The organism is Streptomyces monomycini (genome assembly GCF_022271435.1).
Taxonomy (GTDB): domain Bacteria; phylum Actinomycetota; class Actinomycetes; order Streptomycetales; family Streptomycetaceae; genus Streptomyces; species Streptomyces monomycini.
The window spans coordinates 1-54,800 of record NZ_JAFIQY010000048.1 but is presented as its reverse complement, the minus strand read 5'-3'; the positions used below and the strand labels follow the sequence as shown (position 1 = coordinate 54,800).

The following is a 54,800-nucleotide window of genomic DNA, read 5'->3' as shown; positions in this document are numbered from 1 at the left end:
GGCCCGGGACGCCGTCGTTCGTAGCGCCGCTGAGAACCGGGTCGGCGGCTTCGCCGGGAACATACTGGGCGAAGTCGTTGGCGGTGTTGGTGGCCTGCTGGCTGGAGAGCGGTGCGACCAGGCCGCGGCCTGTGGAAAAGCTGGCCGCCTTCCAGTCGCCTGCATCCCAGACGAGGTTGACCGTCACAGACCGAAACGCTGCGTGGGGCGGGGAGTTACCCGCTGTGTTGCCACGGACCGTGGTTGTCCACAGTCGGATCGTCGCGTTGTGGATATTGAAGGCCAGAGTATGAGCCGAGAAGACCCCTGTACGGGCGATCACGTCCTTGCCGACCACCTTCTTGGAGTCGCCCCGCAGGTCCTTCGCCGCTTGGGCGGCGGCCTGGTTCGCTTCTTCCCCGGCCGGCCGTTTCACCTCGGCGGTACTCATCGCAGCGGTGGCCCGCTGCCGCGCGGTCGGGTTCGTCAGGAAGGCCGCGCTACCGCGGACCGTCGCGAAATTGCTGGCGGCTGCCTTCGCGCCGGCCTCGGTGCGGGAGTAGCCGACGGGGACGCCATCGAGGGTCCGCTTGCCCTTGGGCTGGCCGCCCTCTGCGTGATCGGTGGTGGACGGGGAGGCAGACGCTGACCCCGGGGAGTGCGGGGAACCGCCGGAGATGACGCTGACGGCCAGCCCGGCCGTGGTGACGGCGGCAACGAGACCGACTCCAATGCCCCACTTCTTGGCCTTGGTCGGCCCATGAGGAGGGGCGTGGCCGCCGCGCCCGGCGGCTTCGCGCCACTTGGTACGGGAGCGCTGAGTCATCGGTTCACACACCCATGCCGTAAACGATCGTGAAGAGCGTGCCGAACGAGGCGACGAGAAAGACGATCACGCCGCCACCGACCATCTGGCCCTTGCCGCGGGAGGTGTCCACGGTCGAGTGGCCGTCGCCCACCCAGCCCTTCGACTTCGCGAGCCCGACGAAGAAGGTGGCGGCACCGGCCGCCAGGACGAGTGCGGCCAGCACGCCGAGCATCACCTTGGCTGTGCCGCCCAGCTTGCTGAACGGGCCCCAGTCCGGCTTGACCCCGCTGACGACATCGGCTCCGGCGGCGAGGGTGGTGAGGTGCTGGTGCAGGGCGGGGTCGGACGCTGCCGAGATCAGGTGGTGCATGGGTCTTCCTTTTGGTTGTGCAGATGAAAGTGGGTGGAAGTGAGGCGTCAACCGACGTGCCGCATCGCGACGATCTGATGGGTCCACCAGCTCATCGGTTTGATACGGACCTGGGCGCCGGTGTGAGGCGCCCCGATGACCTGGCCATCACCGATGAACATGCCGACGTGTTCGGGGTGGCTGGCTGAGCCGCCAGAGAACAGCAGGTCACCGGGCTGGAGTTGGGAGATGCTGGCGACGGGCTTGCCCATGTGGACCTGGTCGTAGGTGACGCGCGGCAGGTTCACACCGGCCGCGGCCCACGCCATCTTGGTCAGCGAGGAGCAGTCGCACCCGTTCTGGCCGGTGTACGGGGCGACGCAGTCGCCACCCCACCGGTACCAGGTGCCCAGCGCGGTCTTGGCGGCAGCGATGGCCCGGGCAGCACCCTTGCCCGCGGGCAGCGGAGTGGGACTCGGGGCCGCCGCCCACTTCTCGGCGAGGTCCCGGATCTTCTTCACGTAGGCGCGGGTTTCCGCGTACGGCGGCACACCGTGGTACTTGATCACCGCGCCCCCGCCCGCGTTGTACGCCGCCAACATGTTGTCGGTGCTGTCGCCGGGGACGTTCTTGACTTCCTTGGCCAGGACGCAGTCGTAGTGGGCCTGGGCGGCGATGGCGTCCTCGGCGTCGAACACGTCCTTCTTGCCGTCGCCGTTGCCGTCCTTGCCGTACTGCGCCCAGGTGCCGGGCATGAACTGGGCGATGCCCAAGGCGCCCACCGGCGACTTCGCCTTCGGATTGAACCCGGACTCGCTGTAGAGCTGGGCGGCAAGCAGCGACTCGGTGACCTGCGGGCATTCACCCGCAGCCTTCTTGATGATCGGGCGGACCCATGCGGGCACCGGCGAGTCTGCCGTCAGCCCGGCTCCAGGGCCGGTCTCCGTCGCCGAGGCTTTGTTGGCGCCGCCGAACGTCAGCAGGAGGATGAGGCCACCGAGGCTGAAACACAGCAGCAGGGCACCGCAGGCGTATGCGATCTTCTTCACGGCTACCCCCGTCAGGCCCAGGGCAGGGCGGTGACACGCCAGCCGTCGGAGGTGTTCTCCAGCCGGAGGGCCAGCTGGTCGCTGCTCTTCCGCGCGGGACCGGAGACGGGTGTGGTGCCGAGCGTGTAGGCGACGCGGACCAGCGCGGTGCCCGGCGTCGCCGCCGGGGCGCCGTCCGGAACCCGGACCGACGTGATCTCGACGGTCGTACGTGCCTGTTCGTCCCGCAGGGCTGCCCACGGGGCGTCCTGGCTGGGACGTTTCTGCGCCAGGATGTCGACCAACTGGCCGGAGGCGTACTTGGCGGCCCGGACGCCGGCGTCGGAGTAGGAGCGGTCATGGCCGTCGCGGGCGTCGTGCTGGGCGTACGCCGTGGTGAAGGCCCGTGCCACGGTGGCCGCAGCGGCGGGCACCTCGCTGCCGGTGGCCGCGCTGGGGGAGGAAGAACGGGGGCCGGAGGTTTCGGTGCCCCCGGCAGAGACCACTGCGGGGCGGGAGCCGTCCGGGGAGGGGCTGGCGGACTGTGTGCTGCCGCAACCGGTGGCGCAGACGGTCAGCATCGCGGCGGCCCCCACAAGGGTGGAAATGCGTACATAGCGGGCGCGTGAAGGCATGAGGGAACCTGAACCTCGGGCAGGAAGCGAAGGGCGGGTGTTGCGACCCCTGTGAGCGGGGCCGCAACACCCGGGGCAGGAGCTGGGGACTTACTCCTGCGGGCTGTTACCGGCGTTGGCCGGGCTCTGCATGCGTCGGCGGGCAGCCCATACCGCGCCGCCGCCGAGGGCGAGCAGTGCCGCCGCGCTACCGAGGGCCCAGGGCGTCATGTCAGCGCCGGTGTGGGCCAGGGAGCCGTGCTTGTCCGGGGTGTCCGGCGGAGTGCCGTGGTCCTTCGGAGCAGGCGGCGGGGTGGTCTCCGGCGTCGGGGGTGTGGAGGGCGGCGGTGTGGGCGTCTTGCTGTCCTGCGCCCGCACCACGACCTCGCTGTCGGCCCGAGCGGTGAAGGAGATCGGCCGGGAGAGCGTGTCGTAGCCGCCCGGAGCCTTGGTCTCGGTCAGCAGGTACTCGGTGCCGGCCTCCACCGCGGCGTCCAGCTTGAGCGGCTTGGACTTACCGTCGGCCCCCGTCGTCCCGGACGCCACCTTCGTACCGGCGACCTTCTTCCCCGACGCGTCGATCTTCACAGTCGAGACGTCGAAACCCATGCCGCCCAGAGCCTTGCCGGTCTCCTTGTCGGTCTTGAGCACGCGCATCGTCGCGGGGATCGGGTCATCCGCCAGCGTCACGTTCACCTCCTGCCCCGGCTTCGCGGTGAACGGCTTCGGCGTCGCGTCGAGCTGGTAGTGCTTCGGAGCCGTCGTCTCCCTGGCCCAGTACCGGGCACCGTCCTTGACCGACATGCCGAGCTTGGCGCGGGCCGTACCGTCGGCGCCCGTGGTCAGCTCAGTGATCTTTTTGCCCGGCCGGTGCTGGCCTGCTGAGTCCACGCTGTCCGCGTCGATCTCGATCATGCCGTGTGCGAGTGGCTTGCCCGTGGACTTGTCGATCTTCTTGAGGACCAGCTCTGCGTCGCGGAAGGGATCAACGAGATTCACCGGGTGCGCCGTTGCGCTCTGCCCAGCAGTGATCAGCACGTCCTGGTCCGGGATCAGCGCATGGATGCTGTCGCCCGTCGAGGTCTCGTGCAGCCGGTATTTGCCGGGCCGCAGTCCTTCGAAGACGAGGACTCCGTCATGGTTGGTCTTGCCCTTCGCCACCTCCTTGCCGGTGGCCGGGTCGAGGAGCTGGAAGCGGACACCCGCCAGATGCGTGCCCTCCGGGTCCTGTTTGTTGATCTGCACGCCGCCCGTGGCTGGCCTGACCGTCACGGCCGCAGAGTCCTGGGCCGTAGCCGTGTCCCCGGCCAGCAGCATCCGCTGTGCGTGGGAGTCGTGAGGCAGCAGCGTCTTGAGCTGAGAACCAGGCAGCCCGGCGGCCGTCGCGGTCACCGTGGCCTTCCCAGCCTCGGCGGGAGAGAACTGCCACTGCGCACGGCCGTCACTGCCGGTGGTCACCCTGCCGTGGGCCGAGCCCGCGCTGACGTCGACCGCGACGCCCGGCACCTTCTGCCCGGACAGCTTCGCGGTGACGTCCAGGGCGACCGTGACCTTCTGCCCGGCCGTGGTCTGCTGTACCGACGGCCGGACGTGCAGCTCGTACGGGCCCGCGTACCGCCGCGCCTGGCTGAGATAGCGCTGAGCCAGCGGGCGAGTCCCGGCCGACACGTTGGAGTAGGACAGCCGCTGCTTGCCCCGGGCGCCGTTGAGTCCGTACTTCCCTCCGGCGAGCAGCTCGTAGGTAGCCGCGTCGACGGCCGCCGCCTGCTCATCGGAATGAGTCTGCCCGTACCGACCGATCACGTACGACGCGTAGGCGACATTCGCGTCCGGCACCTGCTGGCCGGTCTCAGATGAAATCCAGTGATTGACCGTCTTCGGCGCACCGTACCCACCGGCCGAATCGGGCCCCCGACGTTCCGGATCAGCACAATACGTTTCCCTGTCTCCCGACACACGCATTCCGGGAGGACCGTAAGCCCCGATATGGCTGGCAGCGGCGTGACTGTCAGAGTCTGGAATCTGGTACCCCGGACCATACCGGTCAGCGGCTATCGCCGTCGGGGACCAGGCCAGTGTCCCGACCACGCCGGCAGCGACAGCGACGGCGGCCAGCCGGGACGGGGGAGGTATGCGTGAACGCATGGAAGTTGTGCTCCTGCGGACGGAGGCCACTCCTTCGGAGGGCCTTCGGTAACGGGAGCCGGTCTTCGTATACGGAACCGACCCCCCCTTGCTAAGGATTCCTCGCGGAAACCCTGCACAGCGCACTGGAAGCTCCGCTTCCCTGCTGCTGCGAGCACGTGCGGCAAACTGACCGGACTAGGGCCCGCCCACTACTGCCGCTCTGCTTCATATCAAGGCGCATCAACTCCCTTTCTGGTCCGAGCGGCTCTGGGGTTGCCTGGTCCGAACGGCCGCGGGCCGCCTTTTGGCGTTGGCCGCACAAAAAGCCTGGCAGGGGGCGGCGGGGATTTCTAACGCCCAAGAATTGATGGAACTTTCTTCCTTGAATCATTTTCCGCATTAGCTGTCGGCGCGGTGGCTCAGTGGCCCGCAGCCAGAGGTCACGATGCCTTCTCGCGTACGTCGATCGCGGGCCAGGTTGGAGACCAACCCAGCCCCTGATGCGTCGGGCAGTACGACAATCCCTGATTGTGCAAAGGCACGTGCGGAAGACGGTGCGTGCGGCGATACTAGGCGGTGCGGAGTCTAGAGGGCTGCGGAGCAGTGCAGGAGTTGGAGCATGTCCGAGCTCAGGAGTCCGATCATGCCTGACGACGCCTTCCGGGACGTGCGCAAGCAGTTACAGACCGGCGGCCCGGGGCCCTCGGCCCGGTGGTGTGCGCGGTGCGCGGCGCTGCTGGGCCTGGATGGGGCTGCGATCTCCCTGTGCGCCAGCCTTGCGGAACTGATGTGGTTCAGCGACGAGGTGAGCGCCCGTCTGGAGGACCTGCAGTTCACTCTGGGCCAGGGGCCTACGGTGGAGGCCGCCGAGTGCGGTGCCCTGTGCCTGGTCGCCGATGTGGCCGGGGAGTACGGCGGCCGGTGGCCGCAGTTCGCCGCCGGGGCCGAGGCGCTGGGAGTGCGGGCCGTCTTCGCGTTCCCCCTGAGCCTAGGGCCCTTGACCGTGGGCGCGTTGACCTTTTACCGGCGCAGTGCCCACGCGATGGGGCGGCACGTGGTTGATGATGCGCTGGTGCTGTGCGATGCCCTGACCGTGTTCTTGCTCAGCCGCTCCGACGGCCACAAGCCCCCGGCACTCCGGCTCGCGCGGTCGGTCGAGCTGCATCGTGCCGAGGTCCACCAGGCCACCGGCATGCTCAGTGTGCAGCTCCAGGTGAGCGCGTCCGAGGCCCTGTTACGGCTGCGAGCTCACGCCTATAGCGCCGGCCGCCCGATCACCGAGGTCGCCCACGACATCCTGGCCCGGCGGCTGACCCTGGCCGAACACCCGCACAGCCCCTGACCGCCCGCGATGACATGTTCCTGTTCCGCATGAGACAGCAGATGGGAGGAATACGAAACCATGGACCGCGAACGCCTGGTGGTCGAGACCTTCGTGGAACTCGCCGATACTTTCGTCGACGACTTCGACGTCATCGACTTCCTTCAGCACCTGTGTAACCGCTGTGAACAGCTGCTGGACGTCTCCGCGGCCGCCGTGCTGCTTGCCCCGCCCGGCCAGCCGCTGTACCCGATCGCCCCCTGCACCCCCACACCCGGTCTTTCCCACCTGCTGGATGCCGTCGTGGAAGACGCCCCGCCGCCTGCTGCAACGACACCACCGCCCAGCTCGCCCTCGACCTGCACCACACCTCGCACCCCTGGCCGGCTCTCGCCGCCCAAGCCCGGGCGGCCGGCTACCGCTTCGCCGACCTCCTGCCGCTGCGCCTGCGCCGTCAGAGCATGGGCTGCCTGCTGCTCCTGCGCACCCAGCCGGCCCCCGCATCCGGCCCGGACGTGCGCCTGGCTCAGGCCCTGGCGGACGCCGCCACCATCGGTCTCATCCACGCCCAGACCCTCACCGACGAACGCACCACCAGCGCCCAGCTGCGCACCGCCCTGCACAGCCGCATCACCATCGAACAGGCCAAAGGTGCCCTCGCCCAGCGCCTGGACCTCACCACCGACGACGCTTTCGATCTGATGCGCCGCTACGCCCGCCACCGCAGCGAGCGCCTGACCACCGTCGCCCGTCAGGTCGTCGACGAACGCCTCGTGCCTGTCCTGCCACCCCCTAGTGCCAACGGTCCTGACCTCCGACGAGCACGACGCGGAGAAAGCGACCCGACCTGAACATGCCGGTCATGAGAACAACGGCTATCACGGTGAGGTGGATCGGTCACTGATGACCGATCCACCTCACCGTGATAGCCACCGTTTAACCGTCATATCGAAGATCTAGCGATCCAGGCCCGAGCACCCGAGCAGATTGTCCAAGGCGACAACGAGCCATGGCACGGCTGTCCCAGTCAGAAGCAGGGGAGCGCAGGTACTGTAGGACAGCTCCACCTGCTCTCGGTCGGGAACCGGCGCTGCCCCTGTCAGTAGAACGTGGTCGAATGGTAGCCACTCAGCTCCGAACGGTATCGGGCGCAGGCGGAAGCCTTGCGAGGTCAGCACGACGCGAGCGGCGGTGTGTTCGCGCCACCGTTCTTGAGCGTCGATCTCCGCGTCCCGGCGCCGGCGGGCCTCCAACCGTCGGTTGCCCACCCACCGGCGACCGAACGTGGGGTGATCTTCGAAGTAGCCAGCCCGGCCCTGCGGGTAGACCACTTCCGTTCCGTAGAAGCGAGCCGTTCCGCACGTAACGTCCGCATGGGCGACCTCGCCTGGGTCCAGCGACAGGCTGGGGGCCTGCACCGACGGCAGGCAGGCACCGGAGCGAAGAGCAGCCGCCAATTCGTCAGCCGCCCGCTTCCCTGAGATGAGAGCCTGCTCGTCGGTCTCGCGGCGCTTGCGCCACCTCATAAACCAGTGGTCCCTTTCCGTCCTGAGTGTCTGTTCGCGTGTCTTCCGTACGGAGGTACACGGTCCTTCACTCTCGCTCATCACCTCCGCAGGGCCGCCGTGCCGGGGCACCCCAGCAACGGCAGCCCTGCCCGCGTCACTGATCCGTCCTGATCACCACAGGGCGGAGACCGGAGTCTTCGGAGCGGAGTGCTTCTCGTCCGGCTTGGTCCGGAGGATGGTCAGCAACTCTCCGAGACGCTCGTTGCTGATCGCCTGGTGGTCCCGGACTGCGCTGGCGACCACGGTGCGGCTGATCCGCCCGGCCTTCTCAACGGCTTCGCGGGCGATGGGGAGCAGCTCCTCCAGCTCCTCGTCGACGGCCTCTCGGCCCGCTGGTCCGCTGCGGTCCGGGAACAGCCCGTCCAGTGAGCCTGGCGCCGGCGTGTCCCGCCCTTCGGATCCTGTGATGTCCGATGAGTCGTCCGTTGACGTGTCAGGCCCGTCCTCGGCGGGGCCCGCGATCGGCGAGGACAGACCGCCGTGCATCTCGCCAGTTCCCGGCTGGTGATTGGAGGCCGCCGAGGGCCTCGCTCCTGTGGTCGCGGGACGTTTCTGCGAGGGCGTATCGGATGCTTCGGCTGTCTGCTCCGGAGCACCCGCTGTTGGTCCGTCTTCTGCCACAAGTGGCCGGTCCGCCGCCCCTGCCGACATGTCGGTGGGGGCAGGCGACGAGTCCGCGATGCGACGTGCGTCGTCCGCCGAGGCGCCGGTCGGGGAGCTGTCCGGGACCGGTCCGGTAGCGGCCGGGGCCTGGTCCCGGACGGGTGACTCAGCGGTCCGCGTCATCAGGATGAACAGGTGGACCGCCCCGGCCAGGGCGAGCGGTGCCAGGGTGGACAGGACGCCCACCACCGAGTCTCCGAGGCGCAATGCGGACGGTCCGGACAGCGGACCGTGGTTCAGCGTGATCGCGTGAAGGGCGTTGGCCCAGAGGCTGGCTCCGGTGGCTGCGGAGAACAGGACCCAGGCGTACAGACGAGCGCCGAAGTCGCGATTTCGCAGCAGGACCAGGGCGCGGACACCGTAGGCGATGAACCCGTCCACGAAGACGGGGAAGAGGTAAGACAGCTGTTCTCTGGCGTGGATCGCGACTGCCACTTGTCGCAGAGCATCGTACGAGAAGGCGAACCCGGCAGCGCCCAGGAGACAGATGGCGGCAACGTCCCAGACGGTCATGTGGCCGAACCGTTTGTGTGCCCGGCGGCTTTGGGCAGTGGACGCCGTGGCGGCTATATGCGTCTCGGTCACCCGAACACGCCCCCCTCGTGGCTTCCGGCCTGCGGGGTGACCGACGGCCACAAGCGGGTCCGCGCAAGCAGCAGGCCCAGGTGCTCGATGGACGCCACTGCGTCTGTGCGCTGGCTGGAGCACGACAGACAGGCCGTGTGCAGCGTCAACACCTCGTCGCCCTCCTCGCCCCGGTGGTAGTGCAGTGCGAAGCGCTCTTCCGCGGCGGCGCCCAGCGGCGCGATGGCCTGGAGCTGGGTGTCATTGGGGAGGACGCCGACCGGTTCCCACGGCAGGCTCGCGGCATCCTCGCCGAGCACCTGACGGGAGTACGCCGAGGCAGCCTTGACGCACCAGTTCTCCCAAGAACGACAGGCAAGCTCCTGTGCCTGCTGGCGCCTGCGTTCTTCCACCGACAGCCGCCTGGCCGCAGCGAACGTGATCGGGTGAAGCATCAGGAAGGTCCTTCCGAAGAACACAGGCCGCGGTTGAAGAAGTGACGCGCTGGCATGGGGTTGGCGAGCTGGAGAAGGAAGTCGGCGTGGCAGGGAGCGCCCAGGGGACAGGTGCACACCAGGTCCCGGCCGTGCAGCGTTCGGGCGAACGTTCGGGCGTAGCGCCGGCCGACCGGTCCCGTGAAGATCGCTTCGTACAGGTCGACGGCTTCCTGAGCGGTCATGGGGCCGCCGGATACCGGGCTCGGGTCGCCGGCGCGGAACGGGTTCCCGTACAGTCCCCGGCCGACGAAGACGGCTCGGCCCGGAGCGGGGGACCGTCTGACGGACGCACCGCAGTAGCGGGCTGGCATCACGCCACCCCCGCGCGGCGGAGATCTTCGCCCACCATGGGGACCACGGTCACCATCTGGGCAAGTCGGCTGGCGATCCTGTCCCCGACGAAGTCGGTCAGGTCGGGGCCGTTGTCGTCCCGGGCCGGCAGGTTGGAGGTAAGGACCGTCGGGAGGCAGTGGTTGTACCGGTAGTTGATCATCCTGTACGTGATCTCCTCTACCCATTCGGACGTCTTGGCCGTCCCGAAGTCGTCCACGAGCAGGAGACGGGCCCTCGACAGCCGGTGCAGTTGCCTCTCTGAGCTGCCGACGACCTCTGAAGGCCGCAGGCTTCCGTACATGTCTGCGCTGTTCGTACCGATCAGCTCGTACGTGGACGGGCCGGACGCCGCGATGCGCTTCAGCGCTCCGTACGCTTGGTGTGTTTTCCCGGTGCCCGTCGGCCCGGTCAGCAAGAGCGCACCGGCGGTCGACGGGTCCTCGATCACATCGTCCGCCCACGCCGTGACCGCCGGGACAGTGGCCACAGCACGCCGGAAGCGGGGCGGGGTAGCAGTCTCCCAGCGCTTCAGAGCAGCCTCCGCACGAGCGCGCCGGTGCCAGTGGGCATCCCCCGGGCCTTCGGACGCATCCGAGGACATCTCCGCGTCGGGCACCAGTCGTACCTTTCGCCTTTCGATGATCTGTTCCAGCCGGGCTACGGCGCCGGTACCGGCTACGCGTTGTGGTGCAGGCACGATCAGAATCCGTTCTCGTACGCGGCGGGCTGGGACGGATTGCGGTACGGCTGCCATCCGGCCGCACGCCGGAGCGGCACGACTTTGCCCGCCGAAGTGGGGGGAGTCTGCGAGGGCAGATCAGCCCAGATGCGCAGCAGGTAGCGGGCGGACTGAGGCGGACGATCCGCGTCCCAGCGGCGCGCAATGATCTCGACCAGCCTGGGCGCACCCCATCGGGCCACGAGAGCTGTTACCCGGGCCCACTCCGCCTCTGAAAGGCGCCAGCCCACGATCATGCCGCTGCGTTCCAGGGCAGCTACTAGTTCCCTCGCGGATTCCGGTACATCGACTTCGCCCTTCGTCGGCGCAGGGCCCGGCTTAGGAGCTTGCTGGCTTTTGGTGGTGGTAATACTCCCGTAGGGAGTATTACCACCACGCGTGTGCGAGGAAGAAACTTCCGCCTTGAGCGCTTCAGAGTTCTTACTCTCAGCCTCAGAGTTCCCACTTCGGGAAAGATCTTCAGTGAAGATTGTTCCCCCTTCGCTCACGGGGTGCATCAGAGTTCCGTTTTCCGTGGTGCCGGAGCCGGCCGCTTGGGAGGTGCCAGGGCCAAGCAGGGAGATCGAGTAGCAGTTGGGGTTGTCTACGCCCCCGCCACGCTCGTAAGAGATTTCTCCCAGCGCTGCGAGGTCAACGAGGCACTTGCTGATGGCTCGCGGGGTTAGCCGGGTAAGATCAGCGATCTCCCGTACGGGTAGCTTTGCCAGCCCGGAGTCGTCCGCCACGTATGCGAGGGCGAGCAAGACCAGGCGCGCGCCGTTCCGGGATCGAGAGGACCGCCATACTTCGTCGGTTACCGTTGGCATCGATTTCAACCGCCCAATCTCGCTACAAAGCGGCTGTCCACCAAACCGAAGGTTTGGTCATCTTCCGGGACAAAACCGAGTCTCGCGGGATCGGGTGTCAGATATAGCGACGCGGTGCCTACATGGAAGTCGTGCGGGTCGCGCCAGTCAGCCGACGGGAAGTGCGTCCGTATGAGTCGAGATACTTCCTGACCGGTTTCGCGGTCGGTGAGCAGTGAATAAAAATCGCACCCGTACAGGCGTGTAATGGTCTCCGCTGTCCCGTAGGTGGGCACGATACGTATAAGTGCTGCGGAGGGTGCCAACGACAAAATGCGGTCACGCAGGGATGCGCGTGAAAGGTTGGCCGGGACGTTCTTCTGCATGGTTCGGCCCTGTAGATATGACGGCAAGAAGCCGTAGCGGAGCGACGCGTTAAGCGGCAATGAAATGGGAACTATCTGTAGCTCTCGAAGAAAATTGCCGCTTACGCTCATCCCGAATGAGCTGCATGAGATAGGAGTACTTGATTCCCATGGCGCGGGCTGCATGTTTGCGGCTGAGGCTAGGATCGTTCGACAATTTCGTGACGATCTCGCGCTCCTCCGCGTCGGTCAGGGCAACAGTGCTTCCACGGAGAGCGGCTGAGACCCTATCTCCGTCAACGTGGTTATTCCATGCGTGGTGTAGTTCTGTGCGCTCCGACGCCAAGAGCCCCGCGCGGATGCCGTAATCAGCATCCAGTTCCAATGCTTCAAGTAGGCAACGTGCCGCTACAGGAGTCGGGCAGTGGGAACAGAAAAGAAGCGGACGAATCAGTTCACCTTTTCGTGCTCCACGGACGACATCGGGGCTCTTGCCGGGCGCGTCACCCTGCGGGAAGAACAGCTCGGTCTCTTCGTCGGCACAAGCTGCCTGCTCGGCCCACTCCTTGCTGTGCGTGTCCCCCGCAGCATTAAGCAAAGGAGACCACTCTCCGTTGCGTGCCGCCTCCACGATGGCGTCTATCTCAGCGAGCATCGTGTATTCGCCCCCGCTCACCTGCATTGCGCGGTTCCTGCTCATGGCCGACGTAGCGCGCATACACCAAGTACTCGCCATCAACGGTGCGGGAAGCGGCTTCGAAAGAACCTGCCGGGCGGAAGGCAGCAAGCAGCCCGCGATTTATCTGATATGCGGCCGTAGCTGCGTGAGCCCTCTTATCGCGTTTCTGGACGCGGGCCCATTGACCCGGCCGGGCCCTGAGCATCTCCGCTGCGGCGGTGAAACGCATAGCCGGAGTATTATTTCTGCGGCGGGGCTGGGGGAGTGATTGGAATTCAATGGCGGTCACCATTGGTTTTCTCCTGGCAATCGAATAGCACCCGGCAAGCCTGTTAGCAGGCGCGAGCGCACGAATAAGATTCAGGCGCGGGTGCGCGACCGAGAAGAAGGGCGCAGGGCCGTCAGCGTGCCGCTGGAAGACGTCGTTGGTGCGGCGCCCGAAGAGGGCCCGACGAAGTGCATGTCGGATATCGCTTTGAGGTCTTCGGCGGTGAACTGCACGTACCTGCCCATCTTGCGGTGCGGCAGGGTTGCGATCCGCTCGCGCAGCCATTTTTCCGGGATGCCCAGCCGGGCGGCAGCTTCCTCGTACCCGACGTGCAGACGAGGGCCAGGGTTGCTCGGCAGATGGCCCAACAGGGTTTCAAGGCTCTCGGTGCCGGCCAGCAGCCGCAGGACCGACGCGAGTCCATGCAGCTCAGGCGCGCCGAACGTAGTTTGATCATCCGCAGCACGTGCTTCTGCGGGGGATGCCATGCGACAATCACTCCTTGAGCAGACAGGTTGATTCCGTCTGTGATGGAGCGATGGCCGGGCCGAGCCCGGACATCGCCGTGCCGGTGCGGACCGCGAGGTTCCTATGCCGATAGCGGTCGCACTGTTGCTTCGGGAGATCTCTCCCTTGTTCGGCTCGTTGACCTGGAGTTCCCGCTCCTGTCAGCGAGCCGAACGCGTTCCGGGCTCCGTGAAGAGTTCCTCCCGGTTGATGTCGATCCGCCAGGGCTGGCGGCGTTTCGACAACACGATCACTATACCATCATTTGCGACCCATCATTTCCTTCCCGTGATGTCCGTGAGGATGACGGTGCGCGGGGTTGAGATACTGAGCCGGTGAAGAGCGTTCGAGACTTCAGTCCCGCCAGGCTCCGAGCCGCACGCAGCGAGGCCAAGCTGTCTCAGGGCGACATCGCGAAGGCTGTGGGCACTACTCCGGGCACCGTAGGCCGCTGGGAGACCGGGAAGGGCGCCCCGAGCCCCCGGCTCTTCTCCGCCCTCGTTGCCGTGCTCGGCATCCCGCGGTCCCAGCTCCTGGAGCCGCTCGCCGAAGACGCCGATCTGGCGACGTTGCGTACCCGCGCCGGCCTCCGCCAAGAGGACGTGGCCGAGCGCCTGGGCGTACAGCCTTCGGATATCTCCGAGCTGGAGCAGGGCACCGGCCGGATGCGTGACGAGTGGGGTCTGATCCTGCACGAGAGCTACGAAGTCTCCCTTGAGCAGCTCGTCAGAGCCCACGCCGCCTCGGAGGCTCAGTGGCGCGCGAAGTTCGACGCGAACCGCGACCGCCACTAAGCCGGGACACTGGGGGTCAGTGGCCCATCGCGACGCCACCGTCGACCGGGAGTACGGCGCCGGTGATGTACGAGGCGTTCGGGCTGGCCAGGAACTGAACGGCGTGGGCGATCTCCTGCGGTTCCGCCGCCCGGCGCAGCGGCACCTGGTTCACGATGTGCTGGAACCGCTCCTCCGGGAGGCCGGCCGTCATGTCCGTCGCCGTCAGCCCGGGGGCCACGATGTTGACGGTGATGTTCCGCGAGCCAAGCTCACGGGCGAGAGACCGGCCGAAGCCCACGAGGCCGGCCTTGGACGCCGCGTAGTTCGACTGCCCGGCCTCGCCGGCCAGGGCCACGGCTGAGGAAATCAGGATGATCCGCCCCTGGCGGGCCTTCATCATCTTGAGCGTGGCCCGCTTCGCGACGCGGAAGGCACCCTTCAGGTTGGTCTCCAGGACCGCGTCGAAGTCCTCTTCGCTCATCCGGACGAGGAGACCGTCTCGGGTCACGCCGGCGTTCGCCACGAGGACCTCCACGGGCCCCTGTGCTTCTTCGATCTGCTTGAACGCTTCGTCTACCTGGGCAGGGTTCGTGACATCGCACCGGACGCCGAGCAGGCCCTCCGGGGGCTCGCCGCTGCGGTACGTCACCGCAACACGGTCGCCGTTGTCAGCAAAGGCCCGCGCCACCGCGAGCCCGATCCCCCGGTTACCGCCAGTGACGAGTACAGAGCGGGACATAAGTGAGTGATCCTCCGCATGTAGTGACCAAGTTCATCGAACGTATATGTCTCTCAGTTCGACGTTGGCCATGATGGGCCCGTACTGTCGTCACCTGTAGTGATGACAGTGAGAGTGACGAAGGTTGAACTGTGTAGGGCCTTTGGTCACGACTTCATCGGGTGCACACCCAGATGTGAGGATCTGTCAGTCAAACCGAACGCTTGACCTGCTTTAACGCCAGTCGATCAAACTGGCGCTCGCGCTGTGCGAAGGAGTAGGGGGACCCACGCTTCAGCCAGCAGGCGAACAAATGGCTGGTGTAGCTGTGAGTGAATGTGACCGAACTCTCCCCTTTGGAGGCGACGGCCCCGACGACCTTGGTGCCTTGCTGGTTTTCTGGCGGGAGAGGCTTGATCCGCGCCGTCTCGCGGGCATCGACACCTCGCGGAGGCGCTTGAAGCCCGGCCTCACGCAAGCCGAGGTAGCGCACCTGACCGGAGTGGGCCTCACCTGGTACCGCGCTCTGGAGAAGGGTACGAAGGCCGAGTTCTCGGAAAGGTTTCTTCAGCGCCTGGCCATGACGCTCAGGCTGTCGGAAACCGAAATGATCATGCTGTTCCAGCTCGCCAAGGGATACGCTCCGCCGCCGGTGCATGTAGCTGACGATGCCGGTGCTGCGGACGCCGACATGCGGTTGATGCTCAACCAGATGGCTCCCTACCCGGCCTACCTGAGCAACGTCTGCTGGGACATCATCGCCTGGAACCCGATCTTGGACGAGTGGTTTCCGTGGCTGCCGTACGAACGCAACATGATGCGTCTCGCGTTCCTCTACCCCGAGGCACAAGAGCAGCTCGTGAACTGGAAGGAAGACTGGGCTCGCCCCTTCCTGGCCCAGATCCGCGTGGTCCTCACCCTGCACCCCGAGAATGAGGGGCTTCAGCAGCTCAGGGACGACATCTTGAACGGGAACGACGTGGCCCGTGAGCTGTGGGACCAGAAGGAAACGATCCGGCACCCTGACGGGCATGTCCGCGGAATCCGTCTCCCTGATCAGGACAAGGTCATGCAGGTGAAGATCATGGCTATGGCTCCCATGCGGAACATGGACATGCGCTTCATCACCCTCGTGCCTCAAGAGGATCAGCTGTAGGGGTCGGCATTAGTGGTGGGGCTGGCTCCAGCAACCCGCGGTGTTGCTGGAGCAGAGAGGCGCTTTCGCTAGGCGGCCGCTACGGGATGCGAGCGGACGCCCGGAGGATGGCGCCGCGAGGGCCTGCGAATCCATGTGACGCCGTCTCCGGCAGGAGACGTGCGAAGCTGAACTTCAGCGGTGCCTCCCGAAGATGGCTCGCAGAACTAGCAGGGCTCGGTCCCTCATCTGCTCGTCAGGGTGGGCAACTGCCGTGAGCAGGACAGCGATAAGTGCGGCCGTGGCAACGGCCGTGGAAGTCAGATCCATGCCCGGGACGGTACACACGGTCGACCCTCGTTATATAGGGGCTGTTCGTGACACTAATTCCGCTTTCAACCAAAGAGCCTTCCCTGAGCCAGGGGCGCGCGACACACGTTGCCGAACGGCTGCTTCGGCGTGACGGCTCAGGAGTGCAAGGGCAGCTCCGACAGTCGAGCCATCGGTTCCAGCAATTCCAATGGGGTCGTGGGAGCTGGCAGTCCCCGCCCCCGATAGACGGCTACTACGGCCGTCAGTGCTCGCTCCGGCAGCCGGAGGTCGCTGTACGCGTCCAGCTTGAGCTGGGTCGTGGCCTCTTCGGGCGGGAGGCCGGCATCGGCCGCCGCGGCTGCCTGCCCGTTAGGTTTGCTCTGCGCTCTGACGTGCAGGAACAACGCGTGTGCCCAGCGGGGAAGAATCGAGTTAGCTCCGATCAGCACGCTGGCCTACGGAGTGCTCGCCCCGCTAAGTCGACTGCTCAGTCGCCAGGTGAAGCAGTCGCACGAGGGCCCGGCTACCTGCGGAAGGTCAGACGTTTCCTGACGCTGGGGTTCGCGATGCCCGGCAGCAGGAAGTGCCACAGGGTGATCACCCGCTTGTGCAGGTCGGCCCGGCCCACGGAAATGTGGGAAAGCAGTTGAGTACCGGAGTACGAACTGACCAGCATCCAAGCAAGATCGTCCACGTTGGTCTCTGGCAGTAGCTCCCCCTTGCGGTACGCGGCGTGAAGTTGCACGGCGAACTCTTGAATCCACTGCTGATACGGGGTGTCGTCCTGAAGGCCGAACTCTCCCTGCTCGATGGCGAGTCTTACGCCAGCACGGAGCTTGGCGTTGGTCTGCAACTCGCCGGCGAGGTACAGGGTTGTGTCGATCAGCCGTTGCAGGCCATCCTCCCCGGCGGGCAGGTCCAGTCCCTCGCCTTGTTCGAGCATCACAGCGTGGGCCAAGGCTTCCTTCGACGGGAAGTGGAAGTACATCGCCCCCGGGGTCACGCCGGCGCGTTCGATGATCTTCTTGATGCTCGCGCCTCTGAAGCCGAGTTCATCGATCACCTCCGCAGCGGACAGGAGAATAGCCTCCCGTGTCTTGATCGCTCGTTCCTGCACAGTGCGTCCCGTTCACTAGACAAACTATGTAAATGGTACGAACAGAGACGCGTGCTGCGCTTGGCCAGTCGGAGAGGCTCCCTCGCGGATGCCGCGAACTCAGGCGACCAGCCTCACATCCTGCATTCCCCACTCCACCGCGGCGATGATCTCTTCATCCATGATCGCGAGGAGGTGTCCGTAGCGGTCCACGGTCGTAGTGATGCTCTCGTGGCCCAGGCGAGCCTGAATCGCGGGCAGCGGGACCTTCTGCGCGATCAGCCAGGAGGCGTGCGTGTGGCGTAGGTCGTGGATGCGCGGCTTCTTCGTCAGGCCGTCGACTTGGGCAGCAGATGCGATGGCCGGCTTCCAGCGAGCGGTGTAGAAACCACCTGAGTCCCAGGCGTTGCCCTCCGGGGCCGTGAAGACGAAGTCCGAGGTGTCCTTGCCGCGGGTGTTCCTCTTGAGCAGGGAAACCTGGCTCGGAGAGAGGACGATCGTCCGGCGTGACTTCTTGGTCTTGGGCGCACCCAGGAACTTTCCGTGCTCCCCGCGCTTCCAAGCTCGCTGTACCCGGAGTTTGGGACGGGCGCCGTGCAGGGTGAGATCACGTGGCTGGAGGGCGCTGATCTCTCCCCACCGCAGGCCGGTGCCTACGAGAAGGTCCACCAAGTCCACGACGTCCGCCGCCAGGTGGCAACGGACGAGCGCGTACTCCTCGCGCTCCAGGAACGTCGCCTCGTCTGCCGTGTGGTTGTCCTCCGGCAGGTTCGTGTGGATACAGGGATTCGATACCCGGAGCGGCTTGTCGGCGTCGACAGCCGCCTGGAGGATGCCGAAGAGCAGCCCGTGGTAGTTCCTGATCGTCTTGGGCGCATACGCCCGGCGCTTTACGCCGGGCTGGTGGTGGGGGCCACGTCGACCGTCCTCAAGGTCGTTGACCCACTGGCTGATGTGGTCGCGGTTGAGAGTGTTGGGGCGATCGCCTCGGACGGCCAGGTCGCGGAACCACGGCAGCATGTGGTTGTCCACGAACTTTCGGTAGTTCCCTCGGGTCTGCCCCCCGATCCCGGTCAGGTGGTCGATGTAACGGTGGGCGAAGGTCCCGAACATCTCCTCCTCCGGAACCTTGTCCGCCTCCGGGTCGGCGAAGCCGACGCCCTTCGTCCAGCCTGTCGGCCATTGCTGTCCGTGACCGTTGACGAGGTCGCGGAAACGTTCCGCCGACGTCTCGTCGTCGAAGTCTTCGCCCTCTTGCCTGCCGTCGCGCTTGCCGTCCTCGCGCCAGATGACCCTGAAAGTTTCCTTGCCGCCACGACTCTGGCGGCGCCGTATGTAAGCCACATCCACCACCGTACGAGGGGCCCGTGCTGCAAATGTGCTGCACGGAACCACAACGAAAAACCGCCCCCGACCTGTTTTCGCAGGTCAGGGGCGGTTCTCTTCGAGCGGTAGCGGTGGGATTTGAACCCACGGAGAGGTTGCCCCCTCACGCGCTTTCGAGGCGCGCTCCTTCGGCCGCTCGGACACGCTACCGAGAGGAACTCTAGCCCACCGGGGGCCGTACGCCGAAATCGGCGTCCGGCGGCAGGGGTCAGCGGGAGCGGAAGAAGGTGGTCAGGAGGTCGGCGCAGGGGGTGGCCAGGACGTCGGTGATCACTTCGGGGCGGTGGTTGAGGCGGCGGTCGCGTACGACGTCCCAGAGGGAGCCGGCGGCGCCCGCCTTCTCGTCGGCCGCCCCGTAGACGACGCGGTCCAGGCGGGACAGGACGATGGCGCCCGCGCACATCGTGCACGGTTCCAGGGTGACGACGAGGGTGCAGCCGGTCAGCCGCCAGTCGCCGGCCGGTCGCTCGCCGTCGGCGGGGGTGCCGCGCAGGGTGCGGGCCGCCTCGCGGATGGCGAGGACCTCGGCGTGCGCGGTGGGGTCGCCGGTGGCCTCGCGTTCGTTGCGGCCGGTGCCGATGACCGTGCCGTCGGGGGACAGCACGACGGCGCCCACCGGGACGTCACCGGTCCCGGGGGCACGGGCAGCCTCGTCCAGCGCCCGTCGCATCGCCGCGGTCCAGGGATCGCGCAGCGGGTCGGGCGCCGGGGTGTGGAGGGGGTCGGGCAAGGAGGCGGTCATGCCTCCCAGTGTCCGTGACGGGGGTTACCTCACGGCCTCCAGGACGTCCGTGCAGCCGAGGGCGTCGGCGATCTCGGACAGCGCGTCGGTGTCGAGCGCGAGCAGCTCCCTGTCGCCGATGCCCAGGTCGGTCAGCAGGCCCGGGTCGCCGAGTGGTCCCGGCGGTGGCGCGGGGGCGCCGGAAGCCGCCGCCGTCCCGTCGCCCTCGGCCGTACCGTCCGCCGGGTCGGGTTCGCCGTCCTCCGTGCCGTCCAGGTCGAGGCTGTCGAGGTCGTCGGTGCCGTCCTCGTCGCGGCCGAGCAGTTCGTCGGTGAGCATCGCACCGTACGAGCTGCGGGCAGCGGCGGCGGCGTTCGAGATGAAGATCCGTGGATCGTCCTCGCCGTCCACGCGGACGACGCCGAACCACGTGCCTTCCTGCTCGATGTATGCCACCACCGTGTCGTCGTCGACCGCGGCCTCACGGGCCAGGTCGGCCAGATCGGTCAGGGTCTCCACATTGTCGAGCTCCGTGTCGCTCGCTTCCCACCCGTCTTCGGTGCGCGCGAGCAGTGCGGCGAAGTACACCGTGACTCTCCCACTGGTCATAGGCGTGCCGGGCCGGACGGGGCGGCGCCTCGGCGCCGCAGGTCCCCGCCCATCGGAATCGTGGCAGAAACAACGCGATTGCGCGGGGTCTTCGGCGTTGCGTCGTGCGGGCGTTATGAGAGATGTGGCTCACGTCTTGTGGGGCGCGAGGTTCTGATGGGGCAAAAGTGACGTTCGGCTACCAGCGGAACGTGCGCATTCTCATGGCCTGCCGCATCCGTGCCGCCCGGGCGCGGCGTGGCTGGACGCGGTCGCGCAGTTCCTTGGCCTCGTGGAGATCGCGCAGGAACTGGGCGCGTCGCCGTCGGCGCGCCGCGTCGTTCTCCTCGCCGGTGGCGCCGTCGTCGGGAGGGGAGGGGGAGGGGGATGGGGGTAGGGGTGGTTGTCGTTCAGGGGGCGGGGGTGACGTCGTAGGTGGGGCTTGGTTCGGGGCTTGGGGCGTTGTTTCCCGGGTTTCCCTGGTTTCCCGGATTTCCCTGGTTTTCCGGGGTTCGCGGGGCTCTGGGGGCTCTGGGGACGGTCGTACGGGTCTGGTGGCGGCGCCCCTGCCGGTGCGGCGCCGGCTCGCGGTTCCACCGCCGCGCCCGTCGCTGCCGGCGCGTCCGGCCCCGGTTCCGTTGCCGCTCCCATTCCCGTCGGGCACGCCGTACACCGCCTTGTGACGAGGTCCGTGCCCGGCACCGGTGCCGCGTACCGGGCGTTTGTGCCCACTTTCCCCCGGACCGGTGCTTCGATGCCAACGGGGACGGAATCGGTTTCCGGGCCGTGCGGCGCGGACGGGCGGGCACCGGCGCCCGTGACCTCGGCTACTGTCGATGTCATGCGGATCCACGTCGTCGACCACCCGCTGGTGGCGCACAAACTCACTACCCTGCGCGACAAGCGCACCGATTCCCCGACCTTCCGGCGCCTCGCCGACGAGCTGGTCACCCTGCTCGCGTACGAGGCCACCCGCGATGTGCGGACCGAGCAGGTCGACATCGAGACCCCGGTGACGGCGACCACCGGAGTGCGGCTGTCCCACCCCCGCCCGCTGGTCGTGCCGATCCTGCGCGCCGGTCTGGGCATGCTGGACGGCATGGTCCGGCTGCTGCCCACGGCCGAGGTCGGCTTCATGGGCATGGTCCGCAACGAGGAGACGTACGAGGCCCACACGTACGCCACGCGGATGCCGGACGACCTCTCGGGCCGCCAGGTGTACGTGGTCGACCCGATGCTGGCCACCGGCGGCACGCTGGTCGCGGCCATCCGGGAACTGATCAACCGCGGCGCGGACGACGTCACCGCGATCTGTCTGCTGGCGGCGCCCGAGGGCGTCGAGGTGATGGAGCGCGAGCTGGCCGGCGCGCCGGTGACGGTCGTCACGGCGGCCGTGGACGAGTGCCTGGACCCGGACCGCTACATCGTCCCGGGGCTGGGCGACGCGGGTGACCGGATGTACGGCACGGCGGGCTGAGGCCGGTTCTCGGAGGGACCGGTTCTCGGAGGGAGCCGGTTCGCGGAGACGCGTTCGCGAGGCCGGTCTTCGGGGGCGGGTTGGCGGAGGCAGGTCTTCGGGAGCCGGTGAGCGTACGGCCCGGGCGGGCGTTCGGCCCGGGCCGGTCACTTGCGGCAGCGCGGGTCCGTCCTGGGCGGCGTGGTCAGCGCGGAGAGCGCCTTCTGGGCCGCGGCCGGCTCGGCCAGCGCCTTGAACGTGTCGCCGAGGAGCAGATCGACGTCGCCCGTCTTGCGGGTGTCGGTCTTCGGCTCCGCGCCGGCGAGCTGCGTGCCCAGCACCTTCTGAGCGCCTTCGGACGTCGTCCGCGCGCCCAGCAGTACGCCGGTGCCCTTGATCTTCTTGTCGTACGCGGGCGGGGCGTTGCCCACCTTGCCGACCTTGAAGCCGCGCTTCTTCAGCTCGTCCGCGGTCGTCTTGGCGAGTCCGCCGCGCGCGGTCGCGTTGAAGACGTTGACGGTGACGTCGGCGGGCTTCGGCAGCGGCTTGTCCGTACCGGCGGCAAGGGCGCCGGCCGGCTTCGCGCCGCCGCCCTTGTCGGGGCACTTCTTCTTGTCCTGCGCGGCCTGCGCCGTACCGCCGCGGCCGCCGAAGACGTCGATGAGCTGCAACGTGCCCCAGCCGGCCAGGGCCAGGGCGCAGACGGCGGCGGTGATCGCCAGGGCGATCCGCCGACGGTGACGGGGGCGGCGCATCCGCGGATATCTGTCGCCCGTGATGCGGTACTTCTTACCGCCCATGCCAGGGGGCGTCAGCATGCTCATGGTCGCAGCGTAGTGCGGGGCCGGGGCCATGCCTATCAAATGATCAATACGCGTCGTGAGGCCCACCCGAAAGGGCCAATACCGTGCGCCGATCAGGCGGCGGCCCGTGTCGGGCGGCGGCGGTGGGGCCCGCGGTCCCGTGCGTCGGCCGGGCGTGCCGGGGGCCCCGGCGGGTACGTCAGCCCAGTTCCAGGACGCGGGCGTGCAGCACCTGGCGCTGCTGGAGGGCAGCGCGCACGGCGCGGTGCAGCCCGTCTTCCAGGTAGAGGTCGCCCTGCCACTTCACGACGTGTGCGAAGAGGTCGCCGTAGAAGGTGGAGTCCTCGGCGAGCAGCGTCTCCAGGTCGAGCTGCTGCTTGGTCGTCACCAACTGGTCAAGGCGTACCGGGCGAGGGGCAACATCCGCCCACTGGCGGGTGCTTTCCCGGCCGTGGTCCGGGTACGGCCGCCCATTTCCGATGCGCTTGAAGATCACACGGAAAGCCTACCGGGCCACCGGTGCCGGGCGCAGCCATGCGGCCGGAGAGCGAAGGCGGCAAAGAGGGGCAATTCCGGAGTGGGGTACGGGAGAGGCGGCGCAGGGGCGGCACCGGGCAGGGGGTGCGCGTCCCGCGCGGCCATGGTGGGGAAAGGGCCGCCCGCGGTGCCGAAAGGCGGCCGCCGCCCGGGAAAAGTGGCGCGACGTGCTCCCGAGGACGGCTGGAAATGAGCGTTCGGCGGGGTACGGCAGGCGGGGCGGGCGCTCGCGGCAGGGCGTGAAGAAGGCTGAATTCCGCAACATCCGTGAAGGGTGGGGTGTGGGGGAATTCGACACGATCGGAGTACTGATCGTCGTGCCGGGCGGCCGGAATCCGGGGTGAGTGCTAAGCGTGCCCCTCAGCGGCCGGACACGCTGTTCGGAGCCGCCGCCCGGCCCGACCGCGGCGCGCTGGGCACCGCGGTCGCCGAACGGTCCGCCCCGGCCGGGGGCGGTGCGGACGCTTGCCGCCGCGCCTTCGAGGGGGAGGGGTTCCCGCCGGGGTCGGGGGTGGCCGCACTCGGGACGGGCGTGCCGGGCCGCGCGGTGGGACGGGACGAGGGGGACCGCCCCGGAGGGGCGGAGGCGGCGGTGCCGTCGGGGGACGAGGGCGGGGAGGGGACGGGGTCAGCCGGTCCGGGACTGGCCGGTGCGGGGCGGGTCGGTCCCGGACGGGTCGGTACGGGGCTGGGCGTGGCCGCGGGGGCGGGACGCGGCGGTACGGGGGTGTCCGGGGCCAGGACCAGGTAGCCCACCGCGGCGGCGGCCACCGTGGCCGCCACCGTCAGCGGCAGGACGAGGGGCCGCAGCCGCAGCCGCCGGCTCAGGAACCGGCCGCGGCGCAGATGAGGCCCGGGGGGTGCGGTGGGCCGCAGGCCGCGGAGGTCGATCTGTTCGGCACGGGCCGTGAGGGCGAGGCGCAGCCGTGCTTCGACGGGGAGGGTTTGCCCGGGCTGCCGGTGGTCTACGGGAGCGAAGGTGGGAGTGGGGGCGGAAGTGGGATCGGTTCCGGGGGGCGGTCGGTGACCGGGTCCCGATTCCGGGCCGTGACCGTGCCCCGATTCCGGGCCGTGATCGGGTCCCGAGCCCGGTCCGTGCTGCGTCATGGCCGCGCCTCCAGCATCTTCTCCAGGGAGTCCAGCGCGCGGCTGGCGATCGACTTCACGGCGCCGCGGCTGATGCCCAGCGTGGCCGCGATCTGCGCCTCGGTCAGCTCGCCCCAGTACCGCAGGACGAGGACCTCGCGGCGGCGGGTGGTCAGGCGGCCGAGGGCGGCGAGCACCTCGCGGTGTTCCTCGTCGAGCACGACGCGTTCCTCGGCGGAGGGCGCGTCCGTCTCGTGCGGGGGTGTGTAGTCGCGGGCCGTGCGCCGGCGCCGCAGGACCGAGCGGGCCGCGTTGACCACGGCGGTGCGCAGGTACGCGAGGGCGTTGTCGACCTCGTCGAGGCGCTCGCCGTGGCGCTTGTAGAGGGCCGCGAACGCGTCCTGGACGACGTCCTCGGCGGTCGCCCGGTCGTCCACCAGCAGCACCGCCAGCCGCACCATGGACAGCCGGTGGGCGTGGTAGAGGTCCGTGATGCTGGGGCTCTCGTCGGGGAGACGGGCGGCCGGGCCGTCACCGGGGAGGCGGGCGGGGGCGGGGCCGGTCCGGGCGGCGGCCCGCTGGGCGGGCGCCGGGCCGTACGTGTCCTGCCGCGCCGCGGTGCGGGCGAGCAGGCGCCGGCGCAGGGCGCGCCAAGGCCCCGGCACGGCGGGCCGTGCCGGGGTGAGGGCCGCGGCGGCGGTGAACTCCATCGGTTCCTCGGCCGTCGGAAGCGGTGTGGGGTGACTCAGGCGGCGCTGTTGCGGCGGCGGGCCGCGTACATGGCACCGCCGCCCCCGGCGATCAGGAGGGCGGCTCCGGCGCCCAGCGCCACGTTGGTGGTGGTGGAGGTGCCGGTCTCGGCGAGTTCGTCCTTGGCGTGGGAGGGCGCGGGGGCAGGCTTCGCGGCGGAGCCGTCGGACGGCCGGGCGGCCTCGGCGGCGCCGGAGGCCGGGCCGGGCGCCTTGCTCGCGCTCGACGCGGGGGCCGATGCGCGGCTGGGCTCGGCGCTCGGGCGCGCGGGGGACGGGGTGCTCGTTCCGGGGACCGGCTTCGGGGCGGTGCCGCCCTCCTCCGGGGCGGCGCTGGGGGCGCTCGCCTTCGGGGCCCGCTCTTCGGCGTGCGCCGTACCGGTCAGGGAGAGCGCGGGCAGGGCGAAGGTGACCAGCAGGCCTGCGGCCACGGCGTTCCGTACCGTGCGGCGGGCCCCGCGCCCGGCGCCGCGGGACAGCGCGTACGAGGTGGCGGGCGGGCAGGACGAGGCGGAGGTGCGGGAGTCGTTCACGATGGCTGCTCCACGGTCGGCGGGACGGCGCCGGACGGCGCCCTCACCCGTCACGACGTGCGGGAGCCACGGGGGTTGCCGGTGGGGCGGGATTTTCTTCGGGGCGGGCCGCGCCTCAGTGGTCGTCCCAGTGGTCCTCGTGCGCGGCGTGCCGGTGGCCGTCGTGGACGAAGTCGACATGGGTGCCGTGCGGTACGGCGACGTGGCCGCAGCCGGGGCGGTGGTCGTGAGCGTGGCCCTCGTGGACGGTGTGTGCGGCGGGCTCGCACTCGTCGGCGTGGTCGCCGTGCGGGCGGTGGAGGTGGCCGTCGTGGACGTAGTCCACGTGGTCGTCGTGGGGCACGGCGACGTGTCCGCAGCCGCTGCCGTGCTCGTGGGTGTGGTGCGGGTGCGGTGTGTGGGTGGTGGCTGTCATGGCAGGCACCTTCTTTCCTTCCTCGCCATGGATGCGCGTCCCCTCTTACGAGTCTCCCGCCGTACGGCGCCGGGCGCATCGCCGTACGGGCCGCACGGCCACGGGGCCCCGTGCTTCGCGGCGCTATGGGCGCGCCCCGGTGCAGCGGGCGCAGACGCCGCTGAGTTCCACGGTGTGCTCGACGGCGCTGAAGCCGCTCTCCGCGCCCACCCGCTCCGCCCAGCGCTCCACCACGTCGGAGTCCAGCGGGCGGCTGCGGCCGCAGCAGCGGCAGATCAGGTAATGGCGGTGGCCGTCGGCGGGACGCGGCCGGTAGAGGCGCTCACCCGCCTCGTCCCGTACGACGTCGAGCTGCCCGGTCCGTTCCAGGGCGTGCAGGGCCCGGTAGACGGTGGACAGGCCGACGGGTACGCCGGCGGCGTCCAGGCGTACGTGCAACTCCTGAGCCGAGACGAAATCCTGGCACCCGGCCAGTACGCGCAGCACGGCGGCGCGCTGTCGGGTCAGCCGCCCGCCCATGCCGGTTCGCCCTCGTGGTCGCAGCTGTCGTCCACGCCGTACGTGTCCCAGGCCGGGAACGGGTCGGGGCCGTACGCCTCCGTGCGCGTCTCGGCGTCCGTGACGAGGCAGCCCCCGAGGGCGGCGTGCAGGGCTTCGGCCCGCAGCCCGGTTCCGATGAAGACCAGTTCCTGGACGTCCGTGGGAAGGCCGCCCGGGCCGTCAGCGGGGTGGCCCCCGCCCCCGTCCCCGTCCGGGCCGTCAGCGGGGTGGCTCCCGTCCCCGTCCCGGCCGGCTCCGTCCGGGGTGTGGGTGCCCGTGGGCTCGAAGCGGGCGACGGAGCCCGCCTGCGACCAGAGGCCGGTCACGCGCGGCCGGCCGGCGAGGCGGAAGAAGCCCTTGGACCGCAGGATCTCCCCGTACGCCCCGCTGTCCATGCCTTCCGTGACGAAGGTCCAGAGCCGGCCGGGGTGGAAGGGGCGCGCCGCGCGGAAGACCGTGCTGGAGATCCCGTATTCCTCGGTCTCCGGTACGTGGTCGCCGTTCAGCTCCCTGACCCAGCCGGGTGCCTGCTGGGCGCGCTCCAGGTCGAAGCGGCCGGTGCCCAGGATCTCGGCGGGCGCCACCCGGCCGTGCCGGGCGGTGACGATCCGGGCCGCCGGGTTCAGCCGGGAGAGGGTGGCGCGCAGGCGCGCGGCCGCCGTCTCGTCCACCAGGTCGAGCTTGTTGACGACGATGACGTCCGCGAACTCGACCTGGTCCACGAGCAGGTCGCTGACGGTCCGCTCGTCGTCCTCGTACGGGGCGAGGCCGCGCTCGGCGAGGCCGTCGCCGTCCGCCAGTTCGCCGTGGAAGTTCGCGGCGTCGACCACGGTGACCATGGTGTCCAGCCGGGCCAGGTCGTTGAGCGTCGCGCCGTCGTCGCGCGGGAACGCGAAGGTGGCGGCCACCGGCATCGGCTCGCTGATGCCGCTGGACTCGATGAGCAGGTGGTCGAAACGGCCCTCGCGGGCCAGCCGGGCGACCTCTTCGAGGAGGTCGTCGCGCAGGGTGCAGCAGATGCACCCGTTGGTCAGCTCGACCAGGCGTTCCTCGGTGCGGGACAGGGCGGCCCGGCCGCCGCGGACGAGCGTGGCGTCGATGTTGATCTCGCTCATGTCGTTGACGATCACGGCGACGCGCAGTCCCGCCCGCTGGTGCAGGACGTGGTTGAGCAGCGTGGTCTTGCCCGCACCGAGGAATCCGGAGAGCACGGTGACGGGCAGCGGTCCGGCCGGGGGCGGCGGGGCCATGGGCGGTCAGTCCTCCGGGCGCAGCAGGCCGAGCCGGTACGCCTTCACCAGGCGGCGCGGCACCTGGTAGACGGAGCCGTCGACGGTCACCGGGACCAGGGCGGGCGTGCGGGCCTTCCACTGGGCGCGGCGGTGGCGGGTGTTGCTGCGGGACATCTTCCGCTTGGGAACGGCCATGGTCCGGGAACCTCTCCTGGGCGCGGGTGTGCTGACGGGCACGCGAGGCACCGCCGGGTGGCGGGCGCGGACGTGCCGGTGCCGGTCCGGACGAGGCTATATGAAAATGAATCCCATTACGAGCTAAGGATCGCGGCGGCCCGGACGGGGCGATGGACGGGGCGACGGCCGCGGGCCGGGCAGGGCGGCTATCTCCTCGTCCAGTTCGGGGTACGGGATGACGTGCCCGCGGCCGAAGCTCTTGTAGGCCGCCGGGCGGTTGCGGCGCCCCGCGTTGTTGGCATGGCAGATCTCGCGGCGCCCGCACTGCGCGCAGTACAGGCTGGCGACGAACGGCGACAGGGCGACCGGGCCCGCCGGGCTGAGGACGTACACCGTGTCGTCGGCGACCGGGGCCGGGCAGGAGAAGGTCAGCCGGTCGAAGTCCGGGTGGTCGCCCATCAGATGGTCCGCCACGACCTCGAACGTGCCGGTACGGCGCTGGTAGGCGCACGAGACGGTGAGCAGCCAGGGCAGCCCGGTGAGGAACTGGGCGGATATCAGCGCCTGTTCGAGGGTGAGCTGATGCTCGGTGACGCGCAGGGCGGCCTCCTCCTGGGTCCGCGGCTTGTCGCCGTGCGAGGTGCGGTTGCGTTCGCCCTTGAGGCGGTCGAGGAACTGGGCGAGGCCGGGGTCGTCCGGCCGGGCCGCCATCTGGGAGTCGTCCCGGAGGGCCTCCGCGAGGCCGGGAACCACGTCCGTGCGCTCCCGCGCGACCTTGCACAGGTGGTGGAGCCAGACCGTCCAGGTGCCGAAGGTGGTGCCGGTGCCGGCGAGGGCCGTACGCAGCTCCGCGAGGTTGCGCTCCCCGGCGCCGTGCGCCGTGAGCAGGCCCGCCGCGGTGACGGCGACGGTGGCGGCGAGCGTCTCGCCGGCTTCGAGCAGCGCCTCGTGGCGGTCCTTGGCGGTGTGCGCCCGCTGCATCTCGTGCACGGTCCGGGCCACGGGGTGGGGGAAGGCGCGGCGGGCGGCGGCCAAGGGGTCGGGGGACGGAGGGTACGCGGACTCGGGGCGGGCGGGGCCGTGGGGTGGGGGTGGAGGTGTGCGTCTCGGTGGGGCGGGGCGAGGGGGTGACGGGTCGGTGCGGGGAGCCGGGGCGGGGCGAGGGGCAGGGGTGGCGAGAGGGGTCGCGGTGGTGCGAGGGGGTGGGGTGGCGTGCGGGGACGGGGTGGGGCGCGAGGCGGGGATCGGGGGTGACGTCGTGTCGGGCGGCGGCTTCGGGGGGCTCGGTCGTTCACGCCACCGCCACCTGCGGGTGCCCAGCCGGATCCACGCAGGCACCACCCCGAAGAGCAGGGCGAAGGTGAGCGTCGCGAGCAGTGTGTCCAGCCAGCGGGGCAGGCCGCTCGTCTGCTCCTGGCTCGTGCCGATGCTGAGCGCCGTCAGGACGGCGATCCCGACAGTGAGCCAGAACGCCCAGTCCCGGTGCAGGGGCGCGTCGTACAGCCGGAGCACGTCGTTGTACCGCCGCGGCGACGGCTGCGGCGGCCCGGACGGCGCGCGGCCGGTGGCCCTGGTCATGCACCCATAGTGCCTTTGTGGCGTGGCTCACAACCAGCCCTGTGGATAACTCGGATCGCCCTGGGCTCTGTCGTCGGATTCCCGCCTGCCGCCCTTCGGGCGTACGACGGGAATGCGACGGCAGGACCTAGCGGTCGGGACTTTCGTACGCCGGGCTCCCGTAGGCGGGCCTCCCGTAGCCAGGACTGGCGTACTCGGGGCTGGCGTACTCCGGGCTGCCGTATTCGGGAGCGGAGTAGCCGGGGCGGGTGCGGGCCGCCGGTGCCGGCGTCGGGGCCGTGCGGGTCTCTTCCTCCTGGGCGCGGATGTGGTCCAGCAGGAACGGCAGGACGCCGCGCTCCAGCAGCGCGCGCTGCCACGCCGCGCGGGCCTGTGCCACCTCGGGCTCCCCGGTACGGGGGCCGGCGTCAGCGTCGGGAGCCGGGTCGCCGCCCGCGGTCGTCGCCGAGCGGTTGCGGGCCGCGGTCACCAGCATCCAGGCCAGCCCGGCCACGGTCGCCGCCGCCGCGATGCCCGCGGCGAGCCAGCCCGCGTACACCAGCTCGTCGGCGAACTGCCGGTGGAAGCCGACGAGCCGCATCCCGAAGCCGATCGCGAGGAAGAGGACGGCGGCCACCGCGCCCAGGCTCGGTACGAGGACGGCGAGGGCGGGCAGCAGGCCGCCGCCGGAGTCCGAGGCCGTGCGGGGCTCCGGAGACGCTTCACGGGAAGGCGTCGCGCCGTGCGCGGAGCGTAGTCGGGTGTACGTCGCGTACTCGGGAGCCGCGGCGGCGCAGAGGGTGTCGCGTTCCCGGCGGGCCCGGGCGCGCAGCTGTTCGCGGTCGGCGGCTCCCGGGGCGCGGCGCATCACCTCCCTGACCTCCGGGGAGTCGAGTGCCTGGCCGAGGGCGTGCGCGAAGGCGGCGTCCACCTCGGTCCGTAGGGAGTCGGTGCCTGGCATGTGGATCCCCCCGGCGGATCGGTGCGCTCGCGCGCAGCGCTGATTAAGTTGCTGGATTGCGCAACTGTACAACTCCGTAGGGTGGCGACCGTCCCGTCGCTGCCGACTTCCAGCCAACCGGCAGCCCGCAATCCCCGGATCGGGTGGTGCGCCACGGCCGGGTGAACCGTGCCGCGGACGCCCCGTGCCGGGCCGCGCGTTGACGGGCCGGTCGAACTTTCGACCGAGAGGGCGCCCTCGTGGGACCGTGACGAACGGTCCGCGGGCCTCGTTCTGCGAGCACCCGTCCGAACCGGCGTCAACCGAGGAGGAACTGTGCCAACCGTCCCGAACACCGTCGTCGCCTGGGCCCGCAGCCGGGCCGGCGGTGAGATCACCGAGGTCCGTGACGTCGCGCGGCAGCGGGCCGGCGCGCGGGTGTGGGAGCTGACGCGCGCGGACGCGGCCCGGTTCTTCCTCAAGGTGGCGCCGACGCCGGACCGCTACACGCGTGAGACGCACGCGTACCGGCACGCCGTCCCCGCCCTCGGCCACGCGCACGCGCCGGTCCTCGTCGACAGCGACCCGGGCCGCCTCGCGCTGCTGCTCACCGCCGTTCCGGGGGCCGGTGCGCCCGGCTCCGCGCCGGGCCGTGCCGACCGTACGGAGCTGTACCGGCAGGCGGGCGGGCTGCTGCGCCGCCTGCACGACGCGTGCGGCCCGGCGGGCGCGGTGGGTCCGGCGGGCGGCGCGGACCAGTGGGCCGCGGTCCGGCACGCCGCCGCCGAGGAGCAGGTGGCACAGCTGACGGACGCGGGCGTACTCGACGCGGCGGAGCGGCAGTTCCTCCTGGGCCGGGCCGCGGTGCTCCACCTGCTCCCACCGCTGCCCGGCGGCTTCCTGCACGGCGATGTCGGCGAGCACCACTTCCTGTGGGACGCGGCGGGACGGCGGCTGGCGCTCGCCGGGTTCGCGCAGGCGCGGCTGGGGTGCGCGGCGGAAGACCTCGTTCGGGTGGCGTACGGCGCGTGCCTGCGTGACCCGGTTCTGCGCGCCGCCTTCCTGCGCGGTTACGGGCGGGAGCTGACGGACGCGGAGCGGTACGCGCTGCCGGCGCTCGCCGCACTGGACGCCGCGGAGGCGTGGGCGCGCGGCCTGCGGACGGGCGACGAGGAAGCCGTCGGGCGGGCCCGGGGGGTGGTGGGCGCGCTGATGGACGGTGTTGGGTTGCGGGTATGAGTGGTGACCACGACCTCACCGACACCGCCGGCAACGACACCGCCGACGACGACACCACCGGCCTCACCTACACCGACGCCGCCGACCTCGCCGCCCGCATCCGCCGCCGCGAGCTGTCCGCGAGGGAAGTCGTCCAGGCCCACCTGGACCGCATCGAGCGCGTCAACCCGCGCGTGAACGCCCTCGTCTCCCTCGACCCCGAGGGCGCGATGGCGGCTGCCGCGGCCGCCGACGAGCACCTGGCGCGCGGCGGCCCGGCCGGACCTTTGCACGGGCTGCCCATCGCCTTCAAGGACACCCACCTCACCCGCGGCATGCGCACCACGTACGGCTCGCCGCTGCACGCGGACACCGTCCCCGACGAGGACGAACTGCTCGTCCAGCGCATCCAGGCCGCCGGTGCGATCCGTATGGGGAAGACCAACGTGCCCGAGTTCGGGGCCGGTTCGCACACGTTCAACCCGGTCTTCGGGGTGACCCGCAACCCGTACGACCTCACCCGCTCGGCGGGCGGCAGCAGCGGCGGCGCGGCGGCCGCGCTGGCCGCCGGGCTGCTCCCCCTCGCCGACGGTTCCGACATGGGCGGTTCGCTGCGCAATCCCGCCTCGTTCTGCAACGTCGTCGGGCTGCGTCCGACCCCCGGCCGGGTGCCGTCGTACCCGGCGTGGAACCCGTGGGACACGCTGACCGTGCCGGGCCCGATGGCCCGTACGGTCGCCGACGCCGCGCTGCTGCTCTCGGTCATGGCGGGGCCCGATCCGCGCTGCCCGGTGAGCCTGGAGGGGCCGGGAGCGTCGTTCCGCGAGCCGCCGGCGGGTGATCTCGCCGGGCTGCGCGTGGCCTGGACGCCTGACCTGGGCGGCCGGGTGCCGGTCGACGCCGAGGTGCGGGAGGTGCTGGAGCCGCAGACGGAGGTGTTCCGGCAGCTCGGGTGCCGGGTCGAGGAGGACTGCCCGGACCTGGACGGGGCCGACGACGTCTTCCGTGTGCTGCGGGCCCACCACTTCGACCTGGCGCTCGGCGCGGCGCTCGACGCGTCCCCCGAGGCCCTGAAGCCGAGCCTGGCCTGGAACATCGAGCAGGGCCGCCGCCTGACCGGCCCCGACCTGGCCCGTGCCACGGCCGACCGCGCGCGGCTGCATCTGGGCGTCGTCGACTTCTTCACCCGGTACGACGTGCTGCTGGCGCCGGTGTCCCAGGTCGCGCCGTTCGACGCGGCGGCGGAGTACCCGGAGACGGTCGCCGGGCAGCCGCAGTACACCTACATCGACTGGATGCGTTCGGCCTACTTCGTGTCCGTACTGGGCGTGCCCGCCCTGTCCGTACCGGCGGGCTTCACCCCGGGCGGGCTCCCGGTGGGCCTCCAGATCGTCGGTCCGCCGCGCGCCGACCTGGCCGTCCTGCGGGCCGGGGCCGTGTATGAAGCGGCTACGGGGCACGGCCGACGCCATCCGGACATCCTTGGCAAGATCACTACCTGAGGCCGCGGTGTGTCGCCCTCGTCTCTAGAATCACCCTCATGAGCGAGGGGGAGATCGCGGAACAGCTCGGCAACCGGGCGGCCCGCATAGCGGTGTCCGCGGTGTGTGTCGTCCTGGTGGTGGGCCTGGCACTGTTGCTGGCCTGGTGGTTGGGGCTGTGGGCTCCTGGTTTCGCCTGGCTGACGACGAAGCTGGCCGTCAAGGCCGCCGTCTTCGGGCCCGTCGCACTGGTGGGGCTGCTCGCCTGGCGGCGTAAGTGCCTCTGAGACCCGCCCTGTCCGTGTCGTCCTGAGACCGCCTCACCCCGGCTCGTACGCCTTCGCCCACGCCGTGGTGAACGGAAAGGTGACCCGGTGGGGCACCGCGTCGCCGTGGACCGGGTGAGGGTCGGGGCTGAGGGCCGAGTAGGCGTGGACGGTGGCGCAGTAGAAGCGCTTCGGGGAGCCGCCCTGGAATTCGGCCGGCCGTCGGGCCTTGCGGGCGCGGAGGACCGGGTCGGGGTAGCGGCGGGCGTAGAAGACCGCGAGGGCCGCCGGCAGGTCGGCCGGGGCGAGGGCGTGGGCGGTGCCTTCCCCGTAGAGGGCCTGCGCCTCGGAGTCGGTCACCTGGGAGTCGAAGATCAGGACCGAGACGGCGGGGTTGGCCGCGATGTTGCGGGAGTGCGCCGCGTCCGACGCGGACCACCAGTAGAAGTGGTCCGCGTCGTCCCAGGCGTAGGTGACGGGGACGGCCCAGGGGGTGCCGTCGGGCCCGGCGGTCGCGAGGGTGAGGTAGCGGTTGGTGTGCAGGAGGCGGGCCGCCTCGGCGCGTAAGTCGGGGATGGTGGACATGGTCAGGAGCCTTCCTGGGGGAGGGCGGACGCGGGGGCCGTGGTGGCGAGCAGGTCGGACGCGGTGCGGCGGCGGGCGATGAGCCAGTACGCGACGGTGGGGACCAGCAGGCCCACGGCCCAGGAGAGGTCTATCCCGTCGAGGGACGCGGCGACCGGCCCGGTGTAGGCCGAGGTGTGCATGAAGGGGACCTCCAGCGCGAAGCTGACGGCGTAGACCAGGACGGCCGGGCCGTTGATCCGCCCGTACACGCCGCCGCCGGGGGCGAAGAAGGACGGTACGTGGTAGTGGCCGCGCCGGATCAGGTAGTAGTCGACGAGGTTGATGGCGGTCCACGGGATCAGGACGTACTGGAGGATCGCCAGGAAGTCGGTGTACGAGGCGAGGAAGGTGTCCTGGAAGGCCAGGGCGAGGGTGAGGCCGAGGGCGAGCGGGCCCGCGATCAGCGCCGTACGGGTCGGACGGCCCGGCAGCCAGTTGTGCCGGAACGTCTGGGCGGCGGTCACCAGGCACAGCGAAGTGCCGTACAGGTTCATCGAGTTGACGTGCACGACGATGACGGCGAAGGAGCACAGCACGACGGCCGACAGGGTGCCGCCGAGGACGGCGTCCAGCCCGGCGATCGCGTCGTCGGCCACCGCCAGGCCCATCACGATGCCGAGGAACATCGGCAGCACGCTGCCCAGGACACTGCCCCAGTAGGTGAACCACAGGGTGGAGCGGCGGGACGCGGCGTGCGCGGGCATGTAGCGGGTGTAGTCCGAGACGTACGGGGCGTAGGTGATCTGGAGCAGGATGCCGATCGCGGTCATGCCGACGAAGCCGGAGAGGGTGAAGCCGGTGGCGTCCGTGGCGCGTTCGAGGACGCCGGGGGTCATGAACACCCGTACGGCGCACAGGGCGAGCAGCGCGAGGGTGACGACGGTGGCCCAGCGGCCGACGCGGTGGATCAGGCGGTAGCCGACGACGGCGACGACCAGCCCGGCCAGCGCGCAGAGCACCAGCCAGCCGGAAGTGTCCACGGCGGGCACCGACCGGTTCAGTGCCTGTCCGGCGATGACCAGGTTGGACGCGAACCAGCCCGCGTACATGAAGACGACGACCAGCGTGACCAGCAGCGATCCGTGGCTGCCGAACTGGCCGCGGCTCTGGATCATCTGCGGGACGCCGAGCCGCGGGCCCTGCGCCGCGTGCAGGGCCATCAGGAACCCGCCGAGCAGGTTGCCGAGGGTCACGGCGGCGATGGCGGGCCACAGGCCGAGGCCGAAGACGAGCGGGGCGATGGTGCCGGAGACGATGGTCAGCGGGCTGATGTTGGCGGCGAACCAGACGGCGAACAGGTCGCGCGGACGGCCGTGCCGTTCGGTCTCCGGTACGGCGTCGATGGTGCGGCCCTCGACGATGGTGCGGCCCTCGACGAGGTGGCGGTCCGGGCCGCCGGGCGCGGCGTGGGGGCCGGCCGCGGCGGTGCCGGCGGTTTCCGTGGTGACGGCGGGGTGGGGGGCTCCGGAGCCGGCAGGACCGGCCCCGGAGGCGGGGTGCTTCATGGTCGGGCCCCTTTCAGGGGAGGAGAACCCGGCTGGGAAGAGCGAACCCGATGGACGGCCCTCGGGGGCGGTCCGCCGCGCCCACTGCGGTGTACATGCCCGTTTCCCCCGCGCCCGCCGCGCCGCGGGCAGACCTGGTCAGCGGGGGCCGCACGGCCGGTCAGGGCCGGGTCGGCAGCCGACGCGGGTGTGCGGCTGGGGCGGGCTGTGCCCGCTTACGGGCACCGACGCGACCGCTTCTGTCCGGCCTTGGCGGCTCATGCCCGTACGCCTTCGTGGGCGTGGAGGAGGTCCCAGGCCAGCAGTCCGGCCCCGATCCGGCCCGCCCGTTCACCCAGCTGGGCGAAGACGAGGTCGGGCAGCGCCTGGAAGGCGGCCCGCTGTTCGAGGCCGCGCCGCAGCGGCGCCCGCAGCTGCTCGCCCGCCTGGCTGAGCCCGCCGCCCAGCACCAGAACGGCCGGGTCGAAGAGCGTGACCGCCGCCAGCAGCGTCTGGGCCATCGCGTCGGCCGCCTCCTCCCACACCTGGACGGCCGCCGGGTCCCCGGCCGCCGCGCGCCGCGCCACCTCCTCGGCGCCGGAGACCGGGGGCAGCGCACCGCACCGTTGGTTGTAGCGGCGTGCGACGGCGACACCGCCCGCGATGGTGTCCAGGCAGCCGCGCTGGCCGCACGGGCAGGCGTCGCCGTCCGGCCGGGTGACGACGTGCCCGACCTCCGCCGAGCGCCAGTGGCTGCCCGGGAACGGCTTCCCGTCCAGCAGCAGCGCGCCGCCCACCCCCGTACCGACGGGCACGAACAGGACGGCCCGGTGGCCGCGCCCGGCGCCCAGCCGCGCTTCGGCGAGCCCGCCGGACCGTACGTCGTGCCCGAGGGCGACCGGCAGCCCCAGGCGCTCCGACGCCAGCCGCCGCAGCGGCAGGTCGCGCCACTGGATGGACGCGGAGAACACGACGGTGCCCGTGTCCTCGTCCACCAGCCCGCAGGAGGCGATGCCCACCGCGCGGACGTCCTCGCCCGCGTCGCGGGCCACGGCCAGGGCCTCGGCGGCGTGGTCGAGGACGGCGCGCAGGACCGCGTCGGGGCCGTCCGCGCTCCGGGTCGGGCAGCGGCTCTCGTGCCGGACCGTGCCGTCGGCGGCGACCAGCGCGGACTTGACGAAGGTGCCGCCGATGTCGAGGCCGAGGGTGCAGCCGCCGGGGCCGCCGTTCGCCCGGCCGGGCCCTGGCGTGGTGAGGATCGTGCCGGGCAGGGTCAGTACGGCGTCGGCCGCCCCCGCCTGCTGTCGGGCGCTCCGGTCCGGGTCCGTCATGCTTCCTCCGATCGCAGCCGGCCTCAGTGGTCCTGGGGCCGCGGCGCGCGAACGCTCCGCGGGCCCATGGTCTCCAAGTGACGCCGGATACGGTCGTACTGCCGCACGCCCGTGTCGACCGCGAGGTGGGCCCCGTACAGGGCAGCCCGCACCTCCGGGGGTGTGAGGCGGGGGCGCTGGGCGCGCAGCCCGTCGCACAGTTCCCGGCTGTGGCGGGGGTCGATGCGGGTGTGGGCCGTGTAGTACACGCGCATGTCGTCGTCGTGGATGCCCACCCGCGTCATTCCCTCCAGGAGGAGGGTGAAGTGCGGCTCGACCCAGCTTTCGAAGACGAGGAAGCAGCCGTACGCGGCCTGCACGCGCGCCGGGCGCAGCAGCAGCGCGGCGAAGAGGTTGGAGGTGGGCTTGGCGAACCACGGGTGGGCGCGGCGGTAGCGGGCCAGCGCTTCCCACCCGGCGGGGGAGCCGAGCTGGCGGCGCAGCCAGTACGTGTGGAAGTTCTCCAGCCGGCCGCGCCCGCACTCGTCCCACAGGTTGGCCGCCGCGACGGCCTTCTGCTGTCCCTGGAGGCCGACGACGAGCAGGGCGACCTCGTCGTCCACGATCTCGTTGCGGATCAGTTCGCAGCGCAGGAAGTACTCGATCTGCTCGCGGGTGGCGTCGGTGGCGAGGAAGCGGAAGAGGGGGTGGGAGGCGCCGGGGTTGTCGGCGGCCAGCGCTTCCAGATGGTCGGCGGCCGCCTCCTGGTTCCGCAGGGCCGGTAAGGGCCCGGGGGCACAGCCGTACGTCAGGAACTCGTGCTCCAGCCGGGTGCGCGCCGCGTACAGGGCGATCTCCAGGTCGTCGTCGGGGGCGTGGGCGGCCGGGCCGTCGCGGTAGCCGAAGGAGTGGGCGTAGAGGGTGGCCAGGTGGTCGTGGAGGAAGCGGCCGTGGGCCTCGGGGTCGGCGCGCAGGCGGGCGAGGTGCGTGGTCTGGGCGGGCGGGGGAGCGGCCAGGAAGCGGACGAGTGCGGGGTCGAGGGTGGCGAAGGGGTGGACGGGGGGCCAGTACAGGTCCTGGAGGCCGTCGGCGCCATGCAGCTCGACGGAGTCCGGGGCGGCGTTCGTGGTCGGGGCCGGGGCGGCGTTCGCGGTGGGCGGGTTCATTCAACGCACCTCCTCTGGGGCGGACTGCGCGGTGCCGGGCCGCGGCGTACGGCCGGCCGTCGCGGCGCCGAAGTGCTCGGTGACCCAGGCGTCGTCGTACACGGTGTCCAGGTAGCGGTCCCCGAGGTCGGCGGAGAGCGCCACCACACGGGCGCCCGGCGGGATGCCGGACCGCAGCCGCAGGACGGCGCAGAGCACGGAGCCGGTGGAGCCGCCGACGGCCAGGCCGTGGGAGCGGGCGAGGCGGCGGCACATCCGTACGGCGTCCCGTTCGGGTACGGCGACCACCCGGTGCACGGCGCGCGGGCGGCAGAGCTCCGGCACCCGGCTGGTGCCCAGGCCCGGTATGCGGCGGGTGCCGGGCGGGCCGCCGAAGGTCACCGAGCCCTCGGCGTCCACGGCGACCACGGTGGTCCGGGGCGAGCAGCGGCGGAAGTGCGCGGCGCAGCCCATGACGGTGCCGGTGGTGCCGGCGCCGACGAAGAGGTAGTCCACGGCGCGGATCTCGCGCAGCACGGCAGCGGCGGTACGGGCCGCGTGCACGGCCGGGTTGGCGGCGTTGGCGTACTGGTTGAGCCAGGTCAGGGACGGGTCGAGGTCCAGGGCGCTGCGGATCAGGGCGATCCGGCCGCCGAGGTAGCCGCCGTTGCCGTCGGGGGTGTCCACGACACACACATGGGCGCCGAACGCGCGCATCAGGGCGACGCTCTGCCGCGGTACGTGCGGGTCGGTGACGCAGGTGAAGGTGTAGCCCTTGGCGGCGCAGACGGCGCTCAGGGCGATGCCCAGGTTGCCGGAGGAGGACTCGATCAGCGCGCCGCCGGGGCGCAGCAGGCCGCGGCGTTCGGCGTCCTCGACCAGGCCGGTGGCGGTCTTGAGCTTGACCGAGCCGGCCGGGTTGAGGCCTTCCAGCTTGAGGAAGAGTTCGGCGTGCGGCAGCAGCCCGGGCAGGCGCAGGAAGATGTCGTCGGTGATCAGCTCGTAGGCGTGGTCGGCGATCATGGGCCGGCGGCTCCTTCGTCCCCGGGGCCGCCACGCGCCGCGTCGGAGGTGCGGGCGGCACCGGCGTCGCGGGGGGCGTCGGCCGTGCGGGTTTCGTACGTCTCCTCGGCCGCGCGGACTCCGTACGTCTCCTCCGGAACCGCCGGAACCCCCGCCACACCCGGCGCGATGCGCAGCGCGTTGGCGGCGATCGTCAGTGCCGGGTTGACCGCCGCCGACGACGGGAACCAGGAGCTGTCCGCGACCCACAGGTTGTCCAGCTCATGGGCCTTGCACCCCGGGTCGACGACGCTGGCCGCCGGGTCGTCCCCGGCGACCGCCGTGCCGCACTGGTGCGAGTTGACGGCGATGCCCATCCGCCGGGTGCGGACCAGGGGGAAGCCCGCGCGGTGCATCATCCGTGCGGCGCGGCGGGCCAGTTCGCGGTGCGGCGGCAGGTTCACCGGCCGCCAGTGCACCTCGGTCCGGCCTCCGGGGCCGACGGCCACCCGGTTCTCGGGCACCGGCAGGTCCTCGCTGGTGAGGTACAGGTCGATGCTGCGCCGGGTGGCGGCGGCGAGCAGCGGGCGCGGTGTCCGGGGCCACAGTCCGCCCGCCGACGGGGGACGCAGCTTGCCCAGGGCCTGGATGTTGCCCAGGGGCCCGTGCGAGCCGTTGCCCAGGTACCAGTCGTTGACGCCCAGCGTCTTCTGGAAGACGACGTCATTGGCGTGGCGTGGATCGACGGCCATGAGGAAGGTGCTGTTGTGCACCATGTAGTTGCGCCCGGCCTGCCCGGACCCGTTCGCCAGGCCGGTGGTCCGTACCGGTCCCGTACGCAAGGCGCCGGGCTCCGAACGCAGCAGTAGCGCGGCCGTGTTGACCGCGCCGCAGGCCAGGACGAACCGGTCGGCGCGAATGCGCAGCTCACGGCCTTCGTACTGGGCCAGCGCCTCGGTGACCCGCCGCCCGGACGCGCCGGTGACCAGCCGGGTGACCGTGGCCCGGGTGAGCAGCGAGACGTTGCCCGAGGCCAGCGCGGGCCGCAGGGCGCACACGTCGGCGTCGCTCTTGGCCTCGACCAGGCAGGGGAAGCCGTCGCAGGTGCCGCAGCGCAGGCACCGGCCGTCCTCCCGGAGGTCCACACCGGTGGGCAGGGCGAACGGTGTCAGGCCCTGGTCGCGCAGCGACTCGGCGAGCGCGGCGACCGCGGGTTCGTGGGGGACGGCCGGCCAGGGGTAGTCGCCGGAGCGCCACGGGTCGGTCGGATCGGCGGCACGGGCGCCGTGCACCCGGTAGAGGCGTTCGGCGCGCGCGTAGTGCGGTTCGAGCGCTCCGTACGGGAACGGCCAGCCGGGCGAGACGCCTTCGGCGTGTTCCAGCGGCCCGAAATCGGCCTCGCGGAAGCGCGGCAGGGTGGCGCCGAAGACCTTGGTGTTGCCGCCGACGTAGTAGTGCACGCCGGGGGAGAAGAACCGTTCCGACCGGGCGTCGTACCAGGGTTCGGCGTTGCGGTAGCGCGCGCCGGTGAAGACGGCGGGCGCCGACCAGTTCTGCCATTCCCGGGGCAGGAAGTCGCCGCGTTCCACGACCAGGACCCGCGCGCCGGTGCCGCGCAGCGCGTACGCGAGGGTCGCGCCGCCCATGCCGGAGCCGAGGACGGCGATGTCGCAGTCGAGGACGGGCCCGGTGGGGCGCAGCAGGCCGCGCGGGCGCCCCGTGGCGTCAGGGGGTGGTGTCGCTGTCACCATGCCTCCTCAGGGGGAGCGGTGGGGGAGCGGAGAGGTGGCGGGCGACGATCTCGTGCGCGAAGGCCAGGACGGTGCCCTGCGGGCTGATACCGGCCGGCCCCGGCAGCACCGACGCGTCGCACAGCCGGAGGTTGGTGAAACCGTACGGCCGGCCGTCCTGGTCACACACCCCGCCGAGCGCGGGACGCCCCATCGGGCAGGACCCCATGGCGTGGACGGAGACCAGGTTCCAGCCGCGCGGGTCCGACCGGGCGGCGAACTCCTGCGCCGTACGGTCCGAGCGCAGCACCCCCGGGCACGGCGGGTACAGCTCCACGGCCCCCGCCCGGAAGAGCAGCCGTGCCGCCCGGCCGAGCGCGAAGCGCAGCAGGCCGTGGTCGTACGGGGTGAGGTGGTGCCGTAAAAGCCGTGTGCCGCCCGCGAGTTGGCGCACGGCTACGCGGCCGCTCATCCGTACCTGCACCGTGCACACGAGGACGCTGTCCAGGTCCGCCAGCAGCGCGTCGATCACCGCGGGGCCGTGCCCGGCGAGGGCCGCCGCCAGTGAGCCGGCGGTGAGGTTGGCGGGCATCAGGTGGATGCCCAGCTCGTCGAACTCCCGTATCTGGGCGGTGAAGATGGTGCCCCGGGTGGCGCGCACCGGGTCCGCGAGGCGGGCCACCAGGCGGAAATTGACGTGGAACCCCATGGCGCGCCCGGCGTGGCGGCGGTGGATGCCGCTGCGCTGGAGGAGGAGGGCGGTGCCGACTGCCCCGGCGGCGAGGAAGACCGTGCGGGGGCGGTATTCGATGCGGGTGCGGCCGTCTGAACCGTCCGGGCCGCCCGAGCCGCTTGAACCGTCCGGGCCGCCGCCCGGCCCACCCGGCCCACCCGGCCCACCCGGTCCGTCCAGCCCGGCCGGCCCGCTGACGGCCGTCACGCCGTGCACGGTCCGGCCGTCGTGCCGCAGCAGGACAGCCCGCGTGTTCGGCTCGATGCGCGCGCCGTACCGCTCGGCTTCGGGCAGGTAGCTGACGAGCATGCTGCGCTTGGCGCCGCTGGGGCAGCCGGTCGGGCAGCGGTTGCGGTGCCGGCAGCCGGGGGCCGCGCGCCGGGCGGCGGCCCAGTGCCAGCCCAGGGCATCGGCCGCGCCCGCCAGCAGCCGGGAGTCCGCGTTGCCGTCGCCGTGCGGCTGCTCGCCGACGCCGAGGCGCTCGGACACCGTACGGACGTGCTCCGCCAGCCGGCCGGCGCGGTAGTCGGTGGTGCCCATCACCCGCGCCCAGCGTTCCAGCAGCGCGTCCGGCGGCGCCCACAGGATCCCGCCGTTGACGACCGTGCTGCCGCCCACGCAGCGGCCCTCGCCGTACGGGATGACCGGGCTGCCGAAGACCGGGGTGAGTCCGGCGTCCCGGTAGAGGCGGCGCAGGTTCTCGGCGGGTGCCGAGGCGGCGATCTCGGCGGTGCTCGTCCGGGGCCCTTCCTCCAGGACGACGGTACGGTGGCCGGCCCGCGCCAGTTCCAGCGCGGCGACCGCGCCGCCGGCGCCGGAGCCGATGACCAGGGCGTCACAGGGGACGGTGCGGGTGCGGGACGGTGCGCGGCGGCGGGTCATGTGTCCGGGTCACCGTCCAGCGCGCTGTTCGGTGCTCCGTCTCGTGCCCCGTCCGGTGCTCCGTCTCGTGCCCCGTCCAGTGCTCCGTACAGCGCGAGGGCGTCGGTGACGGCCAGGAAGCGGCCGAAACCGGGGAGCCGCGCGAGCCGGTCGTACGCGGCGGTGGGGCCGGAACTCGGCACCGGTACGAGCCCGGCGACGCGCAGCGCGACCTCGGCGCCAACTCGGTACGGCCTCGGCAGCCGCTCCAGCGAGCCGCTGACATGCGCGGCAGCGCGCGCGCCCGCGAGCGGCCCGGCGAGCGCCGGGTAGCGGGCCGCCCACAGGTGCGGCAGCCCGCTTGCGCGCAGTGCTCGCGCCATCCGGCCGCCGTCTCCCGGGTACGCGTCCCTCACCGCGCCACCGCCTGCTCCTTGGCCCCCTTGCCGCGTAAGGGCACATGCTGCGCCAGTACGTCCTTGGCGAAGCGGGACAGCAGCCGCCCGGCCCCCTGCTCCAGCACCGAGTCCAGCGCCTGGAGGAACACCTCGACCTCGGTCTCCCCGGCGACCAGCGGCGGCGAGGCGATGAGCGGCAGGCCGTGGTTGGAGCCGTAGTAGGCCAGGACGCCGAAGTCGCGGTAGAGAGAGGCGATCACGGCGGCCGTGACGAGCTTGCGGCGAGCTCGCGGGTCACGGGCGAAGGAGGAGGGGACCAGGCGCAGCAGCCGGTCCAGTGCGGGATTGCCGTCGTTGAGGAACAGGCCGTGCAGCGCGCCCCGGCCGCAGGTGCCGGACACCAGGGAGCGGTGGCGGGCGGCGAGGTCGGCGAGGCCTCCGCCCAGCCGCTCGCCGATCCGCGCGGCGCGCGCCGGGTAGTCGTCCTCGACGGCGATGGCGACGGCTTCCAGCGCGGTCGCGGTCTCCTCGCCGAAACCGTAGTAGGTGGTGCTGTGCAGGGTCGCGTCGGAGAGGTTGTCGTACGCGGTGCGGAAGACCGGCTCGCGCGCGACGTAGCCGGAGATGGACGCCTTGCCGCCGCCGAACGACTTCGAGGTGGTCAGGACGTCGGGCAGCAGGCCGGGGTGGCGCATGAAGTGGAAGAGCGACCCGGTGCGCCCCCAGCCGGTGTACACCTCGTCGAAGACCAGCACGATGTCCCGTTCCGTGCACAGCCGGCGCGCCTCGTACAGGAACTCCGCCGAGCACTCCCGGACGCTCGACGCACTGAACGGCTCCAGCACCACCGCGTACACGTCGCTGCTGCCGTCCCCGGTCCGGTGCCGTTCCAGGGCGAGGGCGAAGGACTCCAGGTCGTCGTAGGCGAAGTGGTCGGTACCGGGCAGGCCGGGATACGGGAAGTCCACCTCCGGGGAGGCGGTGAGGCTGCCCGCGCCGAGGAGCTTGCCGTGGAAGGAGATGTCGCTGTGCAGCACGGTGCCGCGGTGCCCCCGGTGGTACTTGTAAGCGAGCTTCACGGCGCCTTCGACAGCTTCCGCACCGGAGTTGGGGAAGTAGCTGATGTTCAGGTCGCCGGGGAGCAGCCGGGCCAGGTTGTGGCTGAGCGCGGCCACGTACGGGGACAGGAAGTTCTTGTGGACCTCCATGGCGCGCCGGTCGGCGAAGCGGCGGCGCGCGGCGAGCAGCCGGGGGTGGTTGTGCCCGTGGTTGAGGACGCCGATCCCGCCGGTGAAGTCCAGGATGCGCCGCCCGTCGCGCAGGGTGATCCAGCAGCCTTCGGCGTGGTCGACCAGGTCCTGGCCGAAGCCGAAGGAGCCGAGCAGGGAGACCTGGGCGCGGCTGACGTACTGCCGGTAGAGGTCGTGCACCTGGCGGGCGGGCATCCGCTCGCAGTCGTCGACGCTGAACAGGCGCTGGGGCGGGTGCGGGCGCTGTGGGGACTGCTGGAGCTGCTGGGGCTGCGGAGTCTGAAGGGACTGCGGGGGCTGCTGTGCCTGCTGGGCGCGGGGGTCAGTCATGGTCCGCTCCGGTCCGGTGGATGGGGTGGGCGGGGGCGGCGCCGGCTGTGCGGCGCTCCGCCGTACGGATGCGGTCGGCGATCAGCCGCCCGGCGCGCTGCCCGCCCCGCAGCGCGTAGTTGGTGCCCCGGTCCTCGGGGAAGACCTGGGCCATTCCGGCGAGGTGGAGGCCGGGTACGGCGTTCTCGACGCCGGGTACGGTCCGCGAGTAGTGCCGGGTGATGACCGGCTGCGCGTACCGGGCGCGCCAGACGTGGTGGGCGCGCACCCACTCCGCGCGGAACGCCGGGAACATCCGCCGCAGGTGCGGGAGGCTGTACCGGTAGACCTCCGGGTCGCTCATCCGGTACAGCGCGGCGTCCGCCGGCAGGTACGTGGACAGGTAGACCAGGTGCCGTCCGCCGTAGTGCTCCGGGGCGTCGAGGTTGGTGTGCTCGATGACGCCGACGTAGGGAAAGTGCGGGTCGGTGACGTTGAGCCAGTACGTGTCGGACAGCGGCCGGTCGTTCTCCAGCACGAGACAGAGGTTGGCCAGGTACGGGATCGCCGTCAGGCGGCGGCGCAGGGCCGGTACGGCGGGGTGCGCGGACCGGCCGAGCAGCGCGGCGGCGGGCCCGGGGGCGCAGGTCACCAGCACGCGCGGGGCGTGCGCCGCATCACCTCCGCAGCGCACGCCGCGCACGCCCTCCGGCCCGGTGAGCACCTCCGTCACCGGGCTGCCGGTCCGTATCCGTACACCCAGCCCGGCCAGCCGGGGCAGCCAGGCGTCCAGCAGGGCACCGCAGCCCCCGCGCAGGTAGTGCAGCACCTCGCGGCCCGACCGGCTGCGGCTGCCGCCCCGGAGGTGCAGCTTGGTCCACATCCAGGTGGCGCCGACCTCGGGCGCGTACGGGCCGAACTTGCCCTCCAGCAGCGGCCGCCACACCCGGTCGTACACCCGCCGCCCGCCCAGTCCGACCAGCCACTCCTCGGCGGTCAGTGCCTCCAGCTCGCGCCAGTGCCGCACCCGGCCCGCGTGCAGTACGGAGCGGCCCAGGCGCAGCCGGTCGGCGAGCGGCAGCGGCGCGAAGCGCAGCACGTCGAGCGGGGTGGAGAGGCGGTGGATGCCGCCCGCGTAGTAGAAGCCGGTGCGGCCGTGGTGGCGCTGGACGAGGTCGGCGCGGCCGAGGTCGGCGCAGAGCCGGAAGATGTCCGTGTCGGAGGCGAACCAGTGGTGGTAGAAGCGCTCCAGCTGCCGGTCGCCGACGGGGAACGTGCCCGCGAGGCCGCCGACCTGATCGTCCGCCTCCAGGACGAGACAGCGCAGTCCGGCGCGGCCGAGTTCGTGGGCGGCGGCCAGGCCGGTGAATCCGGCGCCGACGACGATGACGTCCCAGTCCGCGCCGCCGGGGCGTGCGTCCCGTACCGCCCGGTCGCCGTTCACGGCCGTCACCGCGCGCTCCCGGCGGCCCACGCCTCCCGGGGCCCGGTCACGTCGTCGGCCGTCAGCTCCGCCGGTGCCGGGACGCCGGCCGCCCACCGCTGGAGGACCACGTACGGCGGCCTGCCGCGCACCTCGCGGTGGACCAGCAGCAGGTACTCGCCCAGCACCCCGAGCAGCACCGCCTCGCAGCCGAACGTCCACGCGGCCAGCGGCAGCGGGCGGCGCAGCACGGCCGAGGTCACGGCCGTACCGCCGAGCCAGACGAGCCCGACGGCGGCGGGCACCCGGGCCGGGGCCGAGGAGCAGGCGAGCAGGCCGCGCCGGGACAGGCCCGCCATCTTGCGCAGCGTGTACTTCGTCCGCCCGGCGAGCCGGGGCCGCCGCCCGTACTCCAGGACCGTCTCCGGGAAGCCCGCCCAGCAGACCGAGCCGCGCAGATACAGCTCGCTCTCCGGGAGCAGGGTGAGGGTGCGGACGACCTCGCGGTCCAGCAGCCGGAAGTCGCCGGTGTCGAGGCTGACGGGGTGGTCGGCGACCGCCGCCAGCAGCCGGTAGAAGACGTGCGCGGTACCGGTCTTGAAGCGGCTCTCGCCCTCCCGCCCGGTGCGCCGCGCGGAGACCACCGGCCAGCCCGCGCGCCAGCGTTCGACCATGTCGGCGATGAGGCCGGGCGGGTCCTGGAGGTCGGCGTCGATGGTCACCACGGCGTCCCCGGCCGCCTCGCGCAGGCCCGCGAGGACGGCCGGCTGGTGCCCGAAGTTGCGGGTCAGCCGCACCAGCCGGACCCGCGCGTCGGCGGCGGCGAGCGCCGTGAGGCGGTCCCACGTGCCGTCCCGGCTGCCGTCGTCCACGTACACGACCTCGTACTCGCACCCCGGCAGGCCGCGCAGTACGGCGCCGAGCCGGCGGTGCGTCTCCCCGATGACGGCCGCCTCGTCGAAGCACGGCACCACCACGCTGACCAGGGGCCTGGCGGCCACGGCGGTGAACTGCGCGGGCGTTCGGGTCGCGGGCATGACGGTCCTTAGGTCGGTGGGCGGGCAAGGAGGAGGGAGGATGGGCCGGGGCTCGGGCCTGTCAACCGAGCACTTCCCCGACCGTCTCGCGGAACCGTTCGGCGACCGCGGCGACCTCGTCCGTACCGCTGAAGACGTTCACCCCGAAGTCGGCGCCCAGATAGGTGTCGGACGTGCCGACGGTCAGCGCCAGCGACCGGCTCAGCACGTCGTCGGTGCGCGGCAGCGCGCCCGCCCGCCAGCCGTCCCGCCGCCAGGGCTCGGCGGCCGGGCGGGACGGGCACGAGGAGCCGTCCGGGGCGGCCAGCGCGGCCAGCTCGGGAATCCCGCCGTAGTAGTGCTTGGGCGAGTGCAGCAGCGTCTTGGTGCCGAGCCGCTTCGCGACGGCCTCGGCGTCCGCCCGCTCGTCGAAGACGTGGACCAGGAGGGTCGCGCAGTCGCCCGCCGCGTCGTGCAGGGGGCGGCGCACCAGCCCGTCCCGTACGGGGATCTGCGCCAGCAGCTCGTCCCGCAGCTCCCGGGTGCGGGCCAGCACGGCGTCCAGCCGGCCGAGCTGGGCGCGCGCCACGGCCGCCGTCAGCTCCGTCATTCGCAGGTTGAGGCCCCACAGCCGGTCGCCGGGGCCGTCCTCGCGGCGGTACGGGAACCAGCCGTGGTCGTGGAAGCCGTACGCCCGCTGGAAGATCCGCTCGTCGGCGGTGAGCAGGAAACCGCCGTCCCCGCCCGTGATCACCTTGAACATGTTGAGGGAGAAGGCCCCCGCGTGCCCGAACGTGCCCAGCGCCTGCCCCCGGTAGGTGCCGCCGCACGCCTGCGCGGCGTCCTCCAGCACCAGCAGCCCGTGCTCGTCCGCGATCCGCCGCAGCGCCGCCATGTCGCACGCCGCACCCAGCATGTGCACCGGCATCAGCGCCTTCGTGCGCGGCGTGATCCGCTGCCGTACGTCCTCGGGGTCGAGGGTCAGCGAGGCGTCCACCTCGGCCAGTACGGGCGTCGCCCCGCTGTACGCCACGGCGGCGAGGCACGCGCCGTACATGTACCCGGGCACGACGATCTCGTCACCGGGCCCGATGCCGAGCGCCGCGAGGCCCGCTTGCAGCGCGGACGTGCCGCTGTTGACGGACAGGCAGTACGGGCTGCCCAGGCGGTGCGCCGCGGCCTGCTCGAACAGCCGGGTCTGGGTGAGGTCACCGAGCGGGTAGGAGTGCGCGGCGGTCGTCCGCGCCCAAGCGTCCAGCACCTGCTGGACGTTGTCGCGCTCCTCGTCACCGAAGAAGGCATAGCCGGGTCCGGGCATGGGGGACTCCTCGCAGGAAGATGAATGGTGCGGTCACCGGCGGCTTTCCGCGGCCCGCGGGGACGCCGCGCGGCCTTCCGCCGGCCGGCGGCTCGCGGGCCGCCGGTCACCTCGCCGGTATCAGAAGGCCGTCGGACAGAACGGCGCCGGATCGTGGCGGAAGGCGGCGGAGACGGCGCGCAACGCGCCCGGCCGCAGCTCCGAGACCCGGCCCGCGAGCGCGAGCTGGGCCGGCGCACCACCGCCGAGCAGCATCGCGCCGATGTCACGGGCGCCCAGCGCTAGATCGGCCGCGGCCCCCGTCCGCACACACACGGCACCGCCCCCGGGGTCCGCACACAGACGCCAACGTCCGTCGTTCCAGGGGCACATCACGTCCCGTACTTCCAGCACCACATCCACCGGCGCGCTGTACGTACGGGAGACCAGCGCACGATCCAGGTCCACGGCACGGGCGTACAACTGATCACGTACGGTCGGCGCGGCACTGCGCGGATCGTCGAGCAGTGCCAGCAGCGGGTCGTCGACCGGGCGGCACGCCGCGCTGACGGTCCCGGCCAGGTCGGTGTCCAGCAGTGCCCGCCACACGAAGGCGTACGCGGCCGGGTCGCGCGCGAACACCTCCCGGACGGACAGGGCGTAGCGCGGCCGGGACCGCTCCCAGGCAGGGCGCATCCGGTACAGCGCATAGCCGCGCGCGTCGCCGCCGGGCCCCGACACGACCATGCACAGCAGCCGCCCCGCGCCGTGCCGCCCGTCCGGCTCGTCCTCGACGGCGCGGCGCTGCCAGGCGGCGTCGCGGCGCAGCAGACCGGGCCGCTGGGACAGGCAGGCGCGGTAGACATCGGCTATGACCGCGTGCGCCTCGTCGGGTGAAACGACGTCCAGCGCCAGTCCCGCGGCAGCCGCCTCCCCCGCGAAAGCCCGCGCCTCCGGAGGCACGGACACCTCGACGGCCTGGGAGGCGATCCCGAACCCGAACCGCCCGTAGATCCCCGGCTCGGTCGAGTGCAGGACCGCGACCGGCTCGGCCCGCTCCTCGTGCAGCGCGGTGAGCGCCTGCCGCAGCAGTTCCCGCATCAGCCCCCGGCGCCGGTGCGGCGGCGCGACCGCCACGTATCCGATGCCGGCCACCGGGGCCGGGCCGCCCGGCAGCGTCATCTCCAGCGCGTACCCGGCGAGGGTGGCGCACGGTCGGCCGCCGTAACACGCGACGAGGGAACGCTTCGGTTCGAAAAGGGCCCCGACCACGGCGCTGTGGGCCGACGAGTGCGGACGGCCGCCGTACGCGAGGTCGAGCACCGCCCCGAATTCCGCCCATTCCGCGGCGGCCCGGAAGGTGTATCCCGCGGCGGCCCGGCCGCCACCCGCACCGGTCGGCGCGGCCGTTCCCGTACCCGGCCACGCCCCCTTTGGCGCTCCGATGTCCGGCATGTTCCCCACATCCTTCTCCAAAGCCCGTCATCGGCCTCGTGCCGGGAAGAGGTGCGGCGAGCGCGGCGCGTAAAGGTCGTCGGCGTTCGACGCAGAGGCCGTATCGGCTGCTCCGGTGCGGCGCGGAACGCCGCGGAACCGGAGAGATGGTGATCGCGAGGCCCGGATCGCGAATTCCTCATGCGTCGACCGTGCCGGGGCCGCCGGAAAAGGCTGGGTCCTAGGTTTGTGAGACGGCAGGGGACTGTCAACCCTCCCGAAAAAAGAATCATGCCCCCCGCCCCCACCCCCGGCTACGCCCGCCCCGCCCCCGGGTCAACCCTCCATTCCGGCCAGCGGTCCCGGCCCCGGCGCGCACTCCCCACATCTGGCCAACGTTGTCGAACGCCCTTGCTAGCCACGGTCGTCCGGGCCCAAACTGCCCTAGCCGCCGATCAGTTGATCGCCGGTCCGCATTCCTACGAGGACGCGACAGGAGCAGGCAATGCAGAACGGCACGTTCCTTTCCGGCAGGACCGCCCCCGGCGAAGGCTGGCAGAACTACCCCGACCGCAATGGCGACGGCGTCTACATCGACGTCGACACCAGCGCCGGACAATTCACCGAAACCCCCGCCTATATCGCCGCCCTCACCGGCGACGACCGCATGTGGATGACCACCGGCGGAAACACGGTCTACGCCGCCACCCCCACCGGTTTCCGCATCTACGTGCGCCGCGTCGACCGCCAGCCCATCGACCCCGAATACGCCGCCAAGAACGGCTGGCACATCGCCTGGATAGCCGCCGAAACGTGACAACGGGGTCCTGCCCACCGGCCTCCGCGGGGAAATCGCGGGGGTCGGCGGGGATGGGTGAATTCCCCGCGTCGGCTCACGTGCCGGTTCCCGAGCCGGTGGCTGCCATCCGTCCGTAGTCCACTCCGGTGGGCCGGGCCGAGGCTGACCTGAAGCCCACCCGGGAAGCCCGAAGGGACTCCCGTGCGCCCGCCTGACCAGGCGATTCGGTCCCGCCGACGAAATTCCCGTGCACTCCGGCCGCGCCATCCCCTACGCTCGCCACCATGTCGACCCCCCGGATCTCCTAGCTCGGACACCCGCTTTCGCGCCACCCGTGTGTCCTAGAGCTGTTCCGGAGTGTCAAATCATGATTACCGTTCGTGGTGCCGACGTGCGCGTCGGTGCCCGGCTTCTGCTGTCCGGTGTGTCCTTCCATGTGGGGCCCGGTGACCGGGTCGGCCTGGTGGGCCGTAACGGGGCGGGGAAGACGACCCTGCTCGACGTCCTGGCGGGGCGGGTGCCCCTCGCCGCCGGAGAGATCGTGCGTACGGGGAGCCTCGGCCATCTGCCGCAGGACTCCCGGGCGGCCGACCCGGCCGTCACCGTCACCGACCGGATCCTGTCCGCGCGCGGGCTGGACCGGGCCGTGGCGGAGCTGCGGCGGGCCGGGGACGCGCTGGCCGCGGCCGTGGGGCCGGGGGCCCAGGAGAAGGCGATGGCCGCGTACGCGCGGGCCGAGGACGCCTTTCAGGCGCGTGGCGGGTATGCGGCCGAGGCCGAGGCAGCGCGGGTCGCGGACGGGCTGGGGCTGCCGGAACGGGTGCTGCGTCAGCCGGTGGGCGGGCTGTCTGGCGGACAGCGGCGGCGGGTGGAGCTGGCCCGCATCCTGTTCGCGGGGCACGGCACGCTGCTGCTGGACGAGCCGACCAACCACCTCGATGCCGATTCGGTCGCCTGGCTGCGCGGTTTCCTGGCCGCGCACCGGGGCGGGCTGGTGGTGATCAGCCACGACACCGGGCTGCTGGCCGACACCGTCAACCGGGTGTTCCACGTGGACCCTGCGCGGGCCGCCCTCGACGTGCACAACACCGGGTGGCACACGTACCTCGCCCAGCGCGCGGCGGACGACCGGCGCCGGGCCCGGGAGCGCGCCAATGCCGAGCGCAAGGCGGCGGCACTGCACGGGCAGGCCGACAAGATGCGTGCGAACGTCGCGACGGCCGTCTCTGCGAAGAACATGGCCCGCCGTGCAGACCGGATGCTGGCCGCGCTGGAACCGGCGCGGCGCAGCGAGAAGACCGCGCGCATCCGGCTGCCCGAGCCCGCGCCGTGCGGCCGGGTACCGCTGGGCGCGGTCAGCCTGGCCAAGGCGTACGGGGAACACCGGGTGCTGGACGGTGTGGACCTGGCCGTCGACCGGGGGAGCCGGCTGGTCGTGCTCGGCCTCAACGGGGCGGGCAAGACGACGCTGCTGCGGCTGCTGGCCGGGCGGGAGACTCCGGACGCGGGCCGGGTCGTCGCCGGGCACGGCCTGCGGCTGGGCTACTTCGCGCAGGAACACGACACGCTGGATCCCACCCGTACGGTCCGGGAGAACCTGGCCACCGCGGCGCCGCACCTGAGTGACGGCGAGGCCCGGCACGTCCTCGGCTCGTTCCTCTTCTCCGGGGACGACGCGGACAAGCCGGTACGGGTGCTCTCCGGCGGCGAGAAGACCCGGCTGGCACTGGCCGGACTGGTCCACTCGCGCGCCAACGTCCTGCTCCTGGACGAGCCGACCAACAACCTCGACCCGGCCTCCCGGGACGAAGTGCTGGGCGCGGTCGGCACCTACCCCGGCGCGATCGTCATGGTCAGCCACGACCCGGGCGCCGTCGAGGCCCTCCGGCCCGACCGGGTGCTGGTGCTGCCGGACGGTACGGAGGATCTGTGGGGGCGGGAGTATGCGGGGTTGGTGGATCTGGCGTGAGGTGCCGGAGGGCGTAGGGGGCGCATCCTGCCGTCAGCCGGGCCGCCGGCGCCCGGCAGGTCAGGCGGGCTTGCGGGCCTCGACGAGGAAGCGGGTGGAGTGTGCCACGAACGGGCCCTCCGCCCGGATCCTCTCGTCCAGTTCCCGCAGCCGGTCCCGGTAGCGGTCCACCGTGAAGCCCGGGACCATCCAGATCACCTTGCGCAGGAAGTAGACCACCGCGCCGATGTCGTGGAACTCCGTACGGAGCGATTCGGCGCGCAGGCCGGTGATCTCCAGGCCGGCGGCCTCGGCGTCCCGGCTCTCGTCGTCGGGATGGCGCCGGCGCCGTACGTCCTCGGGCTGCGGGCCGAGGAAGTACTCGACCAGTTCGAAGACGCTGGCCGGGCCGACGTGCTGGGCGAAGTACGTACCGCCGGGACACAGCACCCGGGCGATCTCCGGCCACCACACGGTGGCCGGGTGGCGGCTGGTGACGAGGTCGAAGGCGCCGTCGGCGAAGGGCAGCGGCGGCTCGTCCGGGTCGGCGACGACGACCGCGCCGAGCGGGTGCAGCAGCGCGGTCGCCTTCGCGACGTTGGGCGGCCAGGACTCGGTGGCGGCCATGACGGGCGGCAACGGCCCGGCGCCCGCGAGGACTTCGCCGCCGCCGGTCTGGATGTCCAGCGCCGCCCGGGCGTGGGCCAGCCGCTCGCCCAGGCGGCGCTGGTAGCCCCAGGAGGGGCGCTGCTCGGTGGCCCGGCCGTCCAGCCAGGAGAAGTCCCAGCCTTCGACGGATACGGATTCCGCCTCGGCCAGCAGGTCGTCGAAGGTGCGTGTGGTCATGGGGGGATCGTCTCAGGGGGGAGGGGGTGTTTGCTACGTAATTTAGTGGTTTGTCCTGGAGGGGTGGAGGGAGGGAGGTGGGGGCGGTGGCAAGGGTCGGGGCAGGGCCCGGGTGGGGCAGGGCCCGGGTGGGGTGGGGTCCGGTGTCACGGGTGGTGGTGGAGGGCCTCGCGCAGGGCGCGTACCTGGTCCGCCAGGCTGCGTTCGCTGACCCGGGCCTTAGGGAACAGCAGGTCGAAGCCGTGCACGGCGCCCGGGACCTGGACCAGCTCGGTGGTGACCCCGGCGGCGCTGAGGTGTCCCGCGTAGGCGCGGCCCTCGTCGCGCAGCGGGTCGACCTCCGCCACGGCGATGTAGGCGGGCGGCAGTCCGCCGAGGCCGGCGGCCCGGATCGGGGAGGCGTACGGATCGGGGTGGCTCTCCTGCGCGTAGTAGCGCCAGGCCAGTTCCATCGCGGCCCGGTTGAGGACCGGAGTGCCGGTGAACTCGCGGACCGATGCGCTCGTCAGGCCGCCGTCCACGCCCGGGTAGGTCAGTGCCTGGAAGATGATGCGCGGTCCGCCGAGGTCGCGGGCGCGCAGGGCGGTGGAGGCCGCGATGTTGCCGCCGGCGCTTCCGCCCGCGACGGCGATGCGCTGCGGGTCGCCGCCTATCTGCGCCGCGTTGGCGGCGATCCAGGTCAGGGCCGCGTAGGCGTCGTCGGCCGCGGCCGGGTAGGGGTGTTCGGGCGCGAGGCGGTAGTCGACGGAGACGACGACGGCCTCGACGTCCCGGGCGTACCGCAGGGAACGCTCCTCCTCGGCCTCGGGGGATCCGTAGGTGAAGGCACCGCCGTGCACGTAGAGGATCATCGGCAGGTTGTCGTGGGTGTCTGGCCGGTAGACGCGCAGGCGAAGTTGTCCGCCTGGCCCGGGGATGAACAGGTCCCGGACCTGCACCCGGTCGTCGGCGGGGGTGTCGGGGTGCTCGCGTAGCAGCGCGTACTGCTCGGGGTCGGCGAGGACGGCGTCCAGGCCGTACACGGGAAAGATGCCGGTGTCGGCGGTGTCGAGCAGCGTCTGGAGCTCGGGATCGACAGCGGGAACGGTCATGGCGGGGCTGCCACCTTTCGGGTGAGAGTGCGGAGTGCGGAGTGCGGAGAGCGGAGAGCGTGGTGCGGGGGTGCGGGGATATGGGGGTGTGGGGGTGCGGCGTACGGAAGTTCGGGAGTGCGGAAAGGGGATGCCCTCAGCTTCTCCGGACTTCGAGACCGGCAGAAGTGGCCCGAGGGCCAGCATGTGCAACTATCGGGCCATGACTGTCGCTGTCCCAGCTCCGCACCGGGTGGCGGTTCTCGCCATCGCACCGGTGGTCGCGTTCGACCTCAGCATCCCGGCCCAGATGCTCGCCATGGTCACCCCGCCGGCCGGGGGCGCGGCGTACGAGGTGCGGGCCGTCACGCCGGACGGCTCCGCGGTGGCGACGGTGAACGGGTACGGCGTCATGCCCCAGGGCGATCTGTCCCTGCTGGAGCACGCCGACACCGTGATCGTCGCGGGCACCCGCTGCCCGGAGGTGCTCGACGACGGGGTGGTGGACCCCCGTGTCGCGGACGCGTTGTGCGCGGCACGGCCGCGCGCCCGGATGGTGTCCCTGTGCACCGGATCGTTCGTTCTCGCGGCCGCCGGCCTGCTGGAGGGACACCGGGCCGCGACGCACTGGCGCTACGCGGACCAGTTCCGGCGGCTCTTCCCGTCGGTCGGCCTCGACACCAACCCGCTCTACGTCGCCGATCGCGGGGTGCTGACCTCCGCCGGCGGCGCGGCGGCCATCGACCTGTGCCTGCACCTGATCCGGGAGGACCACGGCAGCTCCGTGGCGAACCAGGTGGCCCGGTACAACGTCGTCGCGCCCATGCGGGAAGGCGGGCAGGCGCAGTACATCGACCATCCGGTCGCGGAGGACGCCGGGACGTCGACGGCCGGGGCACGCGCGCTCATGACGGAGCATCTGGACCGGCGGCTGTCCCTGAAGGAGCTCGCGGCGCACTGCCACATGAGCGTGCGGTCGTTCACCAGGCGGTTCAGGCAGGAGACAGGAGTGTCACCGGCGGAATGGCTGACCTCCGCCCGTCTGAAGCACGCCCGCTACCTGCTGGAGTCGACGGAACTGCCCGTGGACGACATCGCCGCCCGGACCGGCCTGGGAAGCGGCACCAATCTGCGGCAGCACATGCGGGTCGCGCTGGACACCACTCCCTCCGCCTATCGGCGGGCGTTCCGCTCGATCGCCG

Annotated in this window: 56 protein-coding genes and 1 tRNA gene (1 of these 57 running past the window's edge); 12 read left to right on the top strand and 45 right to left on the bottom strand. The window is 71.5% G+C overall.

Translation table 11 applies throughout. The features are described 5' to 3' along the window. The 5 genes from JXZ78_RS35040 to JXZ78_RS35020 all read right to left on the bottom strand — a co-directional run. A protein-coding gene (locus tag JXZ78_RS35040; protein WP_208870097.1) for a DUF8175 domain-containg protein crosses the window boundary here: on the bottom strand, window positions 1-805 show its 5' portion. It extends 527 nt beyond the left edge of the window; the window shows 805 of its 1,332 coding nt (coding positions 1-805); its start codon is at window positions 803-805; its stop codon lies off the left edge, out of view. 4 nt (window positions 806-809) lie between these two features. Beyond that, window positions 810-1,157, bottom strand: a complete 348-nt coding sequence (locus tag JXZ78_RS35035) for a DUF8827 family protein (RefSeq protein WP_030017707.1) — start codon at window positions 1,155-1,157, stop codon at window positions 810-812. Window positions 1,158-1,204: 47 nt separating this feature from the next. Beyond that, window positions 1,205-2,185 carry a C40 family peptidase gene (locus tag JXZ78_RS35030; protein WP_030017708.1) on the bottom strand — a complete coding sequence of 327 codons (981 nt, stop codon included), beginning with the start codon at window positions 2,183-2,185 and terminating at the stop codon, window positions 1,205-1,207. A gap of 11 nt (window positions 2,186-2,196) precedes the next feature. Further along, entirely contained in the window at window positions 2,197-2,799 is a 603-nt protein-coding gene (locus JXZ78_RS35025; protein WP_238783580.1) for a hypothetical protein, read from the bottom strand. Between the two features lie 90 nt (window positions 2,800-2,889). Beyond that, entirely contained in the window at window positions 2,890-4,614 is a 1,725-nt protein-coding gene (locus JXZ78_RS35020) for an MSCRAMM family protein (RefSeq protein ID WP_050502029.1), read from the bottom strand. A gap of 934 nt (window positions 4,615-5,548) precedes the next feature. Here JXZ78_RS35020 and JXZ78_RS35015 point away from each other — a divergent pair. Next, window positions 5,549-6,247, top strand: a complete 699-nt coding sequence (locus JXZ78_RS35015; RefSeq protein WP_063726016.1) for an ANTAR domain-containing protein — start codon at window positions 5,549-5,551, stop codon at window positions 6,245-6,247. 440 nt (window positions 6,248-6,687) lie between these two features. Further along, window positions 6,688-7,077: an ANTAR domain-containing protein gene (locus JXZ78_RS35010; RefSeq protein WP_050502031.1), complete on the top strand. Its 390-nt coding sequence runs from the start codon at window positions 6,688-6,690 to the stop codon at window positions 7,075-7,077. Between the two features lie 828 nt (window positions 7,078-7,905). On the opposite strand, the gene JXZ78_RS35005 is transcribed toward JXZ78_RS35010, so the two are convergent. From JXZ78_RS35005 to JXZ78_RS34970, 8 genes are all read right to left on the bottom strand, one after another. Further along, window positions 7,906-8,970 (bottom strand): DUF2637 domain-containing protein, encoded by a 1,065-nt coding sequence (locus JXZ78_RS35005; protein WP_030017712.1) that lies wholly within the window; start codon window positions 8,968-8,970, stop codon window positions 7,906-7,908. 68 nt (window positions 8,971-9,038) lie between these two features. Beyond that, window positions 9,039-9,476 carry a DUF6195 family protein gene (locus JXZ78_RS35000; RefSeq protein ID WP_050502033.1) on the bottom strand — a complete coding sequence of 146 codons (438 nt, stop codon included), beginning with the start codon at window positions 9,474-9,476 and terminating at the stop codon, window positions 9,039-9,041. Further along, complete coding sequence (locus tag JXZ78_RS34995) at window positions 9,476-9,829, bottom strand: DUF4326 domain-containing protein (protein ID WP_078623951.1); 354 nt, start codon at window positions 9,827-9,829, stop codon at window positions 9,476-9,478. The genes JXZ78_RS35000 and JXZ78_RS34995 overlap by 1 nt, the downstream gene beginning before the upstream one ends. Next, on the bottom strand, window positions 9,829-10,467 hold the full coding sequence (locus tag JXZ78_RS34990; protein WP_238783579.1) for an ATP-binding protein: 639 nt from the start codon (window positions 10,465-10,467) through the stop codon (window positions 9,829-9,831). Before JXZ78_RS34990 ends, JXZ78_RS34995 begins: the two co-directional genes overlap by 1 nt. Window positions 10,468-10,550: 83 nt before the next feature. Further along, the gene (locus tag JXZ78_RS34985) at window positions 10,551-10,772 is read right to left on the bottom strand and encodes a hypothetical protein (RefSeq protein WP_238783578.1); all 222 of its coding nucleotides are present in this window, start codon (window positions 10,770-10,772) and stop codon (window positions 10,551-10,553) included. A gap of 629 nt (window positions 10,773-11,401) precedes the next feature. Further along, complete coding sequence (locus tag JXZ78_RS34980) at window positions 11,402-11,761, bottom strand: hypothetical protein (protein ID WP_157851452.1); 360 nt, start codon at window positions 11,759-11,761, stop codon at window positions 11,402-11,404. 49 nt (window positions 11,762-11,810) lie between these two features. Then, a complete protein-coding gene (locus JXZ78_RS34975; RefSeq protein WP_167745378.1) occupies window positions 11,811-12,422 on the bottom strand; it encodes a WhiB family transcriptional regulator in 612 nt (203 codons plus the stop codon). Window positions 12,423-12,779: 357 nt separating this feature from the next. Beyond that, the gene (locus tag JXZ78_RS34970; RefSeq protein WP_050502035.1) at window positions 12,780-13,175 is read right to left on the bottom strand and encodes a helix-turn-helix domain-containing protein; all 396 of its coding nucleotides are present in this window, start codon (window positions 13,173-13,175) and stop codon (window positions 12,780-12,782) included. Window positions 13,176-13,529: 354 nt separating this feature from the next. Here JXZ78_RS34970 and JXZ78_RS40900 point away from each other — a divergent pair, with 354 nt between their 5' ends. After that, window positions 13,530-13,988 carry a helix-turn-helix domain-containing protein gene (locus tag JXZ78_RS40900; RefSeq protein ID WP_030017720.1) on the top strand — a complete coding sequence of 153 codons (459 nt, stop codon included), beginning with the start codon at window positions 13,530-13,532 and terminating at the stop codon, window positions 13,986-13,988. 16 nt (window positions 13,989-14,004) lie between these two features. Here JXZ78_RS40900 and JXZ78_RS34960 read toward each other — a convergent pair whose 3' ends face one another. Beyond that, window positions 14,005-14,709 (bottom strand): beta-ketoacyl-ACP reductase, encoded by a 705-nt coding sequence (locus JXZ78_RS34960; RefSeq protein WP_030017721.1) that lies wholly within the window; start codon window positions 14,707-14,709, stop codon window positions 14,005-14,007. A gap of 367 nt (window positions 14,710-15,076) precedes the next feature. On the opposite strand from JXZ78_RS34960, the gene JXZ78_RS34955 reads away from it, so the two are divergent. Beyond that, window positions 15,077-15,844 carry an MmyB family transcriptional regulator gene (locus JXZ78_RS34955; RefSeq protein ID WP_167745379.1) on the top strand — a complete coding sequence of 256 codons (768 nt, stop codon included), beginning with the start codon at window positions 15,077-15,079 and terminating at the stop codon, window positions 15,842-15,844. Between the two features lie 814 nt (window positions 15,845-16,658). Here JXZ78_RS34955 and JXZ78_RS34950 read toward each other — a convergent pair. The 6 genes from JXZ78_RS34950 to JXZ78_RS41195 all read right to left on the bottom strand — a co-directional run bounded on the left by JXZ78_RS34950 (window position 16,659) and on the right by JXZ78_RS41195 (window position 20,419). After that, window positions 16,659-17,252 carry a ScbR family autoregulator-binding transcription factor gene (locus JXZ78_RS34950; protein WP_030017724.1) on the bottom strand — a complete coding sequence of 198 codons (594 nt, stop codon included), beginning with the start codon at window positions 17,250-17,252 and terminating at the stop codon, window positions 16,659-16,661. Window positions 17,253-17,351: 99 nt separating this feature from the next. Further along, a complete protein-coding gene (locus JXZ78_RS34945; RefSeq protein ID WP_030017725.1) occupies window positions 17,352-18,575 on the bottom strand; it encodes a tyrosine-type recombinase/integrase in 1,224 nt (407 codons plus the stop codon). 105 nt (window positions 18,576-18,680) lie between these two features. Beyond that, a tRNA-Ser gene (locus JXZ78_RS34940) sits at window positions 18,681-18,767 on the bottom strand. 58 nt (window positions 18,768-18,825) lie between these two features. Beyond that, window positions 18,826-19,359, bottom strand: coding sequence for a nucleoside deaminase (locus JXZ78_RS34935; protein WP_050502037.1), 534 nt, complete (start codon window positions 19,357-19,359; stop codon window positions 18,826-18,828). A gap of 24 nt (window positions 19,360-19,383) precedes the next feature. Then, on the bottom strand, window positions 19,384-19,947 hold the full coding sequence (locus JXZ78_RS34930) for a tRNA adenosine deaminase-associated protein (protein ID WP_238783576.1): 564 nt from the start codon (window positions 19,945-19,947) through the stop codon (window positions 19,384-19,386). A gap of 178 nt (window positions 19,948-20,125) precedes the next feature. Further along, entirely contained in the window at window positions 20,126-20,419 is a 294-nt protein-coding gene (locus JXZ78_RS41195) for a hypothetical protein (RefSeq protein WP_372498469.1), read from the bottom strand. A 348-nt stretch (window positions 20,420-20,767) separates the two neighbouring features. Between JXZ78_RS41195 and upp the strand changes: the two genes are divergently transcribed. Then, the gene (gene upp, locus JXZ78_RS34925) at window positions 20,768-21,403 is read left to right on the top strand and encodes a uracil phosphoribosyltransferase (RefSeq protein ID WP_030018025.1); all 636 of its coding nucleotides are present in this window, start codon (window positions 20,768-20,770) and stop codon (window positions 21,401-21,403) included. Between the two features lie 146 nt (window positions 21,404-21,549). On the opposite strand, the gene JXZ78_RS34920 is transcribed toward upp, so the two are convergent. Together JXZ78_RS34920 and JXZ78_RS34915 are read right to left on the bottom strand one after the other, a co-directional pair. Continuing rightward, window positions 21,550-22,206, bottom strand: a complete 657-nt coding sequence (locus JXZ78_RS34920) for a LytR C-terminal domain-containing protein (RefSeq protein WP_033037107.1) — start codon at window positions 22,204-22,206, stop codon at window positions 21,550-21,552. 178 nt (window positions 22,207-22,384) lie between these two features. Next, a complete protein-coding gene (locus JXZ78_RS34915; RefSeq protein ID WP_003986294.1) occupies window positions 22,385-22,681 on the bottom strand; it encodes a type II toxin-antitoxin system VapB family antitoxin in 297 nt (98 codons plus the stop codon). A gap of 381 nt (window positions 22,682-23,062) precedes the next feature. Here JXZ78_RS34915 and JXZ78_RS40495 point away from each other — a divergent pair, with 381 nt between their 5' ends. Further along, complete coding sequence (locus JXZ78_RS40495; protein ID WP_157851463.1) at window positions 23,063-23,473, top strand: hypothetical protein; 411 nt, start codon at window positions 23,063-23,065, stop codon at window positions 23,471-23,473. Between the two features lie 352 nt (window positions 23,474-23,825). Here the strand turns inward: JXZ78_RS40495 and JXZ78_RS34905 are convergent, their stop codons facing one another. The 8 genes from JXZ78_RS34905 to JXZ78_RS34870 form a co-directional block, all read right to left on the bottom strand. Beyond that, window positions 23,826-24,518, bottom strand: a complete 693-nt coding sequence (locus tag JXZ78_RS34905) for an RNA polymerase sigma factor (RefSeq protein ID WP_030018022.1) — start codon at window positions 24,516-24,518, stop codon at window positions 23,826-23,828. Between the two features lie 35 nt (window positions 24,519-24,553). Next, the gene (locus tag JXZ78_RS34900) at window positions 24,554-25,090 is read right to left on the bottom strand and encodes an LPXTG cell wall anchor domain-containing protein (protein WP_050502076.1); all 537 of its coding nucleotides are present in this window, start codon (window positions 25,088-25,090) and stop codon (window positions 24,554-24,556) included. Window positions 25,091-25,205: 115 nt separating this feature from the next. Continuing rightward, window positions 25,206-25,505: a hypothetical protein gene (locus JXZ78_RS34895; RefSeq protein WP_030018020.1), complete on the bottom strand. Its 300-nt coding sequence runs from the start codon at window positions 25,503-25,505 to the stop codon at window positions 25,206-25,208. Between the two features lie 123 nt (window positions 25,506-25,628). Next, a complete protein-coding gene (locus JXZ78_RS34890; protein WP_030018019.1) occupies window positions 25,629-26,024 on the bottom strand; it encodes a Fur family transcriptional regulator in 396 nt (131 codons plus the stop codon). Then, the gene (locus tag JXZ78_RS34885) at window positions 26,009-27,295 is read right to left on the bottom strand and encodes a GTP-binding protein (RefSeq protein ID WP_030018018.1); all 1,287 of its coding nucleotides are present in this window, start codon (window positions 27,293-27,295) and stop codon (window positions 26,009-26,011) included. Before JXZ78_RS34885 ends, JXZ78_RS34890 begins: the two co-directional genes overlap by 16 nt. Window positions 27,296-27,301: 6 nt before the next feature. Next, window positions 27,302-27,472, bottom strand: coding sequence for a 50S ribosomal protein L32 (gene rpmF / locus JXZ78_RS34880; RefSeq protein ID WP_030018017.1), 171 nt, complete (start codon window positions 27,470-27,472; stop codon window positions 27,302-27,304). Between the two features lie 123 nt (window positions 27,473-27,595). Further along, a complete protein-coding gene (locus JXZ78_RS34875) occupies window positions 27,596-29,032 on the bottom strand; it encodes a hypothetical protein (protein ID WP_238783575.1) in 1,437 nt (478 codons plus the stop codon). 127 nt (window positions 29,033-29,159) lie between these two features. Further along, entirely contained in the window at window positions 29,160-29,972 is an 813-nt protein-coding gene (locus tag JXZ78_RS34870) for a hypothetical protein (protein ID WP_030025009.1), read from the bottom strand. 315 nt (window positions 29,973-30,287) lie between these two features. On the opposite strand from JXZ78_RS34870, the gene JXZ78_RS34865 reads away from it, so the two are divergent. Genes JXZ78_RS34865 through JXZ78_RS34855 form a run of 3 tightly spaced genes read left to right on the top strand, consistent with a single transcriptional unit; the run spans window position 30,288 to window position 32,937 of the window. Next, window positions 30,288-31,190, top strand: a complete 903-nt coding sequence (locus JXZ78_RS34865) for an aminoglycoside phosphotransferase family protein (protein WP_050503089.1) — start codon at window positions 30,288-30,290, stop codon at window positions 31,188-31,190. Further along, window positions 31,187-32,671, top strand: coding sequence for an amidase (locus JXZ78_RS34860; RefSeq protein WP_033040328.1), 1,485 nt, complete (start codon window positions 31,187-31,189; stop codon window positions 32,669-32,671). Before JXZ78_RS34865 ends, JXZ78_RS34860 begins: the two co-directional genes overlap by 4 nt. A 38-nt stretch (window positions 32,672-32,709) precedes the next feature. After that, a complete protein-coding gene (locus tag JXZ78_RS34855; protein WP_030025006.1) occupies window positions 32,710-32,937 on the top strand; it encodes a hypothetical protein in 228 nt (75 codons plus the stop codon). Between the two features lie 33 nt (window positions 32,938-32,970). On the opposite strand, the gene JXZ78_RS40490 is transcribed toward JXZ78_RS34855, so the two are convergent. The 13 genes from JXZ78_RS40490 to JXZ78_RS34790 form a co-directional block, all read right to left on the bottom strand. Further along, the gene (locus tag JXZ78_RS40490; protein ID WP_050503088.1) at window positions 32,971-33,501 is read right to left on the bottom strand and encodes a pyridoxamine 5'-phosphate oxidase family protein; all 531 of its coding nucleotides are present in this window, start codon (window positions 33,499-33,501) and stop codon (window positions 32,971-32,973) included. A gap of 2 nt (window positions 33,502-33,503) precedes the next feature. After that, complete coding sequence (locus JXZ78_RS34845; RefSeq protein WP_050503087.1) at window positions 33,504-35,048, bottom strand: purine-cytosine permease family protein; 1,545 nt, start codon at window positions 35,046-35,048, stop codon at window positions 33,504-33,506. 257 nt (window positions 35,049-35,305) lie between these two features. Continuing rightward, on the bottom strand, window positions 35,306-36,358 hold the full coding sequence (locus tag JXZ78_RS34840; RefSeq protein ID WP_078624725.1) for an ROK family protein: 1,053 nt from the start codon (window positions 36,356-36,358) through the stop codon (window positions 35,306-35,308). Window positions 36,359-36,381: 23 nt separating this feature from the next. Then, window positions 36,382-37,503 carry an iron-containing redox enzyme family protein gene (locus JXZ78_RS34835; RefSeq protein ID WP_030025002.1) on the bottom strand — a complete coding sequence of 374 codons (1,122 nt, stop codon included), beginning with the start codon at window positions 37,501-37,503 and terminating at the stop codon, window positions 36,382-36,384. After that, complete coding sequence (sbnA, locus tag JXZ78_RS34830; RefSeq protein ID WP_030025000.1) at window positions 37,504-38,505, bottom strand: 2,3-diaminopropionate biosynthesis protein SbnA; 1,002 nt, start codon at window positions 38,503-38,505, stop codon at window positions 37,504-37,506. After that, a complete protein-coding gene (locus JXZ78_RS34825) occupies window positions 38,502-40,235 on the bottom strand; it encodes an FAD-dependent oxidoreductase (RefSeq protein ID WP_078624724.1) in 1,734 nt (577 codons plus the stop codon). The genes sbnA and JXZ78_RS34825 overlap by 4 nt, the downstream gene beginning before the upstream one ends. Further along, entirely contained in the window at window positions 40,210-41,829 is a 1,620-nt protein-coding gene (locus JXZ78_RS34820) for a GMC family oxidoreductase N-terminal domain-containing protein (protein WP_030024997.1), read from the bottom strand. The genes JXZ78_RS34825 and JXZ78_RS34820 overlap by 26 nt, the downstream gene beginning before the upstream one ends. Then, window positions 41,826-42,191, bottom strand: a complete 366-nt coding sequence (locus JXZ78_RS34815) for a hypothetical protein (RefSeq protein ID WP_238783574.1) — start codon at window positions 42,189-42,191, stop codon at window positions 41,826-41,828. The genes JXZ78_RS34820 and JXZ78_RS34815 overlap by 4 nt, the downstream gene beginning before the upstream one ends. Window positions 42,192-42,220: 29 nt before the next feature. Continuing rightward, entirely contained in the window at window positions 42,221-43,651 is a 1,431-nt protein-coding gene (locus JXZ78_RS34810; RefSeq protein ID WP_238783583.1) for an aspartate aminotransferase family protein, read from the bottom strand. A 127-nt stretch (window positions 43,652-43,778) separates the two neighbouring features. After that, on the bottom strand, window positions 43,779-45,218 hold the full coding sequence (locus JXZ78_RS34805) for an NAD(P)/FAD-dependent oxidoreductase (RefSeq protein ID WP_208870252.1): 1,440 nt from the start codon (window positions 45,216-45,218) through the stop codon (window positions 43,779-43,781). Continuing rightward, complete coding sequence (locus JXZ78_RS40485) at window positions 45,215-46,225, bottom strand: glycosyltransferase family 2 protein (RefSeq protein ID WP_050503086.1); 1,011 nt, start codon at window positions 46,223-46,225, stop codon at window positions 45,215-45,217. The genes JXZ78_RS34805 and JXZ78_RS40485 overlap by 4 nt, the downstream gene beginning before the upstream one ends. A 61-nt stretch (window positions 46,226-46,286) precedes the next feature. Next, window positions 46,287-47,522 (bottom strand): DegT/DnrJ/EryC1/StrS family aminotransferase, encoded by a 1,236-nt coding sequence (locus JXZ78_RS34795; protein WP_030024991.1) that lies wholly within the window; start codon window positions 47,520-47,522, stop codon window positions 46,287-46,289. A 120-nt stretch (window positions 47,523-47,642) separates the two neighbouring features. Continuing rightward, a complete protein-coding gene (locus tag JXZ78_RS34790; RefSeq protein WP_238783573.1) occupies window positions 47,643-48,956 on the bottom strand; it encodes a GNAT family N-acetyltransferase in 1,314 nt (437 codons plus the stop codon). Between the two features lie 484 nt (window positions 48,957-49,440). On the opposite strand from JXZ78_RS34790, the gene JXZ78_RS34785 reads away from it, so the two are divergent. Both JXZ78_RS34785 and JXZ78_RS34780 read left to right on the top strand, forming a co-directional pair. Further along, the gene (locus tag JXZ78_RS34785) at window positions 49,441-49,752 is read left to right on the top strand and encodes a hypothetical protein (RefSeq protein WP_030018058.1); all 312 of its coding nucleotides are present in this window, start codon (window positions 49,441-49,443) and stop codon (window positions 49,750-49,752) included. A 349-nt stretch (window positions 49,753-50,101) separates the two neighbouring features. After that, complete coding sequence (locus JXZ78_RS34780) at window positions 50,102-51,703, top strand: ABC-F family ATP-binding cassette domain-containing protein (RefSeq protein ID WP_030018057.1); 1,602 nt, start codon at window positions 50,102-50,104, stop codon at window positions 51,701-51,703. Between the two features lie 60 nt (window positions 51,704-51,763). Here JXZ78_RS34780 and JXZ78_RS34775 read toward each other — a convergent pair whose 3' ends face one another. Next, on the bottom strand, window positions 51,764-52,528 hold the full coding sequence (locus tag JXZ78_RS34775) for a methyltransferase domain-containing protein (RefSeq protein ID WP_030018056.1): 765 nt from the start codon (window positions 52,526-52,528) through the stop codon (window positions 51,764-51,766). A 146-nt stretch (window positions 52,529-52,674) separates the two neighbouring features. Continuing rightward, window positions 52,675-53,619: an alpha/beta hydrolase gene (locus tag JXZ78_RS34770; RefSeq protein ID WP_030018071.1), complete on the bottom strand. Its 945-nt coding sequence runs from the start codon at window positions 53,617-53,619 to the stop codon at window positions 52,675-52,677. Between the two features lie 202 nt (window positions 53,620-53,821). On the opposite strand from JXZ78_RS34770, the gene JXZ78_RS34765 reads away from it, so the two are divergent. Continuing rightward, window positions 53,822-54,800: GlxA family transcriptional regulator (locus JXZ78_RS34765; RefSeq protein WP_238783572.1), on the top strand; the 979-nt coding region annotated here is incomplete at its 3' end.

Excerpts from the sequence above, each read along its gene's own strand:
- JXZ78_RS35035 (WP_030017707.1), bottom strand. The coding sequence starts at position 1,157 with ATGCACCACCTGATCTCGGCAGCGTCCGACCCCGCCCTGCACCAGCAC.
- JXZ78_RS35025 (WP_238783580.1), bottom strand. The coding sequence starts at position 2,799 with ATGCCTTCACGCGCCCGCTATGTACGCATTTCCACCCTTGTGGGGGCC.
- JXZ78_RS35015 (WP_063726016.1), top strand. The coding sequence starts at position 5,549 with ATGCCTGACGACGCCTTCCGGGACGTGCGCAAGCAGTTACAGACCGGC.
- JXZ78_RS35010 (WP_050502031.1), top strand. The coding sequence starts at position 6,688 with ATGGGCTGCCTGCTGCTCCTGCGCACCCAGCCGGCCCCCGCATCCGGC.
- JXZ78_RS35005 (WP_030017712.1), bottom strand. The coding sequence starts at position 8,970 with ATGACCGTCTGGGACGTTGCCGCCATCTGTCTCCTGGGCGCTGCCGGG.
- JXZ78_RS35000 (WP_050502033.1), bottom strand. The coding sequence starts at position 9,476 with ATGCTTCACCCGATCACGTTCGCTGCGGCCAGGCGGCTGTCGGTGGAA.
- JXZ78_RS34995 (WP_078623951.1), bottom strand. The coding sequence starts at position 9,829 with ATGCCAGCCCGCTACTGCGGTGCGTCCGTCAGACGGTCCCCCGCTCCG.
- JXZ78_RS34980 (WP_157851452.1), bottom strand. The coding sequence starts at position 11,761 with ATGCAGAAGAACGTCCCGGCCAACCTTTCACGCGCATCCCTGCGTGAC.
- JXZ78_RS34975 (WP_167745378.1), bottom strand. The coding sequence starts at position 12,422 with ATGCAGGTGAGCGGGGGCGAATACACGATGCTCGCTGAGATAGACGCC.
- JXZ78_RS34970 (WP_050502035.1), bottom strand. The coding sequence starts at position 13,175 with ATGGCATCCCCCGCAGAAGCACGTGCTGCGGATGATCAAACTACGTTC.
- JXZ78_RS34960 (WP_030017721.1), bottom strand. The coding sequence starts at position 14,709 with ATGTCCCGCTCTGTACTCGTCACTGGCGGTAACCGGGGGATCGGGCTC.
- JXZ78_RS34935 (WP_050502037.1), bottom strand. The coding sequence starts at position 19,359 with ATGACCGCCTCCTTGCCCGACCCCCTCCACACCCCGGCGCCCGACCCG.
- JXZ78_RS34930 (WP_238783576.1), bottom strand. The coding sequence starts at position 19,947 with ATGACCAGTGGGAGAGTCACGGTGTACTTCGCCGCACTGCTCGCGCGC.
- upp (WP_030018025.1), top strand. The coding sequence starts at position 20,768 with ATGCGGATCCACGTCGTCGACCACCCGCTGGTGGCGCACAAACTCACT.
- JXZ78_RS34920 (WP_033037107.1), bottom strand. The coding sequence starts at position 22,206 with ATGAGCATGCTGACGCCCCCTGGCATGGGCGGTAAGAAGTACCGCATC.
- JXZ78_RS34905 (WP_030018022.1), bottom strand. The coding sequence starts at position 24,518 with ATGGAGTTCACCGCCGCCGCGGCCCTCACCCCGGCACGGCCCGCCGTG.
- JXZ78_RS34895 (WP_030018020.1), bottom strand. The coding sequence starts at position 25,505 with ATGACAGCCACCACCCACACACCGCACCCGCACCACACCCACGAGCAC.
- JXZ78_RS34890 (WP_030018019.1), bottom strand. The coding sequence starts at position 26,024 with ATGGGCGGGCGGCTGACCCGACAGCGCGCCGCCGTGCTGCGCGTACTG.
- JXZ78_RS34885 (WP_030018018.1), bottom strand. The coding sequence starts at position 27,295 with ATGGCCCCGCCGCCCCCGGCCGGACCGCTGCCCGTCACCGTGCTCTCC.
- rpmF (WP_030018017.1), bottom strand. The coding sequence starts at position 27,472 with ATGGCCGTTCCCAAGCGGAAGATGTCCCGCAGCAACACCCGCCACCGC.
- JXZ78_RS34875 (WP_238783575.1), bottom strand. The coding sequence starts at position 29,032 with ATGACCAGGGCCACCGGCCGCGCGCCGTCCGGGCCGCCGCAGCCGTCG.
- JXZ78_RS34870 (WP_030025009.1), bottom strand. The coding sequence starts at position 29,972 with ATGCCAGGCACCGACTCCCTACGGACCGAGGTGGACGCCGCCTTCGCG.
- JXZ78_RS34860 (WP_033040328.1), top strand. The coding sequence starts at position 31,187 with ATGAGTGGTGACCACGACCTCACCGACACCGCCGGCAACGACACCGCC.
- JXZ78_RS34855 (WP_030025006.1), top strand. The coding sequence starts at position 32,710 with ATGAGCGAGGGGGAGATCGCGGAACAGCTCGGCAACCGGGCGGCCCGC.
- JXZ78_RS40490 (WP_050503088.1), bottom strand. The coding sequence starts at position 33,501 with ATGTCCACCATCCCCGACTTACGCGCCGAGGCGGCCCGCCTCCTGCAC.
- JXZ78_RS34845 (WP_050503087.1), bottom strand. The coding sequence starts at position 35,048 with ATGAAGCACCCCGCCTCCGGGGCCGGTCCTGCCGGCTCCGGAGCCCCC.
- JXZ78_RS34840 (WP_078624725.1), bottom strand. The coding sequence starts at position 36,358 with ATGACGGACCCGGACCGGAGCGCCCGACAGCAGGCGGGGGCGGCCGAC.
- JXZ78_RS34835 (WP_030025002.1), bottom strand. The coding sequence starts at position 37,503 with ATGAACCCGCCCACCGCGAACGCCGCCCCGGCCCCGACCACGAACGCC.
- sbnA (WP_030025000.1), bottom strand. The coding sequence starts at position 38,505 with ATGATCGCCGACCACGCCTACGAGCTGATCACCGACGACATCTTCCTG.
- JXZ78_RS34825 (WP_078624724.1), bottom strand. The coding sequence starts at position 40,235 with ATGGTGACAGCGACACCACCCCCTGACGCCACGGGGCGCCCGCGCGGC.
- JXZ78_RS34820 (WP_030024997.1), bottom strand. The coding sequence starts at position 41,829 with ATGACCCGCCGCCGCGCACCGTCCCGCACCCGCACCGTCCCCTGTGAC.
- JXZ78_RS34815 (WP_238783574.1), bottom strand. The coding sequence starts at position 42,191 with ATGGCGCGAGCACTGCGCGCAAGCGGGCTGCCGCACCTGTGGGCGGCC.
- JXZ78_RS34810 (WP_238783583.1), bottom strand. The coding sequence starts at position 43,651 with ATGCCCGCCCGCCAGGTGCACGACCTCTACCGGCAGTACGTCAGCCGC.
- JXZ78_RS40485 (WP_050503086.1), bottom strand. The coding sequence starts at position 46,225 with ATGCCCGCGACCCGAACGCCCGCGCAGTTCACCGCCGTGGCCGCCAGG.
- JXZ78_RS34795 (WP_030024991.1), bottom strand. The coding sequence starts at position 47,522 with ATGCCCGGACCCGGCTATGCCTTCTTCGGTGACGAGGAGCGCGACAAC.
- JXZ78_RS34790 (WP_238783573.1), bottom strand. The coding sequence starts at position 48,956 with ATGCCGGACATCGGAGCGCCAAAGGGGGCGTGGCCGGGTACGGGAACG.
- JXZ78_RS34785 (WP_030018058.1), top strand. The coding sequence starts at position 49,441 with ATGCAGAACGGCACGTTCCTTTCCGGCAGGACCGCCCCCGGCGAAGGC.
- JXZ78_RS34780 (WP_030018057.1), top strand. The coding sequence starts at position 50,102 with ATGATTACCGTTCGTGGTGCCGACGTGCGCGTCGGTGCCCGGCTTCTG.
- JXZ78_RS34775 (WP_030018056.1), bottom strand. The coding sequence starts at position 52,528 with ATGACCACACGCACCTTCGACGACCTGCTGGCCGAGGCGGAATCCGTA.
- JXZ78_RS34770 (WP_030018071.1), bottom strand. The coding sequence starts at position 53,619 with ATGACCGTTCCCGCTGTCGATCCCGAGCTCCAGACGCTGCTCGACACC.